We start from the raw sequence: 53,879 nt of genomic DNA on the forward strand, positions 1-53,879 counted from the left end.
AAAATGGGGGACATGATCATTGTCGACGCTCATATCGAAGTGGATGCCTCAATTACCGTTGAGGAAGGTCATGCCATTGCAGTTTGCGCAAGGGAAAATGTGATGCAGATTCATCGTGTTTTGAATCTTATGACGCATGTAGATCCCTGGCACCGCCCCGACCTTGATCATTAACCTGGCGCGACGCCGGCAACACGATCCGCCGACAGGGATAGTGCAAAAGCAACGTACCGAAACAAACTTAAGTCTGCGAAACACTCTCAATTATTTTTATTCATGAGTGCTTTAACCAGAACGCTTAAATATTGAAATAGCATGCCAATAGTATTAATTCAAACCACCGTCACTTACTGCTGAGACGCTCGGTTTTGAGATTCGTACTACCCCCAACCCCATGCTTTCTCACGGCACTAAACAAGCGCAAGTTCGCGTCATCGACAGGAGCAGAACCGAGTGTATTGGCTGGGGTGGCTACCAGGCGCCGGAGTGAATTATTACTTTTTCAACAACAATGCTTTCCAGTCTTTGGGATTTATCAAAATCGCCATAGGCATAAACTAAACCCAGCTTCCAAACAAAGCGACGAAGCGCGAATCCATAGGGTCCAAGCAAACCACCCACCCGCGCCTCGTAGAGCCTTCGGCCATAGCCAATCCGACTGAAGACGTAAATCGTTTGCATCGTTGGGACACTGAAAAAATGAAACTGTTTAAAATGTTGATTGCTGCTTCTTTTGTAATGCTGGGTAGCCAGATGGCGTTTGCCGATGAGCCTGCCGTTGAGCAATACAGCTACAGCTCGCACCTCGACATCGCCAAAGTGGTTCACATGGACTCCATCCCTGACAATGTCTGTGCCGTAGTCCCTGTCCAGATGACCTACCTGGACCACCAAGGTCACGAACATGTCATGCAATACAGTGTCATGGCTAACGGTTGCTCCAACGGCTAACAGAGTCCCGACAAAGCCTGCCTGATGGCAGGCTTGTTAAAACGCCCCACTGGGGCAAGCTGGGGGAAGTTCCCAGCACTATTTCCCGCCCTCTGCATCGGTGATGCAGACTAACCCCGCCCAGTGCGGGGTTTTTTATGCGCCGACAAAACCAAGCCAAGCCCAAGGAGCGCCAACTGCTGAAGCGGCGCTGCTCGATGAAAAGGCCTGGAACACGTCCAGGCCTTTTTCGAGTCGAACAACACTCGATTGCGTGCTGTCAGCCAGATTGATCGGGTGTCACGTCATCCCGAGGTTGAGCCTGCTCTAAGTTACGGTCTCCGGTATCCTCCAACGCCATCCGCCTATTCGATACGCCGGTATCCAAGTTGTTGACATGGATCGCCTTGTTCCACCTGACTGAACTTACATCGTATTTAGCGGCAAGTGTTTTGACCTGCGCCAAACAAACTAACGGCGAAGTCTCTTCACGGCTGCCGCCTTCGGCAATAATTGCGAATTTCCACGCATCAAGATCCATCATCTGTTGGACTCTGACGCGTCGGACCTTCTTGTGGTCGCTCTTTATATAATGTATCTCGTAATCTGCCTGCATAAGTACCTGGCATTGTCTTTGATTATCACTCTTGCGTTGAATGTGCCGCGACGGAGCCCCTCAGCTTTTGAAGTGACAATCAAGCCAGTGGTCCAGCTCAGAGGCGGAATGGCGTTCGCGCGCGGGCACGTGGGCCAGGCTTTCCGCGACTCGGAGTCTATTTTCCGGGCTCGTGTCATAGCCTCTGGTTATTAAGAAGATCTCAATATACTCGGATGGACTAATGACTTTATTGTCGCCCACGAGAACCGCTTTTACATTGGCTTTTTCGTGAAACTGGTTTTTATACGTATATTCCAATTGGCTCACCTTTCTAAGAGGGAATTTATTTCCCTACTTCAAATATGATCCTGTTTTTTCGAATTAACTCCAAAGTCAGCTATTTTATTTTTTAATGGTGAGTGATTTAACAGTCAAAAATGTAACGTTCTTTATATGGCTCTTCAGCGCACAAAAACAGGAGTCCCGCGTGGCGCTGTGGTCGATAGCCGGGAAGTTCGATATACCCAATCAACAACGACCTATTGAGGCACTCTCCAGTATCCGGCACACTCCCGCGACTCTTGGAAAAAGGAATTCACCGATGCCATTCTCATTGGAAGAAAGAACAGCGTTGCTCGCACTCAAGGGGGTAGGCCCCACGGTGATTACCCGGCTTGAACAGATGGGCATTGAATCGCTGGACACACTCAGCCAATCCAACGTGGGGGACATCCTCGCCCAAGCCTCTGCGGCATTGGGCTCGACGTGCTGGAAGAACAGCCCACAAGCGCGCGCTGCCATCACTGCGGCCGTGGCGCTTGCGAGACGCAACCCGCAGCGGTAAACGCGTTCAATCGCCTCCCGCAGGGGTTGCTTGCTGACTACCTGCGCGGTCTAGCGTGGCTTCATCGCAGACAGCACGATTGATTCAACGAGACGCCGAGCAGCGAGGAACTTGTGTTCGCTTGGCGTATTCCACTCGTTGTAGAGCACCGGGCCTTTGTCACTCACCCAGACATCGCCATCTTTCAGAATGCGGAACGCCCAGATTTCTGGCCACGCCTCTCTCCCCTGCTCGTCCAGCGTGTGCTTGCGAAGCACCACGCGACCAAAGGTGCCGCTGCCCTCATTGGCATAAAGCAGATTCGCTCTGATCAGGCCGAAATGGCCTTCAAGCTGGAAGTAACCCTCTGGCGGAACGGTAAAGCTCACGCCAAAACGGCTGTGCGTAGATGTGAAGAGTTCAGAAAGACGCGTTCGCAGGCCTTCAGTGTACTTGGCGACTTGCTCGATATCCTGGACGACAGGTCCGATACCGTTCAGCGACTCTTCAGCATATGCATCAAACAACATGGTCGGGTTTCCTTTATGGCTGGATGAGCGTCGTGTCGGGTTGCCCTCAACCCGTGTGCCAACCTGCACCCAACCAGTTTGGCGGCTCGGTGCCGGTCATCACTTGATCTGCGCTAAAGCATCGGCGAACTGCTGACCACCCGCAGCGCCAACCCTTCATATGCGTCCAGGGTAATGGTGAACGCCCCTTCGGCCGTCAGATCGCCCTCGACCCGTTCATTGATGATGTCCACCACCGGCCCCGGCGCGATATTGGGCAGGTGCAGGGTTTCGGTGATCGGCGTGCTGCCGAAGTTCAACGCGGTGATTTGCGTGCCTTTACCGGCCGGCAGTTCGTGGACCATGACCAACAAGCCAGGATATTCGACGTCCGGTACCAGGATCTGGCGACTGGCCGCGATGTCATAGGCACGGCGCACGGCGAGGATTTTCTGCAACTGGGAGGCGAACGAGTCCGGATCCTGCAATTGGCGGTTGAGGCTGCCGTACAGGGTTTTCGAACGCGGCATCTGCCCCGCCGAAAGCTCGGCCTGCGGGTTCAGGTCCACCAGGTCGTAGGCGCCGCGGTGTATCCAGCGGGTATCGCCATCAGTCATCAGGTGCGCGACGTCATCCGCCGCCAACGGCAATGCCCCGACCAGGTCCCAGCCGGACAAGGCGAACACGCCGGGCTGCATGGCGTTGTACATCACCAGGAGCAAATGGATCTGGCGAATCTGCTCGACATCGGCCGGCGTGATCGTCGCAAGGTCACGAATGCCGAGGGCCGCCGTGATGATGCTGGCGGTGGTGCAGGACACGCCATTGGTGACGAACTTGAGGTTGTACGGCGCATGTTCGCCGGCCAGGCGCTCGTACATCTGCTCGCGGATATGCTCGCGCAGGATGTTGCCGGGAAATGTCTGACCCTGGTAGAGGAAACTGTCATGGGCATGCAGGGTCCAGAAATGCACGAGTTCCAGGGTCAGTTCGTCGTGGTTTTGCAAGGCATGGATCAGCGAGCCGGGGTCGATGCCGAGGTTGTGCATCTGGCGCAGCATCAGGCGCAGGAACTCGGTGTCACCCATCAGCAACGCATGCTGATAGGCCGGACGCGTGATGAAGTCGTAGGAGAGATCAGCACCGCCGTGGGACATCGACGCGATGTCGTCCAGCGTCAGGTTCAGTTCCTGGAAGCTGAAACCGCCAGCCTTGCGAATCGCGCCGCCAAGCAATTGATTACCGGTGATCGACAGCGGATGGCTTTCCGACCAGGCCGTGCCGTCGAGCTTGCGCTCCACACCGAGGAAACCGTTGGCATCCAGGCGCAGGATCTTCGCGCCCATCACATCGATCGCGTGCAGCGCATCGCCAATGATCATCTGCTGCGCGGCGAAGGATGGATCGAGCCAGTTAAGCGACGGCTGGCCCTCCTTGAAGTAATGCAGGTAGACCCAGCGCCGCGGCTTGCCATCGACGCCGATGACCACCGGCGTGGTGCTCCAGTCGGTTTCCTTCACGCCAGGCTCGAAGAAAATCACCCGCTGCAACTGGCCGACGATGTAGTGTTTATCGCGCAGCGCGTCCACCTGCAGCGGGCTGAGGTTCTGGGCATCGCGCCCGTCGGCGACCTCCGGCAGCAACGGCCAGTCTTCCTCGCGGATTTCCACCATGTGGTAGAGCCCCGGGTAGTCCTCGTAGGCCATCTCGGCCAGGCGGAAATCCGCGCCCTTGCCGGTGTGCGAGGGGATCACATCGTCGATGATCACCGCATTGTGAGCCGCCGCCATGCGTGTCAGCGCCTGCAACTGCGCCTCGGTGCCCAACTGCGGGTCGATGTCGAAGCTGATGCGATCGAAATTGCCATCGATGGTCGGCGTGTGTTCCGTCCCGGCCAAGCCGCCGGACTTTTTCAGCGGACCATTGTGAATACCCTGGATACCAATCTTCGACAAGGCATGCCACAGCGCCTCATCGCCCAGCGCTTCGAACACCGTGCCGTTTTCACGGGTGACAATCGACGCCGGATACGCGGTGAACCACACCGACGACAAGGCCGAAGCATCACGCGGCCGGGTATGTGCATACGGCTGTTGCCACAGGCGCCCTTGCCCCGAATAGAGCTTGGCGCGCTGGCGCGCCGCGTGCAGCATCGACTGTTGCACCAGCCAGTTCACATGATCGTTGTCAGCCGCCGTCATAAGCCCATTACCTGTCGTCGTGAAAAGGTTACTCGTAAGCATAGGAGCGGCGAGCGGGGCTATTCGTTGCATCGCAATGCCGGCGGTTAGCCCAACTGGCGGTACTGCCTCGGGGTAAATCCCGTCGATGCCTTGAACTGGCGGCTGAACGCACTGTGGTCGGTGTAACCGCACTGCAGCGCGACGTCGGTGATCGGCAGGTCGCTGTGCAGCAAGCGATGGGCGTGCTCCAGGCGCACTTTCTGGATCATCTGCCGCGGCGTCAGGTGGAACACGCGCTTGCAGTAGCGCTCCAGCTGCGCCACCGAGATCCCGGCGATACGCGTCAGTTCGCCCAAGGTCACACGCCGATTGAAGTGCGTGCGAATGTGCGCGTCCACGGCGGCCAGGCGTTGGTAGGCGGGGTGGGTTTCGCTGGCCGATTGCAGGTCGACGGAAATGCCGGCCAGGCCGATGATCTGCCCGACGTGGTTGTACAGCGGCCACTTGTGGGTCAGGCACCAGCCCGGTTCGCGGCTGCCATAGAGATGCAACTCGAGCTGATCCTCCAATACAAACCCCTGCTCCAGCACGCGCCGGTCCTGCTCGGTATAACCCGGCCCCAATTGCGCGGGGAACACCTCGGCGCTGGTTTTGCCGAGCAACGGTTGCAGTTGCTTGAGCCCGCAACGCTGCACCAGGGTGCGGTTGGCGAGCACATAGCGGGCGTCGAGATCCTTGATGAAAATCGCGGCATTGGGGATCACGTCGAGCATCGGCAGCAGTTGCATGACGCCGGCCAATAACTGCTCGATGCTCTGCGGGCGATTCGCCTCGCGCCCTTGGCACAGGGCTGCAAACGCACTCTGCAACATCACTCCGCCCCCCTCTTTGCGCCTCGACGTCCAGCAGATTGCCCCATGCACGGGATGCTGTCGAGCGTAGAAAACTGTGCTGAATTCGTCATCCAGCCCGGCGCAAAACATCAATCGTCGCAGCGCTGACGCGTTCACGATATGGCCACTGCATGCCTATCCCATCGGCCAGGCTCACCCCTGAACGGAGCGTGTCATGAAACGACTGCACGTCATCGACTCTCACACCGGCGGCGAACCCACGCGCCTGGTGATGGACGGATTCCCCGCACTGGCCGGCAACAGCATCGCCGCGCAACTCGACAACCTGCGCACCCACCACGACGCATGGCGCCGCGCCTGCCTGCTGGAACCGCGGGGCAACGATGTGCTGGTGGGCGCCTTGTATTGCGCGCCGGTCACACCGGGCGCCACCTGCGGCGTGATCTTCTTCAACAACGCCGGCTACCTCGGCATGTGCGGCCACGGCACGATCGGCCTGGTTGCCTCGCTGCACTATCTGGGACGCATCGAGCCGGGCGTACACACCGTCGACACGCCCGTCGGGCCGGTGGCGGCCACACTGCATGCAGACGGCGCCGTGACCCTGCGCAACGTGCCCGCCTACCGTTTTCGCCAACGGGTAGCGGTGGAAGTACCCGGCCATGGCGTGGTCCATGGCGATATCGCCTGGGGCGGCAACTGGTTCTTCCTGGTGTCGGAGCACGGCCAGGCGCTGCAGATGGATAACGTCGACGCCCTGACCGACTACACCTGGGCGATGCTCAAGGCCCTCGAACGCCAAGGCATCTATGGCGAAGACGGCGCACTGATCGATCATATCGAGTTGTTCGCCGATGATGCCCATGCCGATAGCCGCAACTTTGTCATGTGCCCGGGCAAAGCCTACGACCGCTCGCCCTGCGGCACCGGCACCAGCGCCAAGCTCGCCTGCCTGGCCGCCGATGACAAACTCGCGCCGGGTGAAACCTGGGTACAAGCCAGCATCACCGGCAGCCAGTTCGAAGGCCGCTATGAATGGGACGGCGAACGCGTGCGCCCGTACATCACCGGTCGCGCCTACATGACCGCCGACAGCACCCTGCTGATCGATGCGCAGGACCCTTTCGCCTGGGGCATCTGAGCCCTGCATGGTTTGACTGAATATTCCAAGGAGTTAGCCCCATGAGCGACACCATCTTCACCGGCTGCATTCCCGCACTGATGACCCCGTGTACCGCCGCGCGCAAGCCGGACTTCGACGCCCTCGTCGCCAAGGGCCGCGAATTGATCGATATCGGCATGAGCGCCGTGGTGTATTGCGGCTCCATGGGCGATTGGCCGTTGCTCACCGAAGCCCAGCGCCAGGAGGGCGTGGCGCGCCTGGCCGCCGCCGGCGTGCCGACCATCGTCGGCACCGGCGCGGTCAACAGCCGTGAAGCAGTGTCCCACGCGGCGCATGCAGCCAAGGTCGGCGCCCAGGGGTTGATGGTGATTCCCCGCGTGCTGTCCCGTGGCGCTTCGGCCACCGCGCAAAAGGCCCACTTCGGCGCGATCCTCGACGCTGCGCCTCACCTGCCGGCGGTGATCTACAACAGCCCCTACTACGGCTTCGCCACCCGCGCCGAGCTGTTTTTCGAGCTGCGCCGCGAGCACCCGAACCTGATCGGCTTCAAAGAGTTCGGCGGCGCCGCCGACCTGCGCTACGCCGCCGAACACATCACCTCCCAGGACGATAACGTGAGTTTGATGGTCGGCGTCGATACCCAGGTGGTACACGGCTTCGTCAACTGCAACGCCACCGGCGCTATCACCGGCGTCGGCAACGCCCTACCTCGGGAAGTGCTGCAACTGGTGGCGCTAAGCAAGCAAGCCGCCAAGGGCGATGCCAAGGCACGTCGCCAGGCCCTTGAGCTGGAGGCCGCGCTGGCGGTGCTGTCGTCCTTCGACGAAGGCTGCGATCTGGTGCTGTATTACAAGCACCTGATGGTGCTCAATGGCGACCACGGCTACGCCCTGCACTTCAACGAAAGCGACCAGCTCAGCGCGGCCCAGCGTCGTTATGCCGAAAGCCAGTACACACTGTTCCGCCAGTGGTACGCGAACTGGTCGGCTGAACAGAATGTCGCTTGAAACCCCTAGCGCCGACATCGCCGTGGTCGGCGCGGGCATCATCGGCGTCGCCTGCGCCTTGCAGTTGGCACGTCAAGGGCGCCAGGTCGTCGTCATCGACGCGCAGCCCCCCGGCATGGGCGCCTCCTATGGCAACGCCGGCCATCTGGCGAGCGAACAAGTGTTCCCCATCGCCGACCTGTCGATCCTCAAGCGCTTGCCCACGATGCTGATGGACCCCATGGGCCCGCTGCGCCTGGACTGGAAATACCTGCCCCGCGCCCTGCCCTGGTTTGCGCGTTTGCTGCTCAACCTGCGCCCGGCCAGCTACCGGCGCACGGTCGCCGGCATTCGCGCACTGAACGAAGGCAGCCTGGGCGCATGGCAGCGCCTGCTGCAAGGCATCGACCGGCCGGAGCTGCTGCGCGAAGACGGCTCGTTGCTGGTGTTCGAGCGTGCGGATTCGCGAGGGGCCATCGACGCGCTGCAGCAACGCATGGCGCAGCAAGGCGTGCCGGTGGCGTTCTGGTCGGCTGACACCATTCGCAAGGCCGCGCCGCAGTTGAGCGAGCACATCCAGGGCGGGCTGTTCTTTGCGGGCACCGGGCACTTTCTCGACCCCTATCAAGTGGTGTGCGAACTGGTGAACGCCGCCACAGCCAACGGCGTGCAATTTCTCACCCGCCAGGTGCTGGGTGGGCAAGTCGACGCCCAGGGCGTCACGCTGACCACCGATCAAGGCCCATTGGCCGCACGCCAGGTGCTGATCGCCTGCGGAGCCCACTCGGCGAAACTCACCGCCGCCTTGACCGGCAAGCACGTCCCCCTCGACACCGAACGCGGCTACCACCTGATGCTGCCCCACGAACATGAACGCCTGCCCTTCGCCGTCACCTCCCTGGAGCGCAAGTTCATTATGACGCCCATGCGCGGCGGCCTGCGCCTGGCCGGTACCGTGGAATTCGCCGGCCTGGAGCGCCCGGCGAATATGCAACGCGCCTGGCAGCTGCATCGCCTGAGCAAAGGGCTGTTCCGGCAAGACCTCAATGCACAGGACGCGACGCCATGGATGGGCTTCCGGCCCTCCCTGCCGGACTCGCTGCCGATCATCGATCGGGTCGCCGACGGCAAGGTGTTGCTTGCGTTCGGGCATCAGCATCTGGGGTTGACGCAGGCGGCGGTGACTGCGGAGCTCATCGCGCAACTGGCTTCGACGCGGCCGCGGCTGTCGGGTTTGCCGGAGTTGGAGGGGTATCGGTTGGCGCGGTTCTGAAACGTATGATGAGAATCAGCACTCCGTGATCATGACTCGTCACACGAAAAATCCAACAACCTCCACGCTACTTGACCAACCTCTTTTCCTTCGACGGCCTGTAGCCGAAATACGAGCTATAACACTTGCTGAAATGACTCGGCGAAACAAACCCGCACGCCACCAGCACCTCCACCTGCGACAACTCAGTGTGTTGCAACAGCCGGCGCGCCTCGGTCACCCGCAGTTCCATGTAATAGCGCTGCGGCGTGGTGCCCAGTTGTTCCTTGAACAGCCGTTCGAGCTGGCGGCGGGAGCGGCCGGCGTAGACGGCGAGCTGGTCGAGCTCCAAGGGTTCTTCGAGGTTGGCGTCCATCAGTTTCACCACCTCGCGTAACGGCGCGCTGACGCAGATGTTTTCCGTCGGTTTGATGCGCCGGTAGCGGGACTCCTCAAAGGCCAGGATATCTTCGATACCTTCGACCAAGGCCTTGTCGTGCAGGCCCTTGATCCAATCCAGCGCCATGTGGAAAGCGCCGGACGGACTCGAGGCGGTCAGGCGGTCGCGGTCGATGACATACGGTTCGCTGGTGACGTGGGCCGCCTTGGACACTTCCGCCAGTGCCGGGCGATGTTCGGGGTGGATGGCGCAGCGGTAGCCCTGCAACAGGCCGGCGCGGCCGAGGAACCAGGCGCCGTTCCACAAGCCGGCCAGGCTGACGCCCTGCTCGGCGGCGTTGCGCAGCAGGTGGATGAAGTCGTCGCTGGCCTTGAGTTCGGTGCGAAAGCCGCCGCAGATCACCAACAACTCCAGCGTTTGCAGGGCCGCCACGTCGAGGCGTGCATCCGGGCGGATCACCAGGCCCAGGTCGCTGATGACTTCGCCGTCGCCCCAGCCGAACGTGCGCGATGCGAACAACTCGGGGCGCAACAGGTTGGCGGTGACGAAGGTGTCGAGGGTCTGGGTGAAGGCCGGCAGGGAGAAGTGTTCGAGCAGCAGGAAGCCAACGCGGGTGGCTGACGCTGGCTGGCCGGGTGTTTCATTGAGGTAGCGCAGGTTCTTGCCTTTCATGCCACCGCTGAATTGACGTCTTTCCATCGAGGGTCGGCCCTCTCTTATTGTTGAGGCTGTGGGCGCCATCTTAGGGGGAAATGCTGCGGCTGTCTCAGGTGGCGCGCCGTACCCTCAAGACATGGTTCACCTGCTGATCTTGATAAACCCAGCCCTCTCCAACCCCCCGGGCCAAAGCGTTGCGCGCGCATCTGATACGGTTTTTTCTTTACTATCTGCGCCTGTATCGAAATGTCATCGAGGCGGACAATAGGGCCACTCCCGACACCCTTGTCGAGCGCGACAGGAATGTTCCTGCCGCCCCCTTCCCTTCGGAGGCCTTATGACCAAGATGGCAATTTTCCTGTTTGGCTTTTTGGTGCTAACCATTGGCATCGGTCTGCTGGCGACCATCTCGCCCGTTTGACGTCAGCGCAGCCCCGGCACTCAACGCGAAAACAGCCTCGGGTACAGCGACAGCACCAGCAAACTGGCCATCGACACATTGGCTCAAGCCTTTCACAAAGCTTTCACAGGTGAACGCCTAGTGTTGTTTCAGCTCCTAGAGAAACACCTTTTAGCCCGCTCTCCCCATCGCGGGCTTTTCTTTGCCTGTGATTTAAGCCAGGCAAAAAAAGGCAAGCCACGCCTCATCAAGATGAATAGCGTGGCTTGCCCCAATAAGCCGTTACTTAACGCAGACCGGGACCGCCCGGACCGCCATGGCCACCGCCCTGACCGTGGCCACCACCACCACCACCACCACCACCACCACCACCACCACCACCACCACCCGGCGGCATGAATATCCAGCAGCCCGACAGGGACGATAACAACGCGACAATCAGTGCCGCCTTAGTTAGATTGTTCAACTTCATCACAACACTCTCTAGTCACAAGCTTTAATGCTCGATGGATAAGACCGCTCAAAATGAAGTGCGTCACGCCTATCGTGTAACTTGATGGTATTGAATGTATTGGAAAGGCTACAAATACCTGGTCGCTATAGGCTGATAGCGGTGCGACTCACTGAGGGCGAAGATCGGGAGTCTTGGGCGTTTTGATGTCCCAGACGTTAGCGTCTCGATGAAGCTGTTCCCACGCACGAACTTTTAGACGAGCCCCGTTAAAAACGCGCACATAGTTTTCATATTTTATCTTCGCCGCAGCCTGAGGCGATAATGTCGCAAACACCGGATCCAGGATCTTAGAAACACTCTTATAGTCTTGGGCGGCCATTAATTTTCCGGGGGCAACGGTCATTCCGGCACCTGGAAGAGCCTCGAACTTGTTGCGCCCGAAAATAACGGTATCAGAGCCCCAAAGAATCCGGTCCTGATATTTATCTAGAAATGCAATCCATTCTTCAGTCGATGGCATTGCTGAGCCAGGATGAAGAATCGTTTCCTGTACGATATCCCATGAGATATCGACCAGCCAATTATTGCAACTATCCAAGACTCGACCAACGATTGCCAAGTGATCTTTTGTAGGTTTGACGAATCGCCCCAAACCGGTATGAGCCCAAATAGTGACCGTTTTGGGGGCCGTTGAGCACAGCGATTTCAGTTCTGCCTCATAATTCCGTTCAGGGTGGAGAGCTTTTACTTCACCGGTGTGTGTAACATCCGAATCATAGACATCGTTGTGAAGCGTCGCCACGAGCCCTATTTCGCCAGCTTCCTGGAGAAGGCTGGAGAGTGATTCTGAAGTCAGGGACATCGTCTCGTCAGCGCTGTGAACGTCCGATGGAATATCGCCTGCGGCAGTGTGGCTGATTGGCTCACCCGCGATTTTCTTGGAGACGACTTCTTTATGAATTGTAAACTCACCGATCCCAACAAATGCCCCGGGGTACGTGAGTATCGCCCGTTTCAGATGCTGAACGGCATAGCGATCCATGGGATTAAATCCCGTGATCATGAGATCTAATCGTTCTTGGTACTCCCGGGGCAGTTCAAGATATTCCTTGGCGTACATGGCATCGGCGAATGCATAGTAATAAAGATCTGACTTCGGCCCAATATAGTAGTTCGGCCCGAACGCATCCCCTCCGGAATTTGCTTGGTACCCCTCAAAACTGTCCCATCGTTGTTGCAGTGGCAGTGGCATCACGACCGAGCGCGTGATACCCGTCGACATGTAGTTGTCTACCAGATTGCGCAGCGTTGTGCCTTGGAAGGCATAGTTGGAAATATGAAAGTGAGAATCCGCGAGTGGCTCAGTAGGTTTGGTGAAATCAGCGCTGCGCTCTGGCGGTGACGAACACCCCGATGCTACTGCCATAAAAGCAACCAAAGCTGTCCGTTTCATTTGAGTTGCAACATCAATCATTTATTCACCCCGCCTAAAAAATCACAACCTTCAACCAAAATTGAAAGCTCGTTATAAGCCGTATCTGTTTTCTTGCCGGTTAACGTCCATTTACAACAGCGAATAATTCAGTCGTCTTGAGCCGAGCCCAGGGCGAACGAGTCGACTCTCATCAACTCACAATTTTTGCGATTGCAATGCCTGCGGCGACGGTCGAGCCCACGGACACCGTTAGGGTGATGCGTCCTGCGCGGTGTGCCGTGACTTGCATTTCCATCTTCATCGCCTCCATGGATGCGAGGGTGTCGCCCACAGCCACGTTGTCGCCGTCGGCGACGTTCCAGGACTGCAGGGTGCCCGAGATCGGGGCTACAACGGCGGCGGCATCCGTCGAAATGGAAGACACATCAGCCCCCTCGCGCTCAGCAGACGGCGCAGTGGAATGTAGCCCGCGCAGCAGTTCAGCCGGCAACCCGAGCGCAATCCTTCGGCCATCGATCTCCACGGCCGTGCGTACCAGCGCGATATCGGCCAGCGGTTCAGGCCGTACAGCGGCCGCCAGCGTGTCGGCAAAATCTGTCTCGATCCAGCGCGTATGCACGCTGAAAGCATCGGCTGATGTGAAATCGGCGTGCGCCATCACCGCCCGGTGAAACGGGAGCACCGACGGCACCCCTTCGATTCGGAACTCCTTCAGCGCCCGGCGCGCGCGGGCTATAGCCTGGGCACGGGTGGCGCCAGTAATGATCAACTTGGCCATCAGCGAATCGAATGTACCTGGGACGGTAGAACCCGACTGCACGCCGGTATCGACGCGCACGCCGGGCCCCGACGGTGCCTCGAACAGATGCACCAACCCCGGCGCGGGTAGAAAGCCGCGCCCCACATCCTCGGCGTTGATGCGAAACTCGAAAGAATGACCGCGCGGCTTCGGCGTCTCGGTGACCGACAGCGGCAAGCCATCGGCGATGCGCAGTTGCTCGACGACGAGGTCGATTCCCGTTGTCTCTTCGGTCACTGGATGCTCGACCTGCAGGCGCGTGTTGACCTCCAGAAACGAGATTGTTCCGGAAGGACTCAACAGAAACTCGACAGTCCCCGCACCGACGTAGCCTGCCTTCGCGCACACATCGCGCGCCGATTGATGGATGCGCTCACGCTGCTCATCACTGAGGAAGGGCGCGGGGGCTTCTTCCACCAGCTTCTGGTTGCGCCGCTGCAACGAGCAATCGCGCGTGCCGAGCACGACGACATGGCCGTGCGTATCGGCGATCACCTGCGCCTCGACATGACGAGGCCGATCGAGGAACTGTTCAACGAAACACTCGCCACGGCCGAAAGCAGTGACCGCTTCACGCACCGCCGACTCGTACAATTCGGCAACTTCGTCGAGCCGCCATGCGACCTTCATACCGCGGCCGCCACCGCCAAACGCCGCCTTGATGGCGATCGGCAGGCCGTTCTTCTCGGCAAAGGCCACGACCTCCTGCGCATCGCGCGCGGGCTCCGACGTGCCAGCCACCAACGGCGCACCGACAGCCAGGGCGATCTTGCGCGCCTGCACCTTGTCACCCAGTGCCTCGATGGCTGCCGGCGAAGGGCCGATCCACTTCAGGCCCGCGCCAATCACGGCCCTGGCAAAAGTTGCGCTTTCCGAAAGGAAGCCGTATCCGGGGTGTACCGCGTCGGCGCCACAGCGGTCGGCCACGGCGAGCAGCTTTTCGATGTTCAAGTAGGTGTCGGCCGGGCGCTGGCCGTCAAGGCCGTAGGCCTCATCGGCCATGCGAGCGTGCATCGCGTCGATGTCGGCGTCGGCATACACCGCGACGGATTTCACACCATAATCGGCACAGGCGCGCACGATGCGTACAGCGATCTCGCCGCGGTTGGCGATAAGAACTTTCTTCATGGGGTTTCTCGCAGGTCGGAAGAGAGGGCCGCGGTGAACGCGCGTATGGGGTTGAAGCGCACCTGCGCACCGATGGGGATCTGCCCCGCACGGTCGAGGTGGTAAGGGGCGACAGCGCCGATCACTGGGTAGCCACCGGTCAGCGGGTGGTCGGCAAGGAAGAGCACGGGCTGGCCGCTTGGCGGCACCTGAATCGCGCCCAACACGGTGCCTTCACTGGGCAGTTCGGCGATCTGTGCGCGCATCAACGGCGTTTCACCGGCCAGACGCAGGCCGACGCGGTTCGATTGCGGCGTCACAGTCCACAATTGGCTCGCCAACAATGCAATGGCCTGCAGTGTGAACCAGTCGGTGCGCGGCCCCATCACGACATCGAGCACCACGGTCTGCGTCGTTGTCGGGAGATCGGCACGAGGCGTTTCGGGCGCGCCGACGATGGAGCCATGCGTGACCACAGGTACCGGCAAAATGTCACCGGCTTTGATGGGCGGCGGACCGACCTGCGCGAGCGTGTCCGTCGATCGACTTCCGAGCACGGGCGCGATCGCGAAGCCACCGCGCACCGCCAGGTAGCTGCGGATGCCGGCACGCGGGTCGCCAAGCGACAGACTGTCGCCATCAGAAAGTGCGATGGCTTCATGGCCTGGCACACGATATCGAGCGCCGTTCGCACGCGTGAGTTCGATCGGCGCATCGGCACCGGTGAAGGCCACCACCGTGTCTGCGCGGCTCGTGATTTGGAAACCACCGTAGACGATCTCGACGCAGGCCATGTCGCTCGCATTGCCGACCAGACGGTTGGCCGCGCGCAGTGCGCCCTTATCCATCGCCCCTGAGGCGGATACGCCCTGCCCGGCCAGACCCTCGCGCCCGAGATCCTGGAACAGCGCCTGCAGGCCGGTGCTACGGACAACAAGCGCCGGACCATTGTGGAGCGGAACCTCGACGGGGCCAGGCGACGGCGCTGGCAAAGCTGAAACCTGCCGCCCTGAAACATCGACGAAACGTACCTTGAAGCCCGGTTGCAGCAGCGCGGGCACGTCACGGCTTAGGTCCCACATCGGCGTGGCAGTCACGCCGATGATCTGCCACCCCCCCGGACTGGCCTGCGGATAGACGCCGCTGAAAGCGCCGGCCAACCCCACGGCGCCCGCGGGGATGCGCGTGCGTGGCGTAGTGCGACGCGGCACGTTGAGGCTTGGGTGGCCGCCGCTCAGATAGGCGAACCCAGGTGCGAAGCCAGTGAAGGCAACGGTGTAGTCGCAGCCGGTATGGCGGCGAATCACCTCTTCGCGCGAGAGATCAAGCATCTGCGCGACCTCGTCAAGATCCTCTCCTTCGTAGGAGACCGGAATCTCCACGCGAGTGGTCGCACGCTCGATCTGCGCCGTGAGGTCGCGGCGGCTGATGCGCGTGACGAGTTCATCATGCGTCACCGTGTTAGGCCGGAAGTGAACCATGACCGTGCGCGCGGCCGGCACGAGTTCGACGATGCCATCGATGGGCTCGGCCTGTAGTGATGCAAGCAGCGCCAGCGTCTGCGACAAGTCATCCAGCTCGACCAACAGGGCGTCGAGATTAGCGGGCAGAAATCGCATCACGGTACGACTCCCATGTCGACGAAAGGAGCGACCTTGACGCCCGAACGCTCAAGCAGCGCACGCACTTGCCGCGCCATCTCCACCGCGCCGGGGCTGTCACCATGCACGCAGACCGAATCGGCCTTAAGGCGCACGATGCTGCCGTCAATGGCCGTGACCACACCCTCGGTCGCCAGGCGAAGCATGCGCTCGGCAACATCCTGCGCATCGTGCAGCACGGAGCCCTTCTCGCGGCGGGAGACCAGCGAACCGTCCGGCATGTAGGCGCGATCGGCAAAGGCTTCAGCCACAGTGCTCAGCCCGCTTGCCTGCGCCCAGCCGAGTAGCGGCGAGCCGGCCAAACCGACCAGCACCAGCGACGGGTCGATTGCGCGGATGGCGGCAATCACGTCGTGTGCCTGGCGCTTATCGTGCGCGATGGTGTTGTAGAGCGCTCCGTGTGGCTTGACGTATCGTACCGACGTGCCGGCCACCGCAGCCAACCCCTTCAGCGCGCCGATCTGGTAGATCACGTCAGCCTGCAGGTCGGCGCTTGCCACGTCCATTTGGCGGCGGCCGAAACCGACGAGGTCGGGATAGGCGACGTGCGCGCCTACTGCCACGCCGCGCTCCGCCGCTTGACGTAGCGTCCGCAGGATACCGGCGGCGTCGCCAGCGTGGAAGCCGCAGGCCACATTGGCACTGCTCACGATGCTGAGCATCGCGTGGTCGTCACCCATGCACCAGGCGCCCAGGCTTTCACCCAAGTCACTATTGAGGTCTATCTTCATGTTGTTTTCTTTCCTTTAGCGAAACATCAGGAAATACAGGATGAAAACATTGCAAGTCAGCAAGGCCAGCGCCGTGGGCACCTGCGCGCGGATCACCGCGTTTTTGTCGGGCAGTTCGAGTAGGGCCGCCGGTACGATATTGAAGTTGGCTGCCATCGGCGTAAGCAAGGTGCCGCAATAACCCGAGAGCATGCCGATGGCTGCCATAAGGGCCGGGTTACCGTCGTACATGCCGACCAGGACTGGCACCCCGACGCCCCCTGTCATCACGGGGAAGGCGGCGAAACCGTTGCCCATGATGATGGTGAAAAGCGCCATGCCAACCACGTACACCATCACCGCGAAGAAACGTACATCCATGTTGATGTAGCTGGTGGTGATATGCGCCACGGCCTTGCCCACACCGGCGTCGGAGAATACGAGGCCCAGCATGCCGAGCATCTGCGGCAGTACCAGCGCCCAACCGAGCGCATCGGTCAGCCGACGCGATTCGCGGATGCCTTGCATCGGCGTTTCGTTCGTCATCTTGCAGACCAGCGCAAGCGCGACCATACAGCCCAGCCCTAGGCTTACCATCGTGGTGTTCTTCGGGTCGAGCAGCGGTATGCCGCCAACCACGAGGTACTTCGCCGACAGCGTGCCGATCATGGTCACGGCCGGGATCGCCAGGGCGGGGATGAAAAGTTTGTTGCCCAGCAGATTGGCGCTGGCCGAGTACTCCGCCGCCGAGCGGGCCACGTGACGGCCAATGCCGACACCGCCGAAGGCTGCAATCAGCGCCATCACCACAACACCGACGCCGACCCAGACCGGCGGCAACTGGTCGCCGAGCAAGAAGACGAGCGAATAAAGGCCCCAGAAAAAGGCACTGGAATAGCGCTTTGAGTGCTGGCGATCCATGAGCGTCATCACCGCGGTGATGGCGAGGATGGCACCGACGAGGTAGTACAGGTGCGTGATCGTGAGCGTCATGGTCGGGACTCCTTGCCTTCGACTGTGACGGTTGCAGCCGCGGCGCCGCCGGCCATTTCGCGCATCAACCAAGTGTCAAGCCGGCGCAGGCGCCAAGCATGGATGGTGAATGCGCAAACAGCTGTCGGAATCCCCCAGAGCGCGACGCGGATCGGCTCGACTTCGATGCCCGCCTCACGCAAGAACGTGGTCATCAGCACGATCGCGCCGAAAGCCACGAAGATATCTTCGCCGAAGAACAGGCCGACGTTATCGGTCGCTGCGGCATACGCTCGCAGCTTGTGGCGAACCTTCTCCGGCAGTGCCCCAAAACGGGCTTCGGCAGCACCTTCTGCCATTGGCGCGAGCAGCGGTCGCACCATTTGTGGATGGCCGCCCAGGCTGGTAAGACCGATGGCTGCGGTCATCTGGCGTGCGCCAAGGTAAACAATCAGCAAGCGGCCCGCAGTCGCGGACTTGATGCTGCTGATCCATCGCTGGGCGTGCTGGCGCAAACCATAACGCTCGAGCAAGCCAATCACCGCCAGCGGTAGCAGGATGATCAACGGCAGGTTACGCGTCTTGATGAAGCCTGTGCCGATGGCGGCAAGAATCCTGTCGACCGGAAAGTGCGCCGCGAAGGCGGTGACGACGGCCGTGACAATCACGACCAACATGGGATTAAAGCGCAGGACGAAGCCCACGATGATGACGACGACCCCCAGCAAGGGCCACAAGTTGATGTCAGTGGGCACGGGCGTTTCTCCAAGTTGTTTGAGTTATTTTCTTAGATCACTCAACTATCTTCATCCGATTGAATGATCATTTCAACAGAATTGTTCAACAATCCAACACGGATAATAAAAAGCAATATGCATGCCAAAATATGGATCCGTTTCAGCCCTACAGGAAAAAGCGACACTGCGAGTAGGGCAAAACCTGCTAGAATCCAATCGCCCCTGCCACTCAGAAGTCCGCTCGATGCCCCTTCCCGCCTCCCCTTCATTCGTAGCCCAGACGCTAAACGAGCGGATCGCCGAACAGTTGCGTCAGCAAGTCACCCAAGGCGAATTCACACCTGGGCAACGGCTGTCCGAGCAGGTGCTCAGCGAAAACCTCGGCATCTCGCGAAACACCCTGCGCGAAGTGTTCCGGACGTTGGCTAAAGACGGCCTGTTACGACACGAGCCCAACCGTGGGGTATTCGTGGTGGTTCCCAGCATCGCGGCCGTCATCGACATCTACCGCGTGCGACGCCTCATCGAATGCCAGGCGTTGGCAGAGGCTTACCCGCGCCACCCGGCGAAGAAAAACATGCGCGCAGCGGCAGAACAGGCCCAACGAGCACGGGACGCGGGGGACTGGCTGGCAGTGGGCACAGCTAACATGGACTTCCATACGGCCGTCGTTGAACTTGCAGACAGTGAACGCTTGAACGCCATGTTCCGACGCATACTTGCAGAGCTACGGCTGACTTTTGGGCTGTTGCAGGACGCCGAGTTCTTGCATGAGCCCTACGTCGATATGAACTTTCAGATTCTTGAACTCGTTGAACGCAACGAGATGGCCAAAGCTCGCGACGCAATGCTTGAATACCTCATTCATTCCGAACGCATTGTTTTGGCCGTCTACGCGAGGCGCCCTTCCCAGGAAGGGTGAAAGCTCCGACGTCCACGCAACATCTGCCCCACACAGCCGGTCGACTGGTCGATACAGTTAACCAAGCGGGGCTCCTTCAGAAATTTTTGCCGCCCTAGCGCATGAGCGAAGAACTGCTAGACATAGTGCCCCTGTGGCAGGATGACCTGGTTGCCTTCACCATCGGCTGCTCGTTTTCCTTCGAACAACCGCTCCTGGATGCCGGCACTGCCCTCAACAACAACGAATGGATGCAATGGACAAACAATGAACACAGCTCAACGGTCGATTCAGCAGTACATAAACGCCAAGGACAGTAACCGCCCGCATCTGCTGCGCCAGGCTTTTATGCCGGATGCACAACTGGAGATGGTGGTACACACGGGGTCTATCTCGTTTCCACCCCACGTTGAAGGCCTCGAGTCCATCGGCGACGTGCTGGTCAGTCGCTTCGGTCAGACATTCGAAAACGTCTATACCTTTTGTCTGGGACACCCACCGGAGCCGGATAGCAAAACGTTCCAATGCCAATGGCTGGTCGCTATGTCCGATAAAAACTCCGGCGAGGTCCGAGTCGGTTGTGGTCAATATGGATGGCAGTTCAATCCCGAGTCGGGACTTGTCGAGCGGCTCACTATCACCATCGAGCATATGAAAACCCTGCCACCTACCGATCTTCACACCATCATGGAGTGGGTATCCCGCCTGGACTATCCATGGTGCCGCCCAGAAGCATTAGCGAGCAACGCTCCAGACATAGGCACCCTTGAAGAGGTGATCCAGTACGTAATCCGGTCAGAACAGTGAAGTTGCGGAACACATCTGAAGCGTTGCGGAAGGGATCGTAAATCGCAGGTATAAAAAACCCCGTAGACGGTAATCTACGGGGTTTTTAAGAGTGGAGGCCGAGGTCGGAATCGAACCGGCGTAGGCGGATTTGCAATCCGCGATTAACTCTTTATTAATCAATAGCTTACATGATATTTAATTCCGCACATCCACGAGATTAATTCCGCTGAACCTCAATATCTGCAAGGGTAAATATTCTAGTTGCGGAACTGTTTTTTACTCCTGAGCCGCTCTACGCTGTCCACTCTCTCACCTACCGCAGTACACTTAACCTGCTCTGTGGCTTCTCGAACCAGGCGAGCGTCGCTCCCCACCAAAACACAACCAGCACATACCGGCGAAAACATTTATGATTTTATATAAGTATGTAACCTTCCAAACGCTGGAAATAATTCTTTCAAAACACACACTTCGCCTTAAAAACCCCACACTATTCAATGATCCATTTGATTGTGGTGCGACGCTTCATGAGGAGATGGGGCCCGATTGGTCTACCAAACATAGATCAGCAGCAATAACTAACGCAATCAAAATGAATCAACATAGAAACATGTGCGGAGTATTATGCCTTACTAGAAACCCACTCAATATTTTAATGTGGGCGCACTATTGCTCAGATCATACAGGTGCAGTCATCGGAATTGATGTGGGAATAGCTGGCCTGGAAGACGAAAGCCAATTCATAATCAACGCTAAAAACGGCTCAGTCATTTATACCTCAGTACGCCCTTCTGCTTTAGATATAGAGATACCACCAAAAATAGACTCTAAAACAGATCGCTCGATTTTAGAAAAAATGTATCTTCAAAAATCTACTCACTGGGCATATGAAGAAGAAGTAAGGGTAGTGAAAGTGATCAATCCAAATTTTACCGTCCTTGCAAGCCTCACGGAAGGAAAATCTCATGAGGATATCTCGATACCGCCCCGTGCAATAAAAGAAATATATTTTGGATACCGCCACAATCATGACTCGCTAAATACCGAAACCGCTAAAAAAACCAGCACTTCTGATAAAAAGTCAGCTAACCCCCATATTAAATTCAATCGATGCAAACTCGACGGAGTTACATGGGATTTAAAATCCACACCTGAATGAATGTATGGATTGAAAAATATATCTATTACTCCAGTTCTACTACCGAGTTGGCGAGTCACTACGGATTGCATCCCTCTGGATGCTGCGCGACTGTGTAGACCCAGTCAGCCGCGCAGCTAAAACCTCTGTATAGCGCATCGCTGGCTTCTCTATAAAACGAAATGTCAGACCGCAAACTATTATCATGATAGGAGTTATAAACGCAATTGACAACCAATGTTGTATGGCAGAAAACTCCATGGCAATTGAGAAGCCCAATATAAACTTGAACAAAACATACAGAAATAAACCATGAAGTAGGTAGATGCTGTAGGCCATTTCCCCCAATGCGCGAGAAATCCTATTTGACAATAATCCAAACAAGGTATTCCCGCCCGCAATCAAACAAAACACAACCACAAGCATATACGTAGGCTTGGTCTTTGTATAAAGGTACGGATACCGGACAACAATATAGATCAACAAAATGCAAATCATCCAAGAAGCTAACCTACCCTTTGCAAACGTTGTGAACCTCTCCGCCCGCACAAAAACAGCAGCCGCTATGCCGCCTAAAAACAGCCACTGGTACTCTTCCTGCAGGTAGTACATACCGAAGGCCACTGCACAAATAGAGCTAATTAATAGGGTGACCTTAGGAACCTTCATACCCACAAGCAAAGCAAGAACGGGCAAAGACACATAAAAAAACCATTCGTAAGGCAGTGACCAAGTAACCCCGGCATTAACGATAATGGTTTTATCTAAACCATTTAAATCGGGGCTACCAAATATTGTAAAGCCTAACCATTTCAGTGTGTCAATTGCTGTTTTTTGAATCGGCTCCACTGGCTGCCCATACGTGACAGCAGCGACAACGCCAAAAAGCAAAAGCATTGAAAAAATATATAAGGGCGTTAGACGCAAAAACCTGGAGACATAAAGTCTTACCCAATCGACTCCAGTGCCTCTTGAATCCAAAATTTTCGAGAAGAACAAAAAGCCGGTAATCATAAAGAAAAGTGCGACCCCTCCTTGCCCCAGATGTACAAATAATTGGGATGCTGGCGCTGACCAGGCGCCAGTTTTTATATACTGAAACCATATGTAGGAGTGGTGCAAAAATACAAATACCGCCAAATAGCCTCTAAGCCCATCAATTGTCAAAAACCGTCCATGCATTGCAGGAGGCACTAAGGTTTTTGAAATGGTAGAAGTAGTGAGCAGTGCTAATAGAATGACGACCAGCGCAGCTGCGGTGCTGATAATGTCCACTGGATGCCTTAATAAGTATTTTTAGAGGTGGTAACCGTATATTACAGGTATACGCACTGATCTGGCACCCCTACCTCAAAGCTCGCACGTAGGCCTGGCAGGCCCGCAGCGCTATTAAGGCATTATCCCCATCGCCGGTGATGGCGATAATTCTCTGAGCATGCGCTGGGTCAAGTTGGGCTCGACTGGCTCCATGAACCATGCCGACGGCTCCGGCGGCGGCAGGCACGTTGCAGGCACTGGCTGACCCCGCTGCGTCGATAAGGACTGACAACCGCACACCAGCAGTGGCAAGGCGATCGCGCAGAGCAGCCTGGGTACGTTGGGCATCGGACAATTCCTTCGTGTGTTGTTGGTCCTGGGTGGCGAGCTTCTGCTCGGTGGCCAGGCGCTTGTCCTGCTGGGTACGGGCCTGGGCGGCGGCGGCATTGCTGATCGCGGTCAAGTCATCCTTGTGCAAAACTTCCTGCGCGGCGAGCTGCTTGCCCATTCGCCAGTCCTGCACCTGCCAGGCGCCTCCAAAACCGATGGCAATTGCCAGCAGGATGGCGGCCAGGATCTGCCCAGGCGTCATCATTGCTGATCCTCCCAGTCAGGTAGGTCAACGGTATGTCCAGCCAACTTGTGCGTACAGTCACTGAGGAATTGAATGCGCCCGTCGGTCACGAACGAATGGCAAACCCGTGGACCGTCCGACCAGTTGTAACGAACCAGCACTGACGGCGTGAAGGTAGGTAGCTCGGCGTTTCCGTTGTAACCCCAGCGAGGGCCGGGGCCCGTACCGGTGGAAATGCCGTGGACCATGTCACAGCCCGGGCACTCGAAGAACAGGTCCCCCTCTTTGGCCTGAGCTAATACCCGTGACAACCTGGTGAAGCCGGTGCCGCTCATGCCAGCACCCCGCCCGCCAGCCGGTACTGTTTCAGCAGATCCTCAAGCCGATGCTCGCGTTGACCATATCCCGCGCCGGGCAGGCTGGCCCAGATGTTCCGGCACTTCGCGATAGCCGTTTCGATCCGCCCGGCCACCACGTCGGGCAAAGCCCGGCACTCACGAATGTGCTGCAGCGCCAGAAGGTCTTGGCTGATCGGGCTGAAGTCCGGCAGCTTGAGCAGCGCCTTGTAGTGCGGCCAGTCCTTCAGCATCTGCTGGTATCGACCGGAAGCATTGGACGTCAGCCCCTTGCTGTTGATGACCTTCGACGCGCGCTCCTTGGCGAACGGGTGATCTGTGAAGTCCTTGAAGACCTCGGGCTTACGATCGGCGCCGGTGACGATCACGTCGTAACCATCCATGGCAGTGGCCGGAGATGTGCTGGTGCCCTCGCTCCAGGCGAGCATGTCGAGGAACGCCAGCGCGTTACGGCCGCCGGCGAGTGATTCGGAAAGTCGTGCCATTGCTTTTCTCCAGGCGAAAAAAAACCGCTCAGCGCGGCGTCATTGATACAGCGCGGAACTATTATGGGATGTCTGGCCATGCAGGAGCCTGAGGCCAGCCATCAGATGACGTAATACGCCCCAGTGCGACGCTGTATTGGCGCCAGGCTTTAAGCTGGGCCTCGCACACAGGCAGCTCAGCAATCTCTGCGGCGGATGGCTGTTCGCTTTTGTCGCTCAAGAGATAATTCAAGGTATCAAGCCGCCCGACGAGCAGCAGTATTTTCGCGTTCGCAGTCGTTTTCCTGCTCTCCAATTCTATATCGGAGCGCGCCGCAACCTGCTCTGGAGGAACTGTACGATCCACGAGTACTGGACGCCCTTCTGAGTTGATGGCGATTACCTTCAACGATCCCTGGCCAGCCAATAGCGCCGACCTTTCTTCGCCTGTAACCTCAATTGAGTCTTTCGGAATATCCGAGTTTATCTCGTCATCATAAAAGCCGCATGTATCAGGGCTATAATAAAGCATTTATTTATCTTCCTATGCAGATGTAATCAACGCCAGACGTCGCCGGAGTAGAAGTCGACCCCTGATTCATGCCAACAGTTACAGTAGACAGACTTTTCTTATAGGCCGTTGCGCTCAACGAGTTTGAGCCTGTTACTGCTGCATTAATTTGAGCCGTTGCGATTGCAGCAAAAAATGAATTGGGGAATGAAATAGGAAGCGTGACATCTACGATCGTATCATCTCCAATGCTCGCATTGCCCCACTGAATGATAAAACCACCAAGCCAATCCGGAAACTTCAGGTAGCCGTTTGCAGCAAACAGGGATGCAAAACCAAACTTAAGTTTTTTAGCTGTAATGGCCCCAGCATCATCAGTGCCAGTGTTAGTCGCCGCCTGCGTTGCAATTGCTACGGTTCCTTGAGCCGACTCCGTAGCTTGTCCGAGCAACGGTTGCAGGCGATAAACATTGTTATCTGTACGGCTCTGAATGTACGGCTTTGTTACATCCGCCGAAACAAACCCTATAGTAAGTGCATTGTCAGAAAACGGGAACGTCGCGCTTGACTGAGCTTTCGTATAGGCGTCTGTAATACCATAGCCACCCAAAGTTGTAGCGCTATTGGCCTTTGGCAAAAGGGATGCATCAATCTGCGACTTTGTATATGCGTCAGTAATCCCATATCCGGACAGAGTAGTGGCCGGAATCGCAAGCCTCACGATTGTCGTGTCGGAGTGCAGGATATACGGCGCAGTTTTTGACCCCGATACGAAGCCTGCAGAAGTAGCAGTATCGCCAAAAAGATATCCGGCAGTTTTCTGCGCCAGCTTCTTAGGAGTTACAGCCTTGGTATCATTTGTGCCCGCGGCTACTTCTTCCTGGGTTGCGATTCCGATAAATCCAAGAACGCTCTCGCTTGCCGCACTTAACGCTCTCTGCAATCGGTACAACAAACCATCTGTTTTACGACGAAAGTAGGGTAAGCTCGGATCATCCGAAATAAAGCCCACATCAGTTATGAAGTCTCCATTCACCTTTGCTTCCACCACATCGGCCAGCTGACTGACATTACCTTCCGAAGGCTCCAGCCCACCAGCTTTTATCGCATTAATTAATTCGTGTGTTACTGCGTTACCCCACTCAGCCGGAATTAATGACCCCGGCTGTCCCGTTGCAGTATTCTCGTCAACGAACTCCCCGTTAACGAGACCGATATTTGGAACACTTTTTGGAAAGTCCATTAATCAATGACCCCATAGTTGATCTGTTCGATTGTATGAGCAGGTGCCCCGCGACGAATAACGCACTCGAGGGCACCACTAGGATTGGTACCGAAGCGCTCTCCCCAGAAACTCGCCCCAAATCGCCGCCCCAACCTTCTGCGCGGCCCGGAATTGAGCGTCCACATAAATTGCGCAGCCCAAGTACCAAAATGAGCTTGGCCAAAACGCGAACGACCAAAACGCGGTGCTCTGTGTTCCGTAATAGTCGCTTCCGGGTATCCTTGTCGGATGGCAAGCTCAACAAAGTAGGCCGTGCTCTGGCCACCGACGGCTACCAGGCGTTGGCGTACTGCCAGCCGCCGATCCTCAAATGCGGGAGCGGCGCCTAGACACGGGTCTGGCAGCCCCATTACTTGCTCCCAATCGGAAACCAATTCGTTCACACTGGACGGGTCCATCTCATTGATCAGGTCGAACGCCCGCGCATCAATCCGGGCCAGCTCAAGCGACATTCCCATCAGAATCTTTTCAAGCTCCGGCACCAAGTCGGGATCCCACGCCGGCCCAGACGGCAGCAATGCTCGCAGCTGTGATCGGTATTGCGCCGCATCTCTTACGCCAGCCATACACAGCCCCCGTAAGTAAGCAGTTGATTAGCCGCCGCCGGGACATCAGCAAGGGGAGCGATCAACTTATGGTCATTCTCACCGGTAGAACCGCTAATAGCCTCGCTTATGTGCGTTAACAGTAACGTTTCACCAAGACCGCCCTCTCGACTGTGCAGATCAATCAATTGAGCCTCTACAGCTGCACGAACCGGCCCCGTATCTGGCGTTAGGCGAATGCGATAAATCACAGGGACGGGCGTGGGAGGAAGCACATAAAGCTCCGCAGTTACCTGCCGCAATAGATCGATGTATTCCCGTACTTCCGCCAACTGGGCAGCATCAGGAATAGGGTCGGCATCACCGTCGCGCATAAAAAACACCCCGACGGTACCGGGCCCCATATAATTTCGTCGGCACCAGGCGCGGGTGACGCCAGGACACTCCAAAGCCCAGGTCTCGTAGTCGTCCTTCGAACCCCCGTGGGGAACAACTCGGTATGAGCGAACTACCCGGACTCGCAGCGATTCGATGCTCTCCAGTGCGATGCCTCCGATCAGCCCTGGGGCCAGCACGGTGAAGGTAACCGCCACCCCTTCAATGGGCTGAACGAGTGTCAGCACCAGGCCTGGGTCAGCGTTTCCAATCACACCCGCGTCTACGGCCTCAACGGTGACGGTGTTGGTACCTGCGACAGTGGTCTTACCAACAGTGACCTTGTAGGTCCGGCCATCACCGGCCTGTAGCACCGCATCAACATCCACTACGGCCAAGGCCGCGGCCATGAAGCTCACCTGCCCTGACGCTGGCTGAGCCGCTTTGCGTGGCTGGTTTAGGCGCAGACTGGCAATACGTTCCAGCGTCTCTTCATCAGCAGTATCAGGCAGGATTTGGTCAGCAATCCAATCAAGGTACCCATACAGGCCATACGCTGTACCGCTCAACGCCCTGGCCAGCACCTGAGCATCTGAGCGCCGCAGTGCATCACCAGCCAGGTCGCTCTGCGTGCGGCTGACCAGCACGGGAAGTGATGGAGTTTCAAACGGCATAGATCACCTGCCACAGTTGGCTTGAGTTGATTTTCAGGCGGGCGCCCGTAAGAACGGTGAGGATCACTTGCAGGTTCAGACGGTAGCTGTCGGCGCGCTCGCTGATCACCTCGACCTCCAGTACCTGGTTGTCATCGAGCAACCACTGCAGTGCCTCGCGTGCGTAGAATTCGGCGTCTCGCTGGGTATCCGTCGTGAGCTTTACCCGACGCAGTAACCACAACCGGGATCCGATCCGGTCATCAGCAATTGTGGGATAGCTATCACCCCACCAGCCGAAGCGTTCATCGTCATCCACGGGGTCATCGGTCGCGGCACGCCGCCAGGTGAACAAGCTGATCACCACGGCGCGAACCAATGAGGTTTCAAGACTCGGTTCGATGGTCATCCGCCACCCCCCACAGGGACACCAGTCTGGCCATTGCCGGGCTGGGTGCCGCCATGACGGTGCTGAATCTGACTGATACCACCCGCCACCTGGTCGCCCTGCGACACGATCTGCCCTGTCTGGGTCAGCAGCGGTGTATCGATATTCACCGCCGTGCTGGCCTTGATGTTCAGCGTCTCGGTTTCGATTTCAATGATGCGGCCACGCTTGAAGTGCACCTTGTCGCCTTCATCCGTGTAGATGGCCACCTCCCCCGGTTTCAATTCTTGAATCCGGTACCGGCGATCAGCGACCACCAGCAGCACGCCGTGGGAGCGATCGCCACCGATGAATGCAGCAATGCCTTCGGCGCCGGCTAACGGGTTGCTGGTAAAGCCATAGGGTTCGAAATGTTCGAGACCGTCCTTGACCTCACCTGCGGTTAGACGCATTTGCAGGGCCTGGAGCTTCTTGGCGGAATCCACCAGGACGACGGTACCGCGCACCAGCATTCGGTTGAGTAGGCTCATTCGGTGGGTTTCCAATCAGCGGGCAGCAAGTATTCGAAGTTGTCGGCCTTGCCGCCCTTCTTGAGTTTTCTGTCCTTGTGCGGGTCATGGGGTTCAGGCTCAAACCCATCCGGCGGCCCCACCACCATCGTGGTGATCGTACCTTCAGGCCCCAGTGAATAAGTGACCTCGGCAATCAGCATGTCGCGGTCAAAACCGATCACTGGATCAACGACGCGCACCAGCATGTTGTGACGCCACAGCGCGCCGTTCGATTGCCTCCAGCCCTGCACGTTGTAGGTGGTGCTCAAGGCTTTGCCCATGCGCTGGCCGCGCTCCCAATTGGCTCTGCTCTGGGCCAGCGTGGTCGTCATCTGGCCGCTTTCATGGATGATCAACACGCGCTTACGTGTGGTCCGATCATCGCTGACCGAGGCAGATACCTCTGCCGTCTTTTCGCCGAAGTCGTCATCGGTGCCACTGCGCTGCCCAAGTACCTGGTATTCCGAGAACACAGTGGAAAAGTCCAACTGCGTGTTGCCTGCCAGCACATTCTTGCCGAGCTGGAGTGCGTCCACCGCCCTACCCTCACTTCCCGGTTTAGCGAGTACCACCATCCCCTTGGCGTCATCGGTGGAGAACACACGGAACAGAGTTAGCAACCGATCAATGGACTCAAAAGCCGTTTCCCCGGGCTCGATCGTATGGTCTGACAGCTTGCCCGTTTCCGGAATCTCACTGCGCACGGCCAGCCCATAAGGCGCCGCCAGTGCTTTTACGATGTTGAGCACACCCTGATTTTTCCATTGCCCCGGCTTGTTCACCGCCGCGCAGTCCACCAGGTCAGCGGTCAACGAGCGGCCGGCGATCGACAAAGTGATTTGCTTGTCGTCGTAGCTGATCGGCGTGGAGAACACCCAGCCGGTGAGGATCAAATCCCCACCGATTCGCACTTGGCACTTGGCACCCTGGCGGATTGGGATCGAAATGGTTTGCCCAGGCCAGCGCCAGGTAATACTCAGGTTGAAGTCCCGGGCCTGGCGTTCCAGGCCCGCCGAGATCTCCACCGATTTCCAGCCGCCATAATCCAGGCCGTCAACGGTCAGGCTGACGGCGTTTGCGGTATCGAGCATGGGTTACTCCTGAGCGATTTTCAGCGGTACCGCTGGCACGAAGCCCGGGTGTTGAATGCGGTTGCGCTGCACCACCTCGCCGGCCCGTGTGGCATCACCAAATCGACGGTAGGCCAAGACCAGCGCCGGCAGGGTTTCAGCGGGCGTGATGTTCACCAGGCGCACGCCTGAGGCCGCTACAGCGGTCAGGTGTTTGATCAACGCCTGACGCAGCGTATTGAGCGCCTGGTAATGCTCCGGATCGGCCTTCAGGGACGCCTCCCAGATGGCCTCGCTCAGCGCATCGCGTAGATCGATCACATCGTCAGCCACTGGAACCTCCGGCCGCTCGACTGGCTGCACCGCCTGGTGATCAATCGACGGCGTGGATTCCACCGACACCGGCTGCGTAGCCACCGGCATCTCGCTGATGATCAGCGCCACCTGTACCAGCAGCGAATCCTGCACCAGGTTCGCCACCGCCTGCGCCGCTGCGGTGGTATCAGCTCCACTGGCCTGCGGAATGGTGTTGATACTGGTCACCGCCTCGACGTGCTGTGACGCCACCGCGACCGAGCTGCGGTAGCTGGGCGCCGTCACCGCGCCGGCTGCATTGCCGGCCTGCCCGGTGGAGCTGCTGGTGCGGTTCACGCCGGTACGGAACAAGCCCGAGGTAGAGAAGTCGCTGAAGTAGCTGGAAAACAACGCACTGAGCGCAGAAGGCGAATTCACCAGCGACTGGATAAAACCGCTGAGGTTGGTGAAAATCCCCAGGAACGGTGCGAACTGCCGCTGAATGATCGTGTACACATTCGACAAACCGTTGCGCAAGCCGATCAGGTTGATCCTGGCCTTATCCACTACTGCCATCGCGGCCTTGTAACGGCGAAGCGCCGAGCCCAGCAGGCTTTCCGATGACTTGACCACCTGTTGCTGGGTGTTCGCAGTGCCGGTGGGAAACTTGCGGGGTTTGCTGGGGTAGAAAGTCAGCTCAAGGCGAGCCATGCCCCCCTCAGTACGGCTATGGGTCAGGTCGCACTCGCCGACATCAACCAACATCCGGCCGAGCCAGGGGTGCACCAGCTCGCCAGGGCCTTCTTTCTCAAGCGCTTCCAGCAGCTTATCCCGCCGCTCAAAACAGTCGTCGCCAATGACGTAGGCGCTCACCTTGTGCACCTGGGATTGCTTGCCCAGGGACTCAAAGAACGGCTCATCCCGCTGGGGGTATTCGTGCAACTGGCCTTTGCGGCCAACCGGTACCGCTGCCTGCTCGATCAGGAATTTGATTCCCCTGAACGACGCAGGCAGCAGGTCATCGCGCCAGGTCTTTGTCACTGCGATCCTCCAGAGCCCACGGTGCGATATCCCACGCTGGGCTTGACGCTCAGGCCGGGCTGATTGGTTTTCGGTGGATCCACCCGTAACCCGGGTGGGGCGTCGGTGAACCGGATGTTCATTTCACCGTTCAACTGCGTGCGGTTGTTCTGGGCGGCTTGCTGCGGCACGCTCCCTGGTGCTGCCAATTGCCCCGGCCGGGCCAGCAGCGAGACCGGCGACCCGGCCGTGAGTACGCTGCCAGGTGTGGACTGATCAGGGCGGCGCAGCAACTTCGAAACATCCGCACCGCCCTGGGTGACGTTGCGCAGCGTCTGCTGATTGCGAACTATCTCTGCAGCATTCACCTGCAGGAACTCACCAGTGCCACCGCCCTCTCCCGCATTGCGTAACCGCTGCGCCTCGGCAAAATTATTAGCCTTAGCCGTGGCGGTTTTAATTAGACCGTCACCGCCCTCGCCACCACCGAAGAACTTCATCATCGGCTCAATGATCGGTCGCAGTTTTTCCCAGAGGCTCTGGAACCAAGCGCTGATCGGCTCCCAGTTTTTGACGATGTAGCCAAGGGGTGACCAATCGAACATGGTTTTAAGAAAGTCCATCACCGGCGTCGACAAAGCAACCACCACGCCCCACAACGCCTTGAAGAACTCCGTCAGCGGCCCCCAGTTGGCGACAATAAGTCCAATCGGCGTATACGAAGCGAAGGTTTTGAACACCTCCCACGCGGCCAGCGTAGGACCTCGGATCTTGTCCCACATCGCGTTGAAGTATGGCGCAATGGCGGACCAGTTCGACACGATCAGCCCCGCCGCCAGGGCAATGCCGGTGGCGGCAAGTCCGATGGGGTTGGCTTTCATGGCGAACGACAACAGTTTGGTCGCCACGATGGTCGAGACGATCCCAAGCCGTAGCGCGGTAAACGCAATGCCCGCAGCGGCGACACCACGGACGACATTGGGATTGGCCTCTATCAACTTCGAAAACTGAACCACCAATGGCCGCACGACATCGACTACGCCGTTGAGTGCAGGCAGAAGAGCATTGCCAATCGCCTTTGAGACGTTACTAGTGGCGTTGCGAAGAAGCCCGAGATTGTTCTCTGTTGTTGCAGCGCGGGAGGCATACTCCTTTTGCATAGATCCTGCGTACAGAGTCGAATCCCCCACTTTGTTCAAGTTACCCTTGAGCAAATCAAGATTTGTGAGCAGCGACGCAATCGAGGTTACCGACTCAGAACCGAACAACTGAGTCAACAAGCCAACACGTGAAGCAGCATCGACCTTGCCGATACGTTCAAGGATATTCAGGATCGTGCCCTGCGCATCCGTCTGCATCGACTTCGCGACCTGCTTGGAATCAAGGCGAATGGACTTGAACGCCTGCGATTGAGCCTTGGTCGCGGACGCCCCCTTGGTCATCGACAACATGAAATTCTTGATGCCAGTAGCCGCAACTTCCTGTTCGACCCCCACCCCTGCCATCGTTGCACCCAGCGCCGCGATCTGACCTGATGCGAGACCGGCAATCTCACCGAGAGGGCCGATCCGGGTCACGATGTCAGAGATTTTCTTGGTGTTCGCCGGCCCAGTGTTGCCCAGGTAGTTGATCCGATCAGCGAGATCAGTCACTTCGCCCTGGGTCATCTTGAATGATGTCCGCCACGTTGCCATCATGTCGCCGCTTTGGTCGGCGGTCTGATCAAAGGCAATGCCCATCTTGACCGCTGCCTCCGCGAACCCAAGCAGTTCGTTTTGTGCAAAACCTGCCTGGCCACCGGCTGCGACAATCTTGGCGATATCGCCGGCAGCCATTGGCAGTACTTCCGACATCCGGGATATGTCATCACCCATTTGCTTGAATTGCTCAGGGGTTTTGAAGTCGACAACCTTGTTGACGTTCGCCATCTCGGATTCAAAGGCAACAGCTGATTTGATCCCGACAGCAAACGGCGCAGCCATCGCCCCGCCGGTCACTAGATCCTTTATTCCAATTTTTCCGAGGCCGGTTTTTTCAAGGTTTTTCCTGAACGAGCCCACGTTCTTCTGAATGCCAGCTAACTTTGGCGACAACTTGTCGACGCCAGTGATTAACGCCTTGAGCTGAAATTTGTCCGCCATTATTGTTCCTGCCGGTATGCATTTATTCGCAGCGCCTGGTCCTGCGACTCGATGATGAGGTCCAGCGATCTGGACATCATCTGTTCGGGGTCGACCCTCCAGTACCAGGCCAGGTCGTAACTAACGGCTATCAGGTCTTCGGCTGAGGTGACGCCGACGTCGTGAAAAAACTAAAGACCACCCAAGCCAAAGAGTTGAGGTCTGAGAGGTCCAGTTGGTTGACCGACGACGGTGGAATACCCGCACAAACCGCGATGTATTTGGCAACAACATCCATGTCCAAGGAAACATCTTCATTCTTGTCGAGCTTGTAAGGCATCGCCTTGATTGCCCTGACTTCCTGCACCGTAGGCCGACGCAAAGTCAGCTCAGTGAGCTGCTCGCCATGAGCCTCAATCGGCTGCTCCAGTTTGATCGGATCACTCATTGCCATGTCCCCTTGATGCCATCAAATTGCAGCTCAATGGTGCCGTCGTCACCCTTGGAACTAGGCTCGTCGACGAGGTAGGCGCCAGCCAACACGTAGACCTTGCCGTTCTTGAACTCGACAGTCACCGTCATGTCCGTACCATTGACCAGTTTCTTGATGTCCAGGTCCGAGGTATGCACCGCAGTGACCTTGACCCACGGCGCCAAGTCTTCTTCCTTGTAGAAGCCCGGTACCACCGTCTCGCGCTTGACCTCCATCAACGGCGCTTCACAGCCGCCGGTGATCGTCAACTGGGAACCGTCTACTTTGACGTAGGCCGTGCCCGCTACTTTTTGTCCCATGGTTTATCTCCGCGCATAAAAAAGCCCGCGCGTGCGGGCTGGGTGTTCAAGGTCGACGTTAAGCCGCAGCGTCGTACTGCAGGCGGAACTGGTTGAGCAACGCGAAGACGCGTAGACCGTTGATATAGTCCGGCGGGAACAGCACGTTTACCCGGCCGGGATCGTTGCCGTCGCGCTCAACGATCAAGTGTTGGGCGAACAGCTCAGCGTTTTCGACGTGGCCTTCCAACTCCAGCTTGGCGTACTGGGCGATCAGTTCACCGCGGATTGTGCTCGGCGTCACGATGGGCGCGCCGGCGCCGAAGCGGGTACCGTCATTTGCCAGCTTGTGCCGACCGTACTTGCTGGTGATCACACCTTGCAGTCGGCGGATGATGAACGCCGATTGATGCATCGTCTCGCTGTCCAGGTAGGAGTTATCCGACTGGCCGTAAGCATTCTTCTGGTAGGTCGTGATAGCGCGCTGAATCCGCACGTAACCGCCTTCAAAGTAAGCCGTTGCAATCCCGTAACTGAGCAGCGATTGACGCTCAGTTAGGGTAAACCGCTCGCTCGCCGGCGCCGGATCCAGCCCAGGCAAACTACCGCTCTGGGTTGGACGGCTGGCATCTGCCGAGATAAATACCGATGTACGCGCCGCCAACGATGCAGCCTGCACCCAGAACGGCTGCGGCACGCCGACTTCCATGGCCTGAATGGTCATGTGTTGGTCGTTGCGCGCCTGGCCCGCCGCGACCAGCGTACCGAGGGTGCCACGCTTGGCGCTGTAGACGTGGCCGAACAACTGCTTGGCCCAGCTCCAGCGTCCCACGCTGTCATCCATTGCAGCCTTCCAGGCATTGAGACTGGTCGTATCAGACCAGGGCATGCAGATGAATTCGAAAGGCTCGTCGCCCAGGGCGGCCAACGCCTCTACCTGATCAGGCGCCCCAACGCCGCCCGCCATCGCGGTGACGGTGGCCGTAAGCCCAGCCGGAAGAACCTCGCCGTTGGTCTTTCCCAACCGATTGAGCTGCAAGCTGATGTCGTTGCCGCTTTCCCCTTTCCATTTGCAGGTGAGCGTAACCACGGCCTCGGCGGCAGTCGCTGTAATCGGCAAGTCCGGTGTGGCATTGATTCGAACCGCAAGCGCCGATGCGGCCTGCGCAGCAGTTGCGGCACTCACGACAGTGGCCTGCACACGCACACCGCCCACATACAGGTTCAGCAACCCGGCCTCAGTAGCCACGCCCGCGAGGGTCACGGTTGCACTGGATACCACACCTTCGGTTGCAAGCAGCGGCAGGCACCAGACCTCTCCCACGGGGTCAGTCTTGCGCCAGGCATCATACATAGCTGCCAACATCGAACCTTGACCACCAATGGTTTTGGCGAGGGCCACGCTGGGCACCAGCACCAGAGAGCCGATATTGTCGCTTGTGGCGTTGCCGTTCACCTGGCCGACGATCAGCCGGCGCATGGTAGAAGACGCACTGTTCGCCGCCGAGTTGTCCATCTCCGCATAGAACAGCGGAACACGCAGGTCTGCCGGGATGTTGCTGAATCCGATGGACATTATTTTGCCCCCTCTTGTTTCGCCGCTTTCACAGCCTTGGTTGTCACGTCGCCATCCGCCAGACGGCGGCGCCACCAGGCGTTGTCTGGAACATCCCGCCCCACTGCCGGCAACAGGTCGCCCGCCTCAGGATCAGGTACGGCCCGGCCTGCGGCCGGCACCACGTTGATGCGCTTGGTCATGGTGTTACATCTCCTGAGAATTTTGCTTCGATACGCCCATCAGGGCCGGGGGATTGCAAGTTGGGGTCTGCCGGGTCAATGCAGTCCATGTTGATGGTCATGCCGGTGAACGGTGGCAAGCCGTCAAGTTCGTATTCGTGCCAGGTCTCGGCGGGCTCTGCCGACGTGTTGCGACCCAGCTGGAAGTCAGAGGCGAACGTAAACCGGTAGATCGTGCGGTTGCGGTTGATCGAGATCAGCTCACCGCCTTCGTACTCGATCAGGTCGTATTCCGGCCCAGGCTTCCAGCCGATGAGGGCACGCCATAACTCGGCGCGGAAAACGTGCACCAGGTCGGCGGCTTCCTGACCGCGTTCGTCCTGGGTGTCGAGGACTAGCACCACGTCGAACTTGTCGCTGATGTCCTGCTGGACGCCGGTTTGGATCGTGTTCGCACCGGCCTTGTCGCCGATGGGAATTACGTAGGCAGAAGGCCGACTGAGCTTGGCGCTTGCCGCCACGGCTTCAAAATCAATGCCGCCTGCAACACGGCCTGCGAAGCCAGGGCAGTACTGGCGTAGTTGTGCAACGATTGGGGTAACTCGCATAGAAAAAGTCCAGGTGTAAAGGGCCGCGGGCCGGTCTATCTATGGGAGATGAGCGCCCTATCCGAGAGCATCAGCAAAGGCCCGGCTCAAGATCGCCCGAACTTCCGAGCCGGAATCCTGCAGGGCGTCGGACATGTAGTTGGCGCGCGGTTCAATCCGCCATCCATTGCTTTTACGCGCTTCGACCAACGCCGCCCTTGCACCACTTCGCCGACGGTTGCTTTTGCCGCGTCCTTCACCGGGCGCCAACTTCTTGATACGGCTGCCCTGGCGCACACCGTAGTGTAGGTACGCCGGGTAATAATCTTTCATGGCGCCGGTCTTGTACGGCGCGACCTTGACCATGAAGCCAGACCGGGAAACCTTGAAGTTGATCGAACCCAGCAACGCGCCAGTCCGGTTTAGGGGGTAGCTGTCTTGGCCTCGGGCCAGAGCGATGTTCATCTGTGCCCGTTGCCGCACCAGTTTGCCGGCCTTGCGCATGGCCGCTCGGATCTTCTTCTTGTCGAAGGCTTCGCGTTCGAATTTTTCGAAGCCTTCGATATGAATGTAACCGTCAACGCCAACTGAGTTAGCCATAGATACCGCCTCCCGCCTGGGCCGCGCCCAGCTCTTCGACCTCCAGCAACGTGAAGCGGTGACCGCCGTTCATATCGGCGACCCGACGCACCCGGTAAATCGAACCACCGTGCACGACCTCATGTGCATCGCTCATGCCTTTGAGGTAGTAAAGGGTCACACGGTGGGTGATCTTCACATCGGTTTGAACTCCGTTGGCGTATACCGCAGTCCCGACCGGCTCAATCTTTGCCCACCGTTTTTTCTGGTCAGTGAACTGCGAGTCCAGACCCAGATCAGACGCAGGAATGTCAGACCGCAACCGCAGAGTGATACGCCGGTCCAGCTCGCCGGCACTGGGTTCAAGCATTGCCATAGTCAGAACCTCGGCGGCACGGTGATCTCTGCCACCAAGTGATCTAGGAACGTCGATGGAAACTCGGCCAGCGTGTGCCCCACCAGGAACACTTCCGGGTACCGGTAAATTGTCGCCGCTGCCATCAACAGCCAATTGCGCACGCCGGGGTGAAGGTCAATATCTAACCCAGCCCTGTAGCGGATGCGGAGCCGGCCAACAGGCCGAACTGCTAGGAAGTGCAGGAAGCTTTCCCGCAGGTCCTGGCGCAGGTCAAAGGGCCCGACCTGCTCTACCCAGCTTCCATCGGCCTGCTGGGAGAACACCGAGACGACATCGCTCGCCTGGCCTACATCGAGCGCATGCCCGCTCTGCCGATCCGCCGGCCACTCTTCTTCGTAAACAGCGCTGCGGATTGCAGCGCCCGTTTTCGACTCACACTGTGAGGTGACGCCAGGGATGATGATTTGCTCGATCAGCTCCGGCGCCATATCTTCCGGCTCAACACGACATTGGAACGCTACCTGGGCCAGGGTCAGAACCGGCGGGCCGGTATATTCGATTCGGCGAGCCATGACTTATGGCTTCGCGTCGTCGGCGTCGTCATCAGCGCCAGCACCACCGCCGGTTTCCGCGCCGCCCTCACCGCCTTCTTCGCCAGCACCGCCTGGCGGATCCGCTTCACTGCCAGTGCCAGCGGCTTTTTTATCAGAGGGTTTCGAGGCAGCCTTCTTTGGAGCCCTCGCTTTTGACGCAGTACCCGCGCCCTCGTAGACCTCGGCAAATCCCTTTTTCTCAAGCCCTTCAACAACCGCCGGATCGAACCCCGCCAGCTCATCGACTGAATAGCCACGCCAGGCTTTCAGGAAACGCACCACAATTTTATCGCTCATCGCATTTGACCTCAGAGATGCAAAGCCCCGCCGTGGCGGGGCAAGGGATTACATGCCGGCGCCCCACTTGACGCCGACTGCGACGACGATGCACTCCACATGTCGAGGGCCGAAGTCGTGCTTGGCAATGACTTTCACCAGGGTCTGATCACGTTGGAAGGCACTGACCATGTTGCCGTCGGCGTCCTTGTAAGACGCTTCATTGCTGAACGCGATTGTCAGGTCCATGTCTTCGCCGATCATCATGTCGGCGAAGTTCACGAAGTAGAACTCCGACTCATCACCACCAGCGCCAAGGTTTACTGGGATCTGGTTGCTCAGACCGACCGGGTAGCCTTTGAAGTAGCCCGTCTCGATTTCTGGGTATGCCTTGTTGCCGTTGCCGTCGCGAAGGGTCTGCAACCAACGCAACGTGCGCGGATGCATCAACCAACCACAGGACTTCATCATCACGTTCGCGGTTTCAATGCGAAGCATCATCCCGCCGCAGAAGAGATCAATCTTCTCCAGGGTGAGATCTGCAACCGCAGGTGCCGTCAAAACGTTGAATGGCAACGCCCAATAGCGCATCCCCTTCGGCAGCGAGCCGGAGCCATCGGCCCGAATAAAGTGAAGATCCTCGGAAAGCCCCATCGAAACCGCCAGGTCTTCCACTACCAGGCCGTCAATGCGAGGGTTGATCCCTGCGTTTGCAATCAAGTCATTGGAGATCGGCACAATCGCCGCAGCTTTTTTGGCGGAAAGCTTGGTGTCAGCGAACGTCATACCGGTGATTGGAATGTCCTGTTCGGTCCCGATGTAGGTGACGACGGTATTCCCGGTGATTCGCGGCTGAGTCAGGTTGCCGTTATTCAGTGGCAGGCTGCGGGTACCCATCTTGCGAACGATCGACATTGGCCGAAGCGCTTCAATAATTTCGGACGAAAAATTCGTCGGTACCAGAACCCCGCCAGCACCCGGCGTGACCGTACTCAGCGCCATCGCTACCTCGGGCGAGTATCCACCCTGCTGCGCCATCTGCGCCGCCTGATGTTGGTTACCCTGAGCGGCAGCCAGCAAACGAACCATTTGAGCCATTCGCACACCGGGCTCAAGTTTCTGCGCATACGGGCCAGAGATATGCGTCGGCGGACTGGCGATGCCCTGAGCGCTCTCTGCAACCGGTACAGCACTGGCAGCGACAAGACGTTCAGTCGACTCGGCGCGGGCCAGCTTGGCTGTCAGTTCGTTGATCTGGGTTTCCAGCTGGGTGAATTGCGCCAACTGCTCGACGGACAAACTGCCGCCGTCCGACTCGATCTTGGCAAGTGCCTGGACCTGGGTCACCAGTTGGGCGCGTTCGCTACGCATTTGAAGTACAAGGGACATGGTGCCTCCTGGGCATTAAAAAACCCGCACAAGACGGGCTTCGACGACTGCCGCGAACGCGGTCAGATCAGTGTTTGAAAACTCAGTGCCGAAGCACGAACCGCGATGCGGCCGCCCTGGCGATTCGCACGGCTCACCGCGACAGAATGGGAAAGATCATCAACGGCCTGTTGCGGACTCTGCATTCGATCCGCCAGCCCGGCGCTGATGCCGGCCTGGCCGCGATAAAGCCCCGCTTCGGTTGCCATCACCTGTTGAACAGATAGCCCCCGGTACTCGGCAACGGCGTTGACGAAAAGCTGGTAGCTCTCTTGCACTACATCGTTGAGGTACTTAAGCGACTGATCGCTCAAGGGCTCGTGTGGGCTGAGGTCGTTTTTGTGGGCACCTGCGAACACGGTGGTCACCTTGACGCCCATGCCCTCTTCCATCTTGGAGCGGTCCATGTGGCTGGCGATGACGCCGATAGAGCCGACGCCACTGGTTTGGCTCACCACCAACTCGCTACACGCCGAACCGATCAAGTAGCCGCCGCTGTACGCCATGAAGTTCACAATGCCGGTGATGGGCTTTTGCTGGGCCATGGCACGGATATCCGAAGCCAGTTCAAACGCTCCCACGGCAGAACCGCCGGGACTGTCGATGTCCAGAACGATCTGCTCGACCATCGGGTCCGCCACCGCGTTTCGGATTTGACTCCGCAGCGATTCATAGCTGGTCATGGTCTCGCACATGCTGACATGGCTGCCACGACTGACCAGCACACCGCTGACCGGAATCACCTCTATTCCTGTGCGTGCAATCGCAGTGCGGCGCTCTTCTTCGCGCTGGGCGATGCGATCCATGCCGTCATCCAACCATAGGCCCGCAACGCCCTGGCCGCCGATATTGACGATGTTCAAGCTCATTGCCTGGTTGGCCCATCGCACGCCGAGGTCCAACATATCAGGCATCACCAACAGCGGCTGGTTGAACAGCAGGCTGGAGGCTCTCAGGTAGTTTTTCATTGCGCCAGAATCCTCTCAATTTGTGCGTGCTGCATTTCGAGTTGCGCGCGCACCGCAGGGTTGGTCAAGTCGGCGCCGCTCTTGCCCGCGTCAACCATGTTCAGCGGCTGCATGTAGATGTCACCGCCCGTCACCGGTGGCATGTTCTCCAGGCGACGGATATCGTTGGCACTCAGCCAGCCCCACTGCCGTCCAATGGCATAGGCTTCGTAGCGGCTCTTCTGGTCACCACGTAGCAACCCGGAAAGGTTGAACTCGATGAAGTAGTTGCGCCGATCGGCAGGCAACAGGAAGTCGCGCATCATCGACTGTTCGTGACGCTTGACCCACGGTAGCAACGCGAACACCACGAACTGAATCATCAGTTGCTCGAGGGTGTTGTAGTTCGACTTCTCCAGATCGTTGACCATGGGCAATGGAATCTTGTAAATCCGGGCGATATCGGTACCGGTGGTTTTGAGGATACCCAGCACCTCGGCATCCACGTTGTTCATGGAGACGGGCTTGAAGGTCATGCCCTCTTGCAGCAAGGCCACCTTCTTGGCGTTGTCCATGCCGCCGAACTTCTGGCCCCACTGATCGACGATCTTGTCGATGCTGCTCTGATCCTTAATCGCGGGTGCTTCACGCGGCCGCTCGATCACGCCGGAGACGGTCACGCCGTTGGCGAAGCTCTTGCCCGTGTACTGCCTTACGGCCTGGGCAAGCCCGAGGGATTCGGCGTGCACCTCAATCGGCGAAAGCCCGACGTAGTGGTTCGTGCTGAACCACCGAACGTGGTGGACCATCCGCATCGGTAGAGCTTCCCCCCCGCCGATCCGGTAGTACGGCAGCATGTCGCCACCCTTGAGCACCTGCACCTTGTCGTTGCGCAGCGGCCAAAGCGCCACAACGTTGCCATCGTCCCGCCGGTCGATGAAGCTGTAACCGTTGCCGCGCAAGCCAGCGGCGCCCTGCATACACTCCATGAACTCATACGGAGTCTGGAAGCCGTTCGGCTGGTAACGAAGCACGTCATACGCCGGGTGGTTGATAGCCGCTTCGCGCTGGCCTTTGTCCAACCGTTTGTACATCTCGCAGGGCAACTGCCCCATGGTCTCGGCCAGCAGCGTGACGCAGTTTTGCAGGATCGGCAGACCCAGGGCTGACTCCGGTGTGACCTTCACCCCGGTGCTATTGCGTCCACTACCGATCAGGCCGCGCCAGAAGCCGCTCCCCGTTTCAGTGAGGTTGCCGCGCCCTTCGCCGAGCACGCTAGAAAAGAACATGCTCAACCTCCTTTGGGTTTCATTGCAGCAGCTGCGCGATCCGCCAGCCGGGACCAGGCCATTAACCCAACACCCGCCACTACACACGCGGCAGGCACGTGGACCATCGCCACGCCGCCGACCAACAGGCAGAAGCCCAGCAGGCCGGACAGCCAGGACAGGATGACCAATTTCATATACCGACCCCTTCGTCGTAGATGGATGTACCACCTACGCCGGCGGCTTTGCCGCTGATGCCGGTGGCCATGATGGCGGCGACGATGCCGTCGATGCGGCCGGTCGCCTTTGCCTTGTCGGCCTTGCGGTTGTTGGCCGGGTCAGAAACGATCACCGCGTTACCAGCGTTCCAGGTCATGACCGGGTTGCCGTCATGCCGCAGGGTTTCTACCGTCTCGCTTTCGACCAGTTCCCACTCACTGGGATCGAGGTCAATGACACCCTCGCCCTCTTCCTCGGGAGCAAGACCCAGTAGCCGACGCTCGAACTCATCAACGGCTGGCCCCATGTCCTTGAAGCCCTGGCCGAACCCCACCATCTCGGGCAGCGTAATGTCGTATTCGGACATGAGCTGCAGCAGGTCCTCGATCCGCCAACGGTCATAGGCGATGCGCTCTACGCCGAAGTACGTGGTTATCGTCACCAGGCGCCGCAACACATGCAGCTTGCTGATGGCTCGACCAGGCGTTGTTTCAAGATGTCCGTGTTTGACCCACATCGCATAAGGCACCTTGTCACGGTCCTCACGGCCTTGCAGATCGTCGTCCGGGATCCAGAAGTACGGCAGCACCCGCCAGTGCGGATCGTGCGGCGCCGGCCAGAACAGCAGAACGAACGCCGTCAGGTCGGTGGTACTTGCCAGGTCGAGGCCCCCGACACAGCGCCGGTTGCGCAACATCCGCATCGGCACACGCTCTTCCGCCTGCTTCCAAACTGCCCATGAAATCCATGGGGCATCGGCCTGGGTCCACTCGCAGAAGTTCAAGCGCCGTACCACGGACTCTTGAGCGGGCAGCCCCCGGGCAGCCTTCACCTGCTCTCGCAAGTACTTGCGACCCGGGATGCCGTCGGCCTGGCCCTCTGCGATGTGATCGAGCGAGGGGTTGACCTTCGCCCAGCAGCTTTCGTCTTTGAATGGATCGTCGCCATCGTCGAGCGAACAGATGAAGGCAAAAAAGCTGTCGTCATCCTCGATTCCGGCGCAGATACGCACGCCCAGGTCGTGATACTGACCGCACACCGTTTTCTTGTCGGAGCCGCTGTTGGTGATCATCACCACCATGGCCTTGCGGCGGTTCTTGGTACCGGCGCGCATCATGTTCACGGTGGCAGCGGTTTTGTGTTCGTGCACCTCATCAAGCAGGCCAATGTGGGGCCGCGGGCCTGACTTTCCTTCGTCGGCACTGATCGGCCGGAAGAACGAATTGGTGTTTGGGTAGAACAGGTTCCACACCTTTTCGTCGCGCCCCGACTGCACCAGGCGCGTGCGGAGTTTGGTGGACATGTCCACCATCGACACGGCGTCACGAAACAGGATCATTGCCTGGTCGCGCTTGGTTGCAGCGGCATAGATCTCAGCGCGTTGCTCGCCGTCAGACACCAGCCCATACAGGCCGATGCCGGCCACCAATGGGCTTTTACCGGAGCCTTTCCCGGTTTCGATGTAACCAAGCCGGAAGCGGCGGAACCCGTCGACCGTCATCCAGCCGAACAAACTGCCGATGACGAACGCTTGCCACGGGGCCAGCAGGAATGGCATTCCTTCGTAGTCACCACCGTTGAGGCAAAGCACCTCTTCGAAAAACCCGATGGCTCGGTTGGCCTTGCCCAGATCCCAGATCAGACCGCGAGACGGCCCGTGTTTAAGGTCCTGCAGGTGCCGCTTGCAGGCATTGCGGACATCAGGACCTGCGACGATATCGCCAGCCAGCACTGCCAGGGCAAACGCGCTGACGCGATCATCAGTTGAAGTACTTGTCTGCGGCGTCTCGTTGCTCATTGGGGAATAGCTCACCTTGCGGCGCCGGTGACGTTTTCAGATTGCGCCGGGACATAGGCGACAGGCCGAACTGAGCCCCGGCGGCGTTGGCGCGCTTTTCGGCGTCGTTCGCGAGTTGGCGAAGGACGTGCATTTGCTGCGCACCGGTTTTGAAGGTCTGGATGTCGCCGCCCAGGTCATCATCGGAGGCATCGTTTCGCTTCGTGATCAGCCGCTGGTACCGGCGCCAATCGGCGGTCGCCTGGCAGTAGGTCGCCAGCGCCATCGAGTCCAATTTAGAAACAATGCCCAGGGAGATCAGCGCCGGCACCAGTTGCCCCCACTCGGCGACTGCATCAGCAGAAAGCACGTCCGGCATAGGTGGAGCGCCAACAGGCACTGGCGGCGCCGCGACTTGAGCCAGCAGATCGCTGACGTTTTCGCGCCCTCGATTTCCTTGCAGTAATTTCAGCGCCGCCGGCGTTCCAGGGCGACCCGAGTTTCCGTTTCCGGCCATAAATACCCCTACTTTGTTGATACCCCCCCTCCCTCATTTATCCCGACGTTGCACACGACGGGGGGCGAGCGGTCTAGAAGAAATTCGCAAAAAGGTTTTTCACCCCCCCTACCCTCCGGGGCGCGCTTTTTTGGTGCGTTTTCGGGCCGAGGTCACCGATTCCAGTGATGCCCTGGATCCACCGGGCGGCCGTCAGCGTTGCAGCCAGGGACCGTGCCGGTCCGCTCCATCCGTTGCTTCGTCGAGTCGTGGCAGAACTTACAGAGGCTCGCCCAGTTCGCCGGATTCCAGAACAGCTTCCATGCAGCTTTGAGCCGCACCGGATCTCCGCTGTCCTTAGCCTCTTTCAGCTTGGGCGGGATCTTGTGGTCGACGATTGTCGCGGCAACGGGCCGCTGATCCGACGAGCACATGGTGCAATACGGATGTTCCCGCAGGTGACCGTCGCGAGACTTCTGCCACTTGTATCCGTAACCACGCTGAGTGCTGCTGCCCCGCCGATCATCCGACACCTTGCTCATCAGCCAACTCTCCACACCCGGGCCAGGTTGCCCGAACTCTGGCAGACCGACCCGACGAACACCGCCAGCAGCACCACCAGCGGCCAAGAGTTGCGCGGCATGATCAACTGACCCTTGCCGATGTAAACGATCACCGCACCGGACGCGACCATCACCAACCAGGCAAGGCAGCTCATATCACGGCGGAACCGGGCACCACGGCGCCGGAACGTGAACAGTCGAACGAAAAGTGCCACACACAACCAGAACGTAAACTGGGTCAGCACTTCCTGAATCACGTGACTATCCATCCTGCCTCCCATGCGGTTCGGCATCGATACCGCGTCGCTTGATGATGGCGAGTGCGACCGTGACCACCAGTACCGACGCACCGAATGCAGCTGGCCCGGAGTGTTTGAACGGCCGAATGCCCCACAACTCCAACTCGCCGAGGCTTGGGGCAAACAGATAGCCCATGACGAAGGACACCAAAAGGAATACCACCCGCTTCCAGACCGGCAGTTCTTCGGTGGTGGTGAAGAACACGAGCGCACCAGCAAGAGCGCCGATCACAGCGAGCGCATCAATTCCGGTAAACAATCCCGTTACAGCAGCACCGGCACCGCCGGCCACGACAACAGTTGCAGCCGTGCTCGCTGGCTCGCCCATGCTGATAACTCCATTGCAGACACCCATCGGGCAGAAAAAGAAAACCCCGCCGAAGCGGGGTTAAGTGACCGGTCTAGGGAAACCGGGTAAAGCTGCACAGCACGTGCGAGGTCAGCGCCGAGGCGCAAATTCCATATCGTGGGGACTTTTTACCCCTCTCCGGAAAAACCGGAAAGGAGTGTTTTTAGGTTGAACTGCTCGGCGCACCTTTGACTCACTTTGACGCAACTTTGAGGTAACTGCTCCAGACGAACGGCGATCAGCACGACCTGACACGACCCACCGTAGACGCCCGCATCAGATCGGTCGCCGGCGACTTCACCCGCATATTTCGCGCACGACCTGGCGCACTACGCACTGTCAAAATCAGCTGCACCTGCTGGTGCAAAGCGTGGACCCAGTTTCTATACGTCCGATCCGCATCATCACCCAAGCCCAGCAAGGGCAACTGAGAGCGTACCGACCACGCAGGGCGAGGTAGATAACGATTACGCGCCAGCTTCGCGAGCACCGCCCCTTTTTCCGACTGCCGCTCAAGTTGCGCAAGTGCCGCAGCGACCTCCGATGCTGCGTGATCCATCCCACCGCCTGTTGCCATCATCAAGTCGCGAGATCCCGGAGTGCCACGAGGGGCAGAGCCGCCCCACTCCATAATTGTCGCCATCGGGCTACCAAGACCACCGCCGTCACCTACCTGGTTGAACTGGTTGCCCCAATGCTGCATCAGCTCTTCAATTTCCTCGACCATACAACTCCCCTCTCGCCCGTAGAAGCTGCTCTTTTTCGATGTCAATCAAGATGTCTTTACTACGCTGAATGAGAGGCTGGAAAGTCGCCATTGCCCCTAGGTAATCCGGCAGGTTGTCTTCGATGAACACCAGATCGAAGGACGAGGCGTACGTCTCAACGTCGATTACCCACTTCAACGCCGGCAACCACTGAGCATCAATTTCATCCCCTTCACGCACCCAGCTCGTATAGACCCCATCAATTTGGTCAAACTTTGAAAATCCCAGCCCGCTGAGCAGCTCCTCAAGCACGTCCCAATCCACCAGATGCGCAGGCAAGAGTTCCTCCAGCGTGTCAGCATCCTTCTTGAAAACACCGTTACTGAATGTGTAAACAGCCATTTGTATATCCCTTTTCTGGTGATGTCGGTTTGTCGGATTACTGTCGGAATTCTGTCGGAATACTTTTTATCAACAAAAACAGTTAGTTAAGTATTGATTCCGACAATCCGACAGGTATTTATAGCAATTCTCGCCTGTATATACGCGCACATGAGCAATCACTAAATATGTGTCGGAATGTCGGAAAGCCCGCGTTCATTGGTCGAAATTCGTTTTTCGGTGTTGTCGGAATAGTGTCGGATTGTCGGAATCAAAAGTCACCCGGCATCGGCAACGAACGCTTGTCGAATGTGGTAGCAAACTTGCGACATTCCAACCCCGCTTTGCTCGCCCAGTCTCGGCCGAGCGATTGCTTCTCCGCCATGAACGCCGGAGTGACGTACACCCGCGTGGTCTTGAAATCATCGCTCTGCGTTGGGTATCGAATATCTGGCCGAGCTTGCTTCAGATCCCGCACAGCCTCCTGGGTGAAGTCGCGTTGTCGTCGCTTGAACTCGTTCGCTCCTTCACACCACTTACAGAACGCTCGCCATAGATCGTCTTGAGTCACGGCTCCAGTAACAGGAAACTCTGTTTCTCCAGCAAGCCACCGCCGCACGAAATATCTGGGCGCGGCCAGGCTGCCATCAATCAAACCCTGCTTTTCTTCGTTCAGCGGTGGCTTCGTATGAGGCCCAAAGCCTTTGAGGTCCAGGTTCATGAGGTAGTGATAGAACGCTTCGATACCACCGCCATTGATTTCCTCGACCAGTTGCGAGAAGTACTCACCCGGTGGAACTCGATCGACGTACAGCACCAGGTAGCGCCGATCGCCATCATCCAGTGCCAGTGGCACCGTCGAGTTCGATAGGAAAACAAAATTGAGGTGATTGCGCTCCTCGCGCACTGGCATGTTCTTTTCGTTGATTTGCAGTGTCTCGCCGGTCACCAAGTGCTTCAGCACACCCTTGTAGTGGCGCATTTCTTCACGACTCACCACCTCTTCCGCCAAGGCAAAGAGCTTGCGGCTCTGCCATCCGGTGAACTGACTTTCCAACTGCGCCTGGCCGATGGTGGTGCCATAGTCACCATAAATGCGGCGCACAACCTGCTCCCACAACAGGCTCTTACCCGGCCCCTCAGTACCGAACATCACAACGGCAGTGGCCATTTTCGCACCGGGATTCTGCAATGGATAGGCGATCCACTTGAGCAAAAACAGATACTCATCCTCCCGATCGTTGCACAGCAGGCCCAGGTGTTTGCGGATGCGCAAACATCCCGCCGCACCGCGCTCGTCCTGCTCTGCATGAAACCCATCAAATAAATTGAGCATCAACGGGCTGCAGCGTTCGGTTGGGTCAAAAACAACGTCCTGTGCCATGCGACGGTGTTCGCTCTCCTGCCACCACTTGTAACGCGTTCGACCGACAGCCTCGCGCACGGCCGACAGCTTGACCATCCGCGCGCGCGCGCAATCCCATGCGACGTCCAACCCATAAATCACCACAAAATCTTTGAGCAGCTCTTGCTCACTGACGCGAAATCCCCCTCCTCCCCCGAGTGTGTGAGCGAGCGATTCATTTTCTGGCACTTCGCACTCAGAAGAAGGGGCGCGGGGAAGAAGATCAACCGAACCGTCGATTAGATCATCTACCTCATCAAGCGTTGGACCAGGTGCCACCGGCACCATTGAACTCAACAGCTGCTCGCGCACCACATCCAAACCGGACTTGCAGTGCAGGTCATTCCAATCAATTGCCATTTATGCCTGCTCCACGGAATTCGGAAATGCTGAAAACCCACCGGCTGCAGCGGCGGCGGCCTCTGCCTTAGTTCGGCCAGGATTGCCTTTGGTATCGGGATCATCATCACCGGCAACCAACAATCGCGCGTCGGGGTACTGACTGCGCAAAGCCCGCGTGACCGCCGGCAAATTGCCCGAGTCAACGGCCATCGCCACCGGCCAAGCCAAGGCCATATGTACGCTTGCAGCCGTCGCATAACCCTCAGCAACGGCAATATCCAGGGGATCATCTACAGGGCCAAGCACATGGAAGCACCCGGACTTCCGGCCGTATTTCGGAAAGAGTTTGGTACCCTGCCCGTTTATGGCCTGCAAGCTCCAAAGTTTTCCGGAAGCATCGCGGAGGGGAATGGCAATGCTGCCAGGCTTGAACATCAGAAAGCTCAGTGATGGCGGACGGGGCTTGGGTAGATTGTTGAAGAACTGCATAGCGCTACTACCCGACCAAACCTGGCAGCGCTTGTTGTGGTCATCGATGGACAAAACTACTGTCGTGCTAAAAAAGCCGATACCAAAGGCATCGACATGTTTTCGTTCAAGGTAGGCACTCTTTCCGGCCGGCTGGCAATGCTCATCCCAAATACGTTGGCAGCTTTCGGCTACCAAGGCGCGCATCTCGTTGAGTAACGCCTCATCAGCCTCGACCTCGGCCTGCCGCTGCTTGCGCCGCAGCTCCGACTCCGTAGCAAACCGCTTCTTTTCCTCTGCGGTCATTTCGGTTTTTTCGGGCCGCCAACCAGCGTCCAGCGCCTGCTTGATGACAGTACCCATTCCGGTACCGGCCTTTTTGAATGACTTCCATACCGCCAACGCCGCCTTGCCATCATAATTCTTGCTGCTTTGGCTCCAGATGTTCCAGGGGCCATAGCCCTCTTGGCCGAACTCAGCCTTCAACCCCATACCAACTTCGACCCACGTTTCACGTGAGTCCGGAGAGATGTATTGAAGAAGATGAGGCAGATCGGATAGCCGCAGCGGGATCTTGTCGTCACTCATCGCCGCCGCTCCCGCAACCCCTGGCAACTGACGCAGGTAGCACAACCCTGGATCGTCTGCTGACGAAGTAACGGGATAGGCTCGTCGCAATCCTCACAGAATTGCGCGCTGACGGAGCATGTAGGGCGCGGACGGCTCGCCAATGCGAGCTGGCGGAAGTACTCGGCGGCATCGTTGGCGATATCGATATCATCAGACATGATCAGCGCCCTCCATCGCCTTGCGCGCACCCGCCATGATGCCCAGCACCTCACGGATAACATCCATGCCGCGCTGCTCCAACAGGAGGACTTCGTGCGGCTCCCAGATATTGTCGGCGGCGCCGTCGTGCATGCAGGCCACGAACTGACCCGACTCCTCAAGCATCTTGCCGACAGCCTTCAATGCATCAGCAGTTGCTGGCACCGGGATTGGCTTGTACCAAACCGCTCCGGCCGGCCTGACCAGCGCGTCCAGCAAGCAAGGATCGCCGGTCAGCCTGATCACCTCTTCCAGCTCATCAGGGTCCAGCCAGCGCCGCTCTTCGTCGTGCTTGACCTTCTTCTGCAGGCTGTCGTAATCGAGCACCATATCAAGTGCCAAAGCAGTCACGCCGCCCCGGTAATCATGGGCCGCGCGGTAGATCGCTTTGCGGAGAGAAAGAACCGGCCCTGCGGCCGGTAATTGATCTGTTCGACTCATAACCGTAAATACTCCATTTACGGCCTAGCCATAGAAACGGGCACGCCCTATCCTACGACCACGACCGATGTGCATGTGCTGTGTGTCGTCGTAGCCGGGCTGGGGGATCTTTGGTGAGAGGCCCCAGCCCGGCACCCTTTTAGGCAGCCTTCAAATCTTCGGGTAACAAAAAGACATCAGGCCGTAATGCTTCGCGCGCAACGCCAGTAAGCCGCTCAACCCTCAACACCAATTCAGCAGGTAGCTTTCCTTTTCTGAACCAGCAAGAAACAACCTGCTGAGACACCTGGCGTTTTTCTGTTGATACAAGCGATGCGAATGCGACCTGACCACCTGCACGGTCAATTGCTTCTGCAAATGCCTCCCGCGACGTTGTGAAGTTATCCATCATGACCTCAGGATTTGTGTTTCACCCAAGATTACGTCTTTTGTTTGTGAAAATAAACGTCTTTTTTACGTTTGAAAATTAACAAAACAGTTTGTAGCCTCTAGGGATGATCGATCAGCCCATGACACCAAGCCCCGTAGCCAAATTATTCAAGGCGAAACGCCTTGCGATGAATCTCACCCAGGAAGAACTGGCGAGCAAAGTTTCTGAGGGCCTAAACCCTCCAGACCGCCTGTCACAACAGTCCTACGCCGCTTACGAAAGAGGCAAATCCCAGACATCACGACATATGATGCAGATCGCAACTGTTCTCGGCCTGAGCTGGGACGAGGTCTCGAGGATTATGTTCGCGGAGCTAATGGAGCCACCTCCACCTCCCCCTCACAACGGTATAGAAGCTGATCATGAGGGGCAGCCCGAGGCTCATATAGAAGATGAGTACTTCGTGGCGCGTCTGCTGGAACAGCACGACTTACCCAACGAGCCCGGTCGCACTGAGATAAGAGAGCGATCGAAAACAGACATTCGTTTTTCATCAAGCAAACTCAGACAGATTGGCGTTTCTCCCGCCAACGTCATCTGCGTCACGGTCTACGGCAATAGCATGGAGCCAGCGCTTCCTCATGGCTGTGTTGTCGGCGTAGATAAAGCCAGAAGTATTGTGCAGGACGGCGAAATTTACGCACTTATCCATAACGATCACTTGAGGGTTCGCCTTCTATATCGTCTTCCGTCCGGAGGCATACGACTTCGTAGTTACAATCGAGAGGAGCACCCTGACGAAGAGTACAGCCCCCAGCAAATCAGGGAGCAGCGGGTGATAATCATCGGCCGAGTTTTTTGGCACTCCGCATACAGATAGCCAGTCCATTCGTCAAAAAAACGCCCGCTCCTAGCGGGTTTTTTTGTGCCATACAAATAAGTCTTTTAAAAATTATCTTGTTGAAAACGTGTTTTGATTGTAATTTGAGTCTCGTACCCCTCTCACCAAAGAGTACGAGCCATGCAAACGACACAGCACAGCAACACCCGCTGCCCGGTCTACCTTCATCCGGCGGCGGCAACCAGCCCCGCCGCTGTGGAACGCATCCAACGCAGCACTGGCCTTCTGGTCATCGTCAATCTGGGTCGCGCCACCATTGCACCCGCCCCAGCCCCCGTGGCCATCGCCACCGATGACCAAGGCCCATGGGGCGGTGACGCAGCATGAATAGCTACCTAATCCCACTGGCTCGCCAAGAGTTGCTGCACCACGTGTTGCAGGTCGGCGGCAGCGCTGTGTGCGGGCTGACCCGCCCCGAGCAAACCATCCACGCAACCTTTGAGGTTGAGCTGACCACCGAGCATGCGGTCGTCACCGTGGATGTTGCGGGCAAAACCCAGCAGCTCAAGTTGAAGCGCAAGGATCCAGCCAACCACCTGCACCTGCGCGACTTCATCCAGCAAGCCGCCAACGCGCCGGCAGCGGCCTGAGGACAGCGCCATGAACCGCACCCTGGATCAAACAGCCGCTTTGCTCGGGCTCAAGCCCCGCGCCTTCCGCACCAGGTTGCGGGAACTCGGCGTGCTGAATTCTTCCGGCGATCTAGCCAGCGCACACCGCGAGCGCGGCTACCTGTTCTCCGACCCACGCAGCCGCTGGAATCCAACACTCCGCAACTACACCCACTACTCCGTGGTGCTGGTCAAGGAAGCGGGTGTTGAGTGGATCGCCAAGAAGCTGGACATCTCCATCACCAAGAAGGACGCAGCAGCATGAAGACGCCGAACGCCATCAATTCCGCTGTAGGCGCCCTGAAACTGGTGCCGATGTACCTCAACCACCCAACGGTGATCAGCCGCGCCACGCTGATTGGCGCCGCGTCCGAAGCTATCGCGCTGCTGGAGTCATTGCCCTGCGTGTCGGTCGAGTTGGCCGAAGTGTTCCGCTGCGTCGACGCAGTGATTGCTGACGGTCAAGTCGCCTACGTGACCCCAGTGAAGTGCCCGGAATACCCATACGGCGCCGTCGTCGCAGACGCCGAGGGCAACGTCCTGGCAGCGGCCAAGGGCAAGAGCAAAGAAGGTCTCGCCGAACTGATCCGCCTCAAGCTGGTGCCCCGAAAGGAGGGGCATGGGGAGGAACGCGCGTGACCACCACCCTGGAACAACTCCGGCGCCAGTTCGCCACGCCGTGCCCAAGCTTGACCGCGGTGCGTGAACAGTACTTCACGCACATCCGCACCGACCGCTACCTGCTGAGCGAAATCAAGGCCGGTCGGATCGCCCTGGTGGTCAAGCGGCTGCACTGCTCGGCCCGCGCCAAGCCAGTCGTTTACCTGCACGACCTGGCCGACTACCTCGACGCCCAAGCGACGAAGCAAGCGGCCTGATTCAAACGGTAGCCCCTGCCGACCAGGGGCGACATAGCCAATGAGGCACAGCACATGAACACCAAAGCACGTCCCTTTATGGACACCCTGCGCGACATCGAGGCCGGCGGCCTGCTGGACGAACTCACCGAGGCCCAGCACAGCCTGATCGACGCCATCCGCATGACCGGCAAAGGCGGCGACCTGACCATCAAGCTCACCTACAAGCCCGATGGCGGCGGCCAGATGACTGTGAAGGCAGACGTTAAAGCCAAAGAGCCTGTTCTGGCTCGCGGCACGTCCCTCTTCTTCCTCACGCCCGAAGGCAACATCACCCGTCGCGACCCCCGCCAGCAGGAAATCCCGCTGCGTAGTGTCGAGGACGAACCGGGGCCTGGAGCTTTGCGCCAGGTCAGCCAGTAACACCCGCCCCACCGACCTCTCACCAAATCGTCACCCACTGGAGCACATCCAATGCAACAAGCCCTACAGCACCTGGTCACCATGGCTCAGTCCCTCGGCAAACCAATCGAGGTCCCGGGCATCCCTGCGCCGCTGGCACTTGTACCGACCGACGTCAGAATCGAAAGCCTGGAGCATCTGCTGCCCGCGCCTTCGCGCATCAAGCAGAAGCTCACCGTGCTCGATGCCGAGTCGTTCATCAGCTACGTGAATCGCTTTTCCACCCATGCCACGGCTGTATTTTGCAACGGCCCCGAGGGACGCACTTTTACAGCGGTGATCGACTACCACGATCCGGCCGCACCAGCCTGGCGCGATCATGTCGCGACGTACCGCTGCCCGACCACCGTTGAATGGGGCAACTGGAAGGATAAGGATCGCAAGCGGATGGATCAGGCCACCTTCGCCGAATTCATCGAAGACAACGTGAAGGACATCACCCACCACCCCGAGCACGAGAACACCCCAAGCGCTGCCGACATGCTCGAAATCAGCCGCACCCTGGAAGCCAAGAAGAACATCACGTTCCGCCAAGGCACTCGCCTCGACAACGGCCAGGTGCAACTGACCTACAACGAAGAGATCGACGGGCGCGCTGGCGAAGCTGGCCAGTTGCGTATCCCCGAAGAGTTCTTCATTGCGCTCAAGCCGTTCCTCGGCGGCGACACCTTCTGCGTGCCCGCCCGCTTTCGCTACCGCATTCAGGAAGGGCGCCTGGTCATGTGGTACGAACTGGTGCGCGCCGACAAGGTGCTCGAAGAAGCCTACAACGCCGTGCGCGCCAAGATCGAAGGCGACATCACCAACGTGCCGCTCTATGAAGCCACGTTCTAACTAACTCCCTGCAACACCCCGTCGCCGTCCTCTCACCAAAACTGTCCGGCGGCGGGCTCTAACGAGGCATACAGCACATGCAAATCGAAACTTACATCATCGTCGCCGGCCTGCTCGTAGGCTGGATTGCGACCGCTTTCTTCC

The 53,879-nt window shown here is 58.3% G+C and carries 69 protein-coding genes and 2 pseudogenes (2 of these 71 only partly in view); 19 read left to right on the top strand and 52 right to left on the bottom strand.

What is annotated here, in order from left to right; all coding sequences use genetic code 11:
- Positions 1–174, top strand: partial view of a cation diffusion facilitator family transporter gene (locus tag PverR02_RS16570; RefSeq protein ID WP_017846339.1) — the final stretch only. 759 nt of this gene lie to the left of the window's left edge; only the last 174 of its 933 coding nucleotides appear in the window; its start codon lies beyond the left edge, outside the window; its stop codon occupies positions 172–174.
- A gap of 297 nt (positions 175–471) precedes the next feature.
- On the opposite strand, the gene PverR02_RS31875 is transcribed toward PverR02_RS16570, so the two are convergent.
- The gene (locus PverR02_RS31875) at positions 472–681 is read right to left on the bottom strand and encodes a hypothetical protein (RefSeq protein WP_152032018.1); all 210 of its coding nucleotides are present in this window, start codon (positions 679–681) and stop codon (positions 472–474) included.
- 33 nt (positions 682–714) lie between these two features.
- Between PverR02_RS31875 and PverR02_RS16575 the strand changes: the two genes are divergently transcribed.
- The gene (locus PverR02_RS16575) at positions 715–951 is read left to right on the top strand and encodes a DUF2790 domain-containing protein (protein ID WP_227778900.1); all 237 of its coding nucleotides are present in this window, start codon (positions 715–717) and stop codon (positions 949–951) included.
- A 259-nt stretch (positions 952–1,210) separates the two neighbouring features.
- Here the strand turns inward: PverR02_RS16575 and PverR02_RS16580 are convergent, their stop codons facing one another.
- Positions 1,211–1,474 carry a hypothetical protein gene (locus tag PverR02_RS16580; RefSeq protein ID WP_152032019.1) on the bottom strand — a complete coding sequence of 88 codons (264 nt, stop codon included), beginning with the start codon at positions 1,472–1,474 and terminating at the stop codon, positions 1,211–1,213.
- A 655-nt stretch (positions 1,475–2,129) separates the two neighbouring features.
- Here PverR02_RS16580 and PverR02_RS16590 point away from each other — a divergent pair.
- Entirely contained in the window at positions 2,130–2,372 is a 243-nt protein-coding gene (locus tag PverR02_RS16590) for a Pathogenicity locus (protein WP_046383567.1), read from the top strand.
- Positions 2,373–2,422: 50 nt separating this feature from the next.
- Here the strand turns inward: PverR02_RS16590 and PverR02_RS16595 are convergent, their stop codons facing one another.
- From PverR02_RS16595 to PverR02_RS16605, 3 genes are all read right to left on the bottom strand, one after another.
- A complete protein-coding gene (locus PverR02_RS16595; RefSeq protein ID WP_046383568.1) occupies positions 2,423–2,881 on the bottom strand; it encodes a hypothetical protein in 459 nt (152 codons plus the stop codon).
- A gap of 113 nt (positions 2,882–2,994) precedes the next feature.
- Positions 2,995–5,061: a maltose alpha-D-glucosyltransferase gene (gene treS, locus PverR02_RS16600; protein ID WP_079443905.1), complete on the bottom strand. Its 2,067-nt coding sequence runs from the start codon at positions 5,059–5,061 to the stop codon at positions 2,995–2,997.
- 86 nt (positions 5,062–5,147) lie between these two features.
- The gene (locus PverR02_RS16605) at positions 5,148–5,915 is read right to left on the bottom strand and encodes an AraC family transcriptional regulator (protein WP_057004189.1); all 768 of its coding nucleotides are present in this window, start codon (positions 5,913–5,915) and stop codon (positions 5,148–5,150) included.
- A 196-nt stretch (positions 5,916–6,111) separates the two neighbouring features.
- Here PverR02_RS16605 and PverR02_RS16610 point away from each other — a divergent pair, with 196 nt between their 5' ends.
- The 3 genes from PverR02_RS16610 to PverR02_RS16620 are packed head-to-tail and all read left to right on the top strand — an operon-like array spanning position 6,112 to position 9,279.
- Positions 6,112–7,038, top strand: coding sequence for a 4-hydroxyproline epimerase (locus PverR02_RS16610; protein WP_017846347.1), 927 nt, complete (start codon positions 6,112–6,114; stop codon positions 7,036–7,038).
- Positions 7,039–7,079: 41 nt separating this feature from the next.
- Positions 7,080–8,027 (top strand): dihydrodipicolinate synthase family protein, encoded by a 948-nt coding sequence (locus PverR02_RS16615; RefSeq protein ID WP_079443906.1) that lies wholly within the window; start codon positions 7,080–7,082, stop codon positions 8,025–8,027.
- Positions 8,017–9,279 (top strand): NAD(P)/FAD-dependent oxidoreductase, encoded by a 1,263-nt coding sequence (locus tag PverR02_RS16620; protein ID WP_079443907.1) that lies wholly within the window; start codon positions 8,017–8,019, stop codon positions 9,277–9,279. Before PverR02_RS16615 ends, PverR02_RS16620 begins: the two co-directional genes overlap by 11 nt.
- 67 nt (positions 9,280–9,346) lie before the next feature.
- Here the strand turns inward: PverR02_RS16620 and PverR02_RS16625 are convergent, their stop codons facing one another.
- The 8 genes from PverR02_RS16625 to PverR02_RS16660 form a co-directional block, all read right to left on the bottom strand.
- A complete protein-coding gene (locus PverR02_RS16625) occupies positions 9,347–10,330 on the bottom strand; it encodes a GlxA family transcriptional regulator (RefSeq protein ID WP_079443908.1) in 984 nt (327 codons plus the stop codon).
- Positions 10,331–10,997: 667 nt separating this feature from the next.
- Positions 10,998–11,153: a hypothetical protein gene (locus PverR02_RS32415; RefSeq protein WP_193791659.1), complete on the bottom strand. Its 156-nt coding sequence runs from the start codon at positions 11,151–11,153 to the stop codon at positions 10,998–11,000.
- Between the two features lie 182 nt (positions 11,154–11,335).
- A complete protein-coding gene (locus PverR02_RS16635; protein ID WP_152032020.1) occupies positions 11,336–12,643 on the bottom strand; it encodes a hypothetical protein in 1,308 nt (435 codons plus the stop codon).
- 151 nt (positions 12,644–12,794) lie between these two features.
- Positions 12,795–14,531 carry an acetyl/propionyl/methylcrotonyl-CoA carboxylase subunit alpha gene (locus tag PverR02_RS16640; RefSeq protein ID WP_017846358.1) on the bottom strand — a complete coding sequence of 579 codons (1,737 nt, stop codon included), beginning with the start codon at positions 14,529–14,531 and terminating at the stop codon, positions 12,795–12,797.
- Positions 14,528–16,129, bottom strand: coding sequence for a 5-oxoprolinase subunit PxpB (gene pxpB, locus PverR02_RS16645; protein WP_017846359.1), 1,602 nt, complete (start codon positions 16,127–16,129; stop codon positions 14,528–14,530). The genes PverR02_RS16640 and pxpB overlap by 4 nt, the downstream gene beginning before the upstream one ends.
- A complete protein-coding gene (locus PverR02_RS16650; RefSeq protein ID WP_079443911.1) occupies positions 16,129–16,902 on the bottom strand; it encodes a LamB/YcsF family protein in 774 nt (257 codons plus the stop codon). Before PverR02_RS16650 ends, pxpB begins: the two co-directional genes overlap by 1 nt.
- Before the next feature lie 15 nt (positions 16,903–16,917).
- Entirely contained in the window at positions 16,918–17,874 is a 957-nt protein-coding gene (locus PverR02_RS16655; RefSeq protein WP_046484272.1) for a DUF979 domain-containing protein, read from the bottom strand.
- Positions 17,871–18,608, bottom strand: a complete 738-nt coding sequence (locus PverR02_RS16660; RefSeq protein WP_079443912.1) for a DUF969 domain-containing protein — start codon at positions 18,606–18,608, stop codon at positions 17,871–17,873. Before PverR02_RS16660 ends, PverR02_RS16655 begins: the two co-directional genes overlap by 4 nt.
- Positions 18,609–18,834: 226 nt before the next feature.
- Between PverR02_RS16660 and PverR02_RS16665 the strand changes: the two genes are divergently transcribed.
- The 4 genes and pseudogenes from PverR02_RS16665 (at position 18,835) to PverR02_RS16680 (ending at position 21,439) form a co-directional block, all read left to right on the top strand.
- Positions 18,835–19,512 carry a GntR family transcriptional regulator gene (locus PverR02_RS16665; protein WP_057004201.1) on the top strand — a complete coding sequence of 226 codons (678 nt, stop codon included), beginning with the start codon at positions 18,835–18,837 and terminating at the stop codon, positions 19,510–19,512.
- A 101-nt stretch (positions 19,513–19,613) separates the two neighbouring features.
- Positions 19,614–19,739: pseudogene (locus PverR02_RS32675) on the top strand (hypothetical protein); the annotation flags it as partial.
- Between the two features lie 19 nt (positions 19,740–19,758).
- Positions 19,759–20,298, top strand: coding sequence for a hypothetical protein (locus PverR02_RS16675; RefSeq protein WP_079443914.1), 540 nt, complete (start codon positions 19,759–19,761; stop codon positions 20,296–20,298).
- A gap of 391 nt (positions 20,299–20,689) precedes the next feature.
- Positions 20,690–21,439, top strand: coding sequence for a DUF2971 domain-containing protein (locus PverR02_RS16680; protein ID WP_079443915.1), 750 nt, complete (start codon positions 20,690–20,692; stop codon positions 21,437–21,439).
- Between the two features lie 39 nt (positions 21,440–21,478).
- On the opposite strand, the gene PverR02_RS16685 is transcribed toward PverR02_RS16680, so the two are convergent.
- The 39 genes and pseudogenes from PverR02_RS16685 to PverR02_RS16865 all read right to left on the bottom strand — a co-directional run bounded on the left by PverR02_RS16685 (position 21,479) and on the right by PverR02_RS16865 (position 50,088).
- Positions 21,479–22,693, bottom strand: coding sequence for an acyltransferase family protein (locus PverR02_RS16685; RefSeq protein WP_079443916.1), 1,215 nt, complete (start codon positions 22,691–22,693; stop codon positions 21,479–21,481).
- A 70-nt stretch (positions 22,694–22,763) separates the two neighbouring features.
- Positions 22,764–23,267, bottom strand: a complete 504-nt coding sequence (locus PverR02_RS16690; RefSeq protein ID WP_079445018.1) for a lysis system i-spanin subunit Rz — start codon at positions 23,265–23,267, stop codon at positions 22,764–22,766.
- Complete coding sequence (locus PverR02_RS32680) at positions 23,267–23,584, bottom strand: DUF6527 family protein (RefSeq protein WP_079443917.1); 318 nt, start codon at positions 23,582–23,584, stop codon at positions 23,267–23,269. Before PverR02_RS32680 ends, PverR02_RS16690 begins: the two co-directional genes overlap by 1 nt.
- Complete coding sequence (locus tag PverR02_RS16700) at positions 23,581–24,090, bottom strand: glycoside hydrolase family 24 protein (RefSeq protein ID WP_079443918.1); 510 nt, start codon at positions 24,088–24,090, stop codon at positions 23,581–23,583. The genes PverR02_RS32680 and PverR02_RS16700 overlap by 4 nt, the downstream gene beginning before the upstream one ends.
- Before the next feature lie 61 nt (positions 24,091–24,151).
- Positions 24,152–24,601, bottom strand: a complete 450-nt coding sequence (locus PverR02_RS16705; RefSeq protein WP_079443919.1) for a tail fiber assembly protein — start codon at positions 24,599–24,601, stop codon at positions 24,152–24,154.
- A gap of 4 nt (positions 24,602–24,605) precedes the next feature.
- Complete coding sequence (locus PverR02_RS16710; RefSeq protein WP_407691842.1) at positions 24,606–25,631, bottom strand: gp53-like domain-containing protein; 1,026 nt, start codon at positions 25,629–25,631, stop codon at positions 24,606–24,608.
- A gap of 5 nt (positions 25,632–25,636) precedes the next feature.
- A pseudogene (locus tag PverR02_RS33155) lies at positions 25,637–25,823 on the bottom strand (hypothetical protein); the annotation flags it as partial.
- A complete protein-coding gene (locus PverR02_RS16715; RefSeq protein WP_079443921.1) occupies positions 25,823–26,431 on the bottom strand; it encodes a YmfQ family protein in 609 nt (202 codons plus the stop codon). The gene PverR02_RS16715 and the pseudogene PverR02_RS33155, both read right to left, overlap by 1 nt.
- Positions 26,419–27,459 carry a baseplate J/gp47 family protein gene (locus PverR02_RS16720; protein ID WP_079443922.1) on the bottom strand — a complete coding sequence of 347 codons (1,041 nt, stop codon included), beginning with the start codon at positions 27,457–27,459 and terminating at the stop codon, positions 26,419–26,421. The genes PverR02_RS16715 and PverR02_RS16720 overlap by 13 nt, the downstream gene beginning before the upstream one ends.
- A complete protein-coding gene (locus PverR02_RS16725; protein WP_079443923.1) occupies positions 27,449–27,847 on the bottom strand; it encodes a phage GP46 family protein in 399 nt (132 codons plus the stop codon). The genes PverR02_RS16720 and PverR02_RS16725 overlap by 11 nt, the downstream gene beginning before the upstream one ends.
- Complete coding sequence (locus PverR02_RS16730) at positions 27,844–28,356, bottom strand: phage baseplate assembly protein V (protein WP_079443924.1); 513 nt, start codon at positions 28,354–28,356, stop codon at positions 27,844–27,846. Before PverR02_RS16730 ends, PverR02_RS16725 begins: the two co-directional genes overlap by 4 nt.
- Positions 28,353–29,468: a phage baseplate assembly protein gene (locus tag PverR02_RS16735; RefSeq protein WP_079443925.1), complete on the bottom strand. Its 1,116-nt coding sequence runs from the start codon at positions 29,466–29,468 to the stop codon at positions 28,353–28,355. The genes PverR02_RS16730 and PverR02_RS16735 overlap by 4 nt, the downstream gene beginning before the upstream one ends.
- A 3-nt stretch (positions 29,469–29,471) precedes the next feature.
- The gene (locus tag PverR02_RS16740; RefSeq protein WP_079443926.1) at positions 29,472–30,782 is read right to left on the bottom strand and encodes a DNA circularization protein; all 1,311 of its coding nucleotides are present in this window, start codon (positions 30,780–30,782) and stop codon (positions 29,472–29,474) included.
- Positions 30,779–32,902, bottom strand: coding sequence for a phage tail tape measure protein (locus tag PverR02_RS16745; RefSeq protein ID WP_079443927.1), 2,124 nt, complete (start codon positions 32,900–32,902; stop codon positions 30,779–30,781). Before PverR02_RS16745 ends, PverR02_RS16740 begins: the two co-directional genes overlap by 4 nt.
- Positions 32,903–33,032: 130 nt before the next feature.
- The gene (locus PverR02_RS16750) at positions 33,033–33,329 is read right to left on the bottom strand and encodes a phage tail assembly protein (RefSeq protein WP_079443928.1); all 297 of its coding nucleotides are present in this window, start codon (positions 33,327–33,329) and stop codon (positions 33,033–33,035) included.
- Complete coding sequence (locus tag PverR02_RS16755; RefSeq protein WP_079443929.1) at positions 33,326–33,673, bottom strand: phage tail tube protein; 348 nt, start codon at positions 33,671–33,673, stop codon at positions 33,326–33,328. The genes PverR02_RS16750 and PverR02_RS16755 overlap by 4 nt, the downstream gene beginning before the upstream one ends.
- 58 nt (positions 33,674–33,731) lie before the next feature.
- Positions 33,732–35,228, bottom strand: coding sequence for a phage tail sheath subtilisin-like domain-containing protein (locus tag PverR02_RS16760; RefSeq protein ID WP_079443930.1), 1,497 nt, complete (start codon positions 35,226–35,228; stop codon positions 33,732–33,734).
- Positions 35,228–35,410: a DUF2635 domain-containing protein gene (locus PverR02_RS16765; protein WP_079443931.1), complete on the bottom strand. Its 183-nt coding sequence runs from the start codon at positions 35,408–35,410 to the stop codon at positions 35,228–35,230. The genes PverR02_RS16760 and PverR02_RS16765 overlap by 1 nt, the downstream gene beginning before the upstream one ends.
- Positions 35,407–35,997, bottom strand: coding sequence for a phage tail terminator protein (locus PverR02_RS16770; RefSeq protein WP_079443932.1), 591 nt, complete (start codon positions 35,995–35,997; stop codon positions 35,407–35,409). The genes PverR02_RS16765 and PverR02_RS16770 overlap by 4 nt, the downstream gene beginning before the upstream one ends.
- A 57-nt stretch (positions 35,998–36,054) precedes the next feature.
- Complete coding sequence (locus PverR02_RS16775) at positions 36,055–36,576, bottom strand: hypothetical protein (RefSeq protein WP_079443933.1); 522 nt, start codon at positions 36,574–36,576, stop codon at positions 36,055–36,057.
- Entirely contained in the window at positions 36,569–36,931 is a 363-nt protein-coding gene (locus PverR02_RS16780; protein WP_079443934.1) for a phage head closure protein, read from the bottom strand. Before PverR02_RS16780 ends, PverR02_RS16775 begins: the two co-directional genes overlap by 8 nt.
- A gap of 2 nt (positions 36,932–36,933) precedes the next feature.
- On the bottom strand, positions 36,934–37,485 hold the full coding sequence (locus tag PverR02_RS16785) for a hypothetical protein (protein ID WP_079443935.1): 552 nt from the start codon (positions 37,483–37,485) through the stop codon (positions 36,934–36,936).
- Positions 37,486–37,488: 3 nt separating this feature from the next.
- On the bottom strand, positions 37,489–37,803 hold the full coding sequence (locus PverR02_RS16790; RefSeq protein ID WP_079443936.1) for a hypothetical protein: 315 nt from the start codon (positions 37,801–37,803) through the stop codon (positions 37,489–37,491).
- Positions 37,804–37,851: 48 nt separating this feature from the next.
- A complete protein-coding gene (locus tag PverR02_RS16795) occupies positions 37,852–39,171 on the bottom strand; it encodes a phage major capsid protein (protein ID WP_079443937.1) in 1,320 nt (439 codons plus the stop codon).
- A gap of 62 nt (positions 39,172–39,233) precedes the next feature.
- Complete coding sequence (locus PverR02_RS16800; RefSeq protein ID WP_079443938.1) at positions 39,234–40,178, bottom strand: S49 family peptidase; 945 nt, start codon at positions 40,176–40,178, stop codon at positions 39,234–39,236.
- Complete coding sequence (locus tag PverR02_RS16805; protein ID WP_079443939.1) at positions 40,175–41,446, bottom strand: phage portal protein; 1,272 nt, start codon at positions 41,444–41,446, stop codon at positions 40,175–40,177. The genes PverR02_RS16800 and PverR02_RS16805 overlap by 4 nt, the downstream gene beginning before the upstream one ends.
- A 2-nt stretch (positions 41,447–41,448) precedes the next feature.
- Positions 41,449–41,622, bottom strand: coding sequence for a hypothetical protein (locus tag PverR02_RS32305; protein WP_167379486.1), 174 nt, complete (start codon positions 41,620–41,622; stop codon positions 41,449–41,451).
- Positions 41,619–43,442, bottom strand: a complete 1,824-nt coding sequence (locus tag PverR02_RS16810) for a terminase large subunit (RefSeq protein ID WP_079443940.1) — start codon at positions 43,440–43,442, stop codon at positions 41,619–41,621. The genes PverR02_RS32305 and PverR02_RS16810 overlap by 4 nt, the downstream gene beginning before the upstream one ends.
- Complete coding sequence (locus PverR02_RS16815; protein WP_079443941.1) at positions 43,405–43,938, bottom strand: phage terminase small subunit P27 family; 534 nt, start codon at positions 43,936–43,938, stop codon at positions 43,405–43,407. The genes PverR02_RS16810 and PverR02_RS16815 overlap by 38 nt, the downstream gene beginning before the upstream one ends.
- A 152-nt stretch (positions 43,939–44,090) precedes the next feature.
- Complete coding sequence (locus PverR02_RS16820) at positions 44,091–44,459, bottom strand: HNH endonuclease (protein ID WP_079443942.1); 369 nt, start codon at positions 44,457–44,459, stop codon at positions 44,091–44,093.
- The gene (locus PverR02_RS16825; RefSeq protein ID WP_079443943.1) at positions 44,459–44,749 is read right to left on the bottom strand and encodes a phage holin family protein; all 291 of its coding nucleotides are present in this window, start codon (positions 44,747–44,749) and stop codon (positions 44,459–44,461) included. The genes PverR02_RS16820 and PverR02_RS16825 overlap by 1 nt, the downstream gene beginning before the upstream one ends.
- Positions 44,742–45,107 carry a putative holin gene (locus PverR02_RS16830; RefSeq protein WP_025856644.1) on the bottom strand — a complete coding sequence of 122 codons (366 nt, stop codon included), beginning with the start codon at positions 45,105–45,107 and terminating at the stop codon, positions 44,742–44,744. The genes PverR02_RS16825 and PverR02_RS16830 overlap by 8 nt, the downstream gene beginning before the upstream one ends.
- 259 nt (positions 45,108–45,366) lie before the next feature.
- On the bottom strand, positions 45,367–45,855 hold the full coding sequence (locus tag PverR02_RS16835; RefSeq protein WP_079443944.1) for a hypothetical protein: 489 nt from the start codon (positions 45,853–45,855) through the stop codon (positions 45,367–45,369).
- Entirely contained in the window at positions 45,839–46,237 is a 399-nt protein-coding gene (locus tag PverR02_RS16840) for a hypothetical protein (protein WP_079443945.1), read from the bottom strand. Before PverR02_RS16840 ends, PverR02_RS16835 begins: the two co-directional genes overlap by 17 nt.
- Before the next feature lie 250 nt (positions 46,238–46,487).
- Positions 46,488–47,981, bottom strand: a complete 1,494-nt coding sequence (locus tag PverR02_RS16845) for a DUF5906 domain-containing protein (RefSeq protein ID WP_079443946.1) — start codon at positions 47,979–47,981, stop codon at positions 46,488–46,490.
- Positions 47,982–49,019 (bottom strand): PriCT-2 domain-containing protein, encoded by a 1,038-nt coding sequence (locus tag PverR02_RS16850; RefSeq protein ID WP_079443947.1) that lies wholly within the window; start codon positions 49,017–49,019, stop codon positions 47,982–47,984.
- Complete coding sequence (locus PverR02_RS16855) at positions 49,016–49,219, bottom strand: TraR/DksA C4-type zinc finger protein (RefSeq protein WP_079443948.1); 204 nt, start codon at positions 49,217–49,219, stop codon at positions 49,016–49,018. The genes PverR02_RS16850 and PverR02_RS16855 overlap by 4 nt, the downstream gene beginning before the upstream one ends.
- Positions 49,212–49,700: a phage regulatory CII family protein gene (locus tag PverR02_RS16860; RefSeq protein ID WP_079443949.1), complete on the bottom strand. Its 489-nt coding sequence runs from the start codon at positions 49,698–49,700 to the stop codon at positions 49,212–49,214. The genes PverR02_RS16855 and PverR02_RS16860 overlap by 8 nt, the downstream gene beginning before the upstream one ends.
- Before the next feature lie 139 nt (positions 49,701–49,839).
- Positions 49,840–50,088, bottom strand: a complete 249-nt coding sequence (locus PverR02_RS16865) for a transcriptional regulator (RefSeq protein ID WP_152032021.1) — start codon at positions 50,086–50,088, stop codon at positions 49,840–49,842.
- 106 nt (positions 50,089–50,194) lie between these two features.
- Here PverR02_RS16865 and PverR02_RS16870 point away from each other — a divergent pair, with 106 nt between their 5' ends.
- The 9 genes from PverR02_RS16870 to PverR02_RS16910 all read left to right on the top strand — a co-directional run.
- On the top strand, positions 50,195–50,950 hold the full coding sequence (locus tag PverR02_RS16870) for a LexA family transcriptional regulator (protein ID WP_079443951.1): 756 nt from the start codon (positions 50,195–50,197) through the stop codon (positions 50,948–50,950).
- 141 nt (positions 50,951–51,091) lie between these two features.
- Entirely contained in the window at positions 51,092–51,298 is a 207-nt protein-coding gene (locus PverR02_RS16875; protein WP_079443952.1) for a hypothetical protein, read from the top strand.
- The gene (locus PverR02_RS16880) at positions 51,295–51,561 is read left to right on the top strand and encodes a hypothetical protein (protein WP_227778661.1); all 267 of its coding nucleotides are present in this window, start codon (positions 51,295–51,297) and stop codon (positions 51,559–51,561) included. The genes PverR02_RS16875 and PverR02_RS16880 overlap by 4 nt, the downstream gene beginning before the upstream one ends.
- A gap of 10 nt (positions 51,562–51,571) precedes the next feature.
- On the top strand, positions 51,572–51,847 hold the full coding sequence (locus tag PverR02_RS16885) for a hypothetical protein (protein WP_079443953.1): 276 nt from the start codon (positions 51,572–51,574) through the stop codon (positions 51,845–51,847).
- Positions 51,844–52,221 (top strand): hypothetical protein, encoded by a 378-nt coding sequence (locus PverR02_RS16890; RefSeq protein WP_079443954.1) that lies wholly within the window; start codon positions 51,844–51,846, stop codon positions 52,219–52,221. The genes PverR02_RS16885 and PverR02_RS16890 overlap by 4 nt, the downstream gene beginning before the upstream one ends.
- Positions 52,218–52,460 (top strand): pyocin activator PrtN family protein, encoded by a 243-nt coding sequence (locus PverR02_RS16895; RefSeq protein WP_025856656.1) that lies wholly within the window; start codon positions 52,218–52,220, stop codon positions 52,458–52,460. Before PverR02_RS16890 ends, PverR02_RS16895 begins: the two co-directional genes overlap by 4 nt.
- A gap of 54 nt (positions 52,461–52,514) precedes the next feature.
- Entirely contained in the window at positions 52,515–52,862 is a 348-nt protein-coding gene (locus PverR02_RS16900; RefSeq protein WP_079443955.1) for a hypothetical protein, read from the top strand.
- A gap of 51 nt (positions 52,863–52,913) precedes the next feature.
- Entirely contained in the window at positions 52,914–53,735 is an 822-nt protein-coding gene (locus PverR02_RS16905; protein WP_079443956.1) for a YfdQ family protein, read from the top strand.
- A 77-nt stretch (positions 53,736–53,812) separates the two neighbouring features.
- On the top strand, positions 53,813–53,879 hold the 5' end (the start) of the coding sequence (locus PverR02_RS16910) for a hypothetical protein (RefSeq protein ID WP_065908170.1). 284 nt of this gene lie beyond the right edge of the window; 67 of the gene's 351 nt are visible here — the first part of the coding sequence; the start codon lies at positions 53,813–53,815; its stop codon lies beyond the right edge, outside the window.

The sequence above is a fragment of the Pseudomonas veronii genome (assembly GCF_002028325.1).
GTDB classification, from domain to species: Bacteria; Pseudomonadota; Gammaproteobacteria; order Pseudomonadales; family Pseudomonadaceae; genus Aquipseudomonas; species Aquipseudomonas veronii.

Excerpts from the sequence above, each read along its gene's own strand:
- PverR02_RS31875 (WP_152032018.1), bottom strand. The coding sequence starts at position 681 with ATGCAAACGATTTACGTCTTCAGTCGGATTGGCTATGGCCGAAGGCTC.
- PverR02_RS16575 (WP_227778900.1), top strand. The coding sequence starts at position 715 with ATGTTGATTGCTGCTTCTTTTGTAATGCTGGGTAGCCAGATGGCGTTT.
- PverR02_RS16580 (WP_152032019.1), bottom strand. The coding sequence starts at position 1,474 with ATGATGGATCTTGATGCGTGGAAATTCGCAATTATTGCCGAAGGCGGC.
- PverR02_RS16590 (WP_046383567.1), top strand. The coding sequence starts at position 2,130 with ATGCCATTCTCATTGGAAGAAAGAACAGCGTTGCTCGCACTCAAGGGG.
- PverR02_RS16595 (WP_046383568.1), bottom strand. The coding sequence starts at position 2,881 with ATGTTGTTTGATGCATATGCTGAAGAGTCGCTGAACGGTATCGGACCT.
- treS (WP_079443905.1), bottom strand. The coding sequence starts at position 5,061 with ATGACGGCGGCTGACAACGATCATGTGAACTGGCTGGTGCAACAGTCG.
- PverR02_RS16605 (WP_057004189.1), bottom strand. The coding sequence starts at position 5,915 with ATGTTGCAGAGTGCGTTTGCAGCCCTGTGCCAAGGGCGCGAGGCGAAT.
- PverR02_RS16610 (WP_017846347.1), top strand. The coding sequence starts at position 6,112 with ATGAAACGACTGCACGTCATCGACTCTCACACCGGCGGCGAACCCACG.
- PverR02_RS16615 (WP_079443906.1), top strand. The coding sequence starts at position 7,080 with ATGAGCGACACCATCTTCACCGGCTGCATTCCCGCACTGATGACCCCG.
- PverR02_RS16620 (WP_079443907.1), top strand. The coding sequence starts at position 8,017 with ATGTCGCTTGAAACCCCTAGCGCCGACATCGCCGTGGTCGGCGCGGGC.
- PverR02_RS16625 (WP_079443908.1), bottom strand. The coding sequence starts at position 10,330 with ATGAAAGGCAAGAACCTGCGCTACCTCAATGAAACACCCGGCCAGCCA.
- PverR02_RS16635 (WP_152032020.1), bottom strand. The coding sequence starts at position 12,643 with ATGATTGATGTTGCAACTCAAATGAAACGGACAGCTTTGGTTGCTTTT.
- PverR02_RS16640 (WP_017846358.1), bottom strand. The coding sequence starts at position 14,531 with ATGAAGAAAGTTCTTATCGCCAACCGCGGCGAGATCGCTGTACGCATC.
- pxpB (WP_017846359.1), bottom strand. The coding sequence starts at position 16,129 with ATGCGATTTCTGCCCGCTAATCTCGACGCCCTGTTGGTCGAGCTGGAT.
- PverR02_RS16650 (WP_079443911.1), bottom strand. The coding sequence starts at position 16,902 with ATGAAGATAGACCTCAATAGTGACTTGGGTGAAAGCCTGGGCGCCTGG.
- PverR02_RS16655 (WP_046484272.1), bottom strand. The coding sequence starts at position 17,874 with ATGACGCTCACGATCACGCACCTGTACTACCTCGTCGGTGCCATCCTC.
- PverR02_RS16665 (WP_057004201.1), top strand. The coding sequence starts at position 18,835 with ATGCCCCTTCCCGCCTCCCCTTCATTCGTAGCCCAGACGCTAAACGAG.
- PverR02_RS16675 (WP_079443914.1), top strand. The coding sequence starts at position 19,759 with ATGAACACAGCTCAACGGTCGATTCAGCAGTACATAAACGCCAAGGAC.
- PverR02_RS16680 (WP_079443915.1), top strand. The coding sequence starts at position 20,690 with ATGATTTTATATAAGTATGTAACCTTCCAAACGCTGGAAATAATTCTT.
- PverR02_RS16690 (WP_079445018.1), bottom strand. The coding sequence starts at position 23,267 with ATGACGCCTGGGCAGATCCTGGCCGCCATCCTGCTGGCAATTGCCATC.
- PverR02_RS32680 (WP_079443917.1), bottom strand. The coding sequence starts at position 23,584 with ATGAGCGGCACCGGCTTCACCAGGTTGTCACGGGTATTAGCTCAGGCC.
- PverR02_RS16700 (WP_079443918.1), bottom strand. The coding sequence starts at position 24,090 with ATGGCACGACTTTCCGAATCACTCGCCGGCGGCCGTAACGCGCTGGCG.
- PverR02_RS16705 (WP_079443919.1), bottom strand. The coding sequence starts at position 24,601 with ATGCTTTATTATAGCCCTGATACATGCGGCTTTTATGATGACGAGATA.
- PverR02_RS16715 (WP_079443921.1), bottom strand. The coding sequence starts at position 26,431 with ATGGCTGGCGTAAGAGATGCGGCGCAATACCGATCACAGCTGCGAGCA.
- PverR02_RS16720 (WP_079443922.1), bottom strand. The coding sequence starts at position 27,459 with ATGCCGTTTGAAACTCCATCACTTCCCGTGCTGGTCAGCCGCACGCAG.
- PverR02_RS16725 (WP_079443923.1), bottom strand. The coding sequence starts at position 27,847 with ATGACCATCGAACCGAGTCTTGAAACCTCATTGGTTCGCGCCGTGGTG.
- PverR02_RS16730 (WP_079443924.1), bottom strand. The coding sequence starts at position 28,356 with ATGAGCCTACTCAACCGAATGCTGGTGCGCGGTACCGTCGTCCTGGTG.
- PverR02_RS16735 (WP_079443925.1), bottom strand. The coding sequence starts at position 29,468 with ATGCTCGATACCGCAAACGCCGTCAGCCTGACCGTTGACGGCCTGGAT.
- PverR02_RS16745 (WP_079443927.1), bottom strand. The coding sequence starts at position 32,902 with ATGGCGGACAAATTTCAGCTCAAGGCGTTAATCACTGGCGTCGACAAG.
- PverR02_RS16750 (WP_079443928.1), bottom strand. The coding sequence starts at position 33,329 with ATGAGTGATCCGATCAAACTGGAGCAGCCGATTGAGGCTCATGGCGAG.
- PverR02_RS16755 (WP_079443929.1), bottom strand. The coding sequence starts at position 33,673 with ATGGGACAAAAAGTAGCGGGCACGGCCTACGTCAAAGTAGACGGTTCC.
- PverR02_RS16760 (WP_079443930.1), bottom strand. The coding sequence starts at position 35,228 with ATGTCCATCGGATTCAGCAACATCCCGGCAGACCTGCGTGTTCCGCTG.
- PverR02_RS16765 (WP_079443931.1), bottom strand. The coding sequence starts at position 35,410 with ATGACCAAGCGCATCAACGTGGTGCCGGCCGCAGGCCGGGCCGTACCT.
- PverR02_RS16770 (WP_079443932.1), bottom strand. The coding sequence starts at position 35,997 with ATGCGAGTTACCCCAATCGTTGCACAACTACGCCAGTACTGCCCTGGC.
- PverR02_RS16775 (WP_079443933.1), bottom strand. The coding sequence starts at position 36,576 with ATGGCTAACTCAGTTGGCGTTGACGGTTACATTCATATCGAAGGCTTC.
- PverR02_RS16780 (WP_079443934.1), bottom strand. The coding sequence starts at position 36,931 with ATGGCAATGCTTGAACCCAGTGCCGGCGAGCTGGACCGGCGTATCACT.
- PverR02_RS16785 (WP_079443935.1), bottom strand. The coding sequence starts at position 37,485 with ATGGCTCGCCGAATCGAATATACCGGCCCGCCGGTTCTGACCCTGGCC.
- PverR02_RS16790 (WP_079443936.1), bottom strand. The coding sequence starts at position 37,803 with ATGAGCGATAAAATTGTGGTGCGTTTCCTGAAAGCCTGGCGTGGCTAT.
- PverR02_RS16795 (WP_079443937.1), bottom strand. The coding sequence starts at position 39,171 with ATGTCCCTTGTACTTCAAATGCGTAGCGAACGCGCCCAACTGGTGACC.
- PverR02_RS16800 (WP_079443938.1), bottom strand. The coding sequence starts at position 40,178 with ATGAAAAACTACCTGAGAGCCTCCAGCCTGCTGTTCAACCAGCCGCTG.
- PverR02_RS16805 (WP_079443939.1), bottom strand. The coding sequence starts at position 41,446 with ATGTTCTTTTCTAGCGTGCTCGGCGAAGGGCGCGGCAACCTCACTGAA.
- PverR02_RS32305 (WP_167379486.1), bottom strand. The coding sequence starts at position 41,622 with ATGAAATTGGTCATCCTGTCCTGGCTGTCCGGCCTGCTGGGCTTCTGC.
- PverR02_RS16810 (WP_079443940.1), bottom strand. The coding sequence starts at position 43,442 with ATGAGCAACGAGACGCCGCAGACAAGTACTTCAACTGATGATCGCGTC.
- PverR02_RS16815 (WP_079443941.1), bottom strand. The coding sequence starts at position 43,938 with ATGGCCGGAAACGGAAACTCGGGTCGCCCTGGAACGCCGGCGGCGCTG.
- PverR02_RS16820 (WP_079443942.1), bottom strand. The coding sequence starts at position 44,459 with ATGAGCAAGGTGTCGGATGATCGGCGGGGCAGCAGCACTCAGCGTGGT.
- PverR02_RS16825 (WP_079443943.1), bottom strand. The coding sequence starts at position 44,749 with ATGGATAGTCACGTGATTCAGGAAGTGCTGACCCAGTTTACGTTCTGG.
- PverR02_RS16830 (WP_025856644.1), bottom strand. The coding sequence starts at position 45,107 with ATGGGCGAGCCAGCGAGCACGGCTGCAACTGTTGTCGTGGCCGGCGGT.
- PverR02_RS16835 (WP_079443944.1), bottom strand. The coding sequence starts at position 45,855 with ATGGTCGAGGAAATTGAAGAGCTGATGCAGCATTGGGGCAACCAGTTC.
- PverR02_RS16840 (WP_079443945.1), bottom strand. The coding sequence starts at position 46,237 with ATGGCTGTTTACACATTCAGTAACGGTGTTTTCAAGAAGGATGCTGAC.
- PverR02_RS16845 (WP_079443946.1), bottom strand. The coding sequence starts at position 47,981 with ATGGCAATTGATTGGAATGACCTGCACTGCAAGTCCGGTTTGGATGTG.
- PverR02_RS16850 (WP_079443947.1), bottom strand. The coding sequence starts at position 49,019 with ATGAGTGACGACAAGATCCCGCTGCGGCTATCCGATCTGCCTCATCTT.
- PverR02_RS16855 (WP_079443948.1), bottom strand. The coding sequence starts at position 49,219 with ATGTCTGATGATATCGATATCGCCAACGATGCCGCCGAGTACTTCCGC.
- PverR02_RS16860 (WP_079443949.1), bottom strand. The coding sequence starts at position 49,700 with ATGAGTCGAACAGATCAATTACCGGCCGCAGGGCCGGTTCTTTCTCTC.
- PverR02_RS16865 (WP_152032021.1), bottom strand. The coding sequence starts at position 50,088 with ATGGATAACTTCACAACGTCGCGGGAGGCATTTGCAGAAGCAATTGAC.
- PverR02_RS16870 (WP_079443951.1), top strand. The coding sequence starts at position 50,195 with ATGATCGATCAGCCCATGACACCAAGCCCCGTAGCCAAATTATTCAAG.
- PverR02_RS16875 (WP_079443952.1), top strand. The coding sequence starts at position 51,092 with ATGCAAACGACACAGCACAGCAACACCCGCTGCCCGGTCTACCTTCAT.
- PverR02_RS16880 (WP_227778661.1), top strand. The coding sequence starts at position 51,295 with ATGAATAGCTACCTAATCCCACTGGCTCGCCAAGAGTTGCTGCACCAC.
- PverR02_RS16885 (WP_079443953.1), top strand. The coding sequence starts at position 51,572 with ATGAACCGCACCCTGGATCAAACAGCCGCTTTGCTCGGGCTCAAGCCC.
- PverR02_RS16890 (WP_079443954.1), top strand. The coding sequence starts at position 51,844 with ATGAAGACGCCGAACGCCATCAATTCCGCTGTAGGCGCCCTGAAACTG.
- PverR02_RS16900 (WP_079443955.1), top strand. The coding sequence starts at position 52,515 with ATGAACACCAAAGCACGTCCCTTTATGGACACCCTGCGCGACATCGAG.
- PverR02_RS16905 (WP_079443956.1), top strand. The coding sequence starts at position 52,914 with ATGCAACAAGCCCTACAGCACCTGGTCACCATGGCTCAGTCCCTCGGC.